The organism is Paenibacillus sp. 01T443, assembly GCF_056398325.1.
In genome coordinates, this window is the sequence record NZ_JBFTPE010000008.1 from 230,687 (window position 1) to 288,357 (window position 57,671).

At 47.8% G+C, this 57,671-nt stretch carries 54 protein-coding genes and 1 other annotated feature (2 of these 55 running past the window's edge); of the genes, 10 read left to right on the forward strand and 44 right to left on the reverse strand.

The genetic code is table 11. From position 1 onward, the window contains the following. The 23 genes from spoVM to AC1DLI_RS15015 all read right to left on the reverse strand — a co-directional run. Positions 1–32, reverse strand: the beginning of a protein-coding gene (gene spoVM, locus AC1DLI_RS14905) for a stage V sporulation protein SpoVM (RefSeq protein ID WP_010345573.1). It extends 49 nt beyond the left edge of the window; 32 of the gene's 81 nt are visible here — the first part of the coding sequence; it begins with the start codon at positions 30–32; its stop codon lies beyond the left edge, outside the window. 408 nt (positions 33–440) lie between these two features. After that, positions 441–1,085, reverse strand: a complete 645-nt coding sequence (rpe, locus tag AC1DLI_RS14910; protein WP_308994623.1) for a ribulose-phosphate 3-epimerase — start codon at positions 1,083–1,085, stop codon at positions 441–443. Positions 1,086–1,090: 5 nt separating this feature from the next. Further along, a complete protein-coding gene (rsgA, locus tag AC1DLI_RS14915) occupies positions 1,091–2,059 on the reverse strand; it encodes a ribosome small subunit-dependent GTPase A (protein ID WP_477603812.1) in 969 nt (322 codons plus the stop codon). Then, positions 2,016–4,109 carry a Stk1 family PASTA domain-containing Ser/Thr kinase gene (gene pknB, locus AC1DLI_RS14920; RefSeq protein WP_477603814.1) on the reverse strand — a complete coding sequence of 698 codons (2,094 nt, stop codon included), beginning with the start codon at positions 4,107–4,109 and terminating at the stop codon, positions 2,016–2,018. Before pknB ends, rsgA begins: the two co-directional genes overlap by 44 nt. 5 nt (positions 4,110–4,114) lie before the next feature. Next, a complete protein-coding gene (locus AC1DLI_RS14925) occupies positions 4,115–4,876 on the reverse strand; it encodes a Stp1/IreP family PP2C-type Ser/Thr phosphatase (protein ID WP_477603816.1) in 762 nt (253 codons plus the stop codon). Positions 4,877–4,883: 7 nt separating this feature from the next. Further along, entirely contained in the window at positions 4,884–5,930 is a 1,047-nt protein-coding gene (gene rlmN, locus AC1DLI_RS14930) for a dual-specificity RNA methyltransferase RlmN (protein ID WP_308994627.1), read from the reverse strand. Between the two features lie 100 nt (positions 5,931–6,030). Further along, complete coding sequence (rsmB, locus tag AC1DLI_RS14935; RefSeq protein WP_477603818.1) at positions 6,031–7,545, reverse strand: 16S rRNA (cytosine(967)-C(5))-methyltransferase RsmB; 1,515 nt, start codon at positions 7,543–7,545, stop codon at positions 6,031–6,033. Further along, entirely contained in the window at positions 7,542–8,495 is a 954-nt protein-coding gene (fmt, locus tag AC1DLI_RS14940; RefSeq protein ID WP_477603820.1) for a methionyl-tRNA formyltransferase, read from the reverse strand. Before fmt ends, rsmB begins: the two co-directional genes overlap by 4 nt. A 4-nt stretch (positions 8,496–8,499) precedes the next feature. Continuing rightward, positions 8,500–8,985: a peptide deformylase gene (gene def, locus AC1DLI_RS14945; protein ID WP_308994630.1), complete on the reverse strand. Its 486-nt coding sequence runs from the start codon at positions 8,983–8,985 to the stop codon at positions 8,500–8,502. Between the two features lie 42 nt (positions 8,986–9,027). Further along, positions 9,028–11,520, reverse strand: coding sequence for a primosomal protein N' (gene priA, locus AC1DLI_RS14950; RefSeq protein WP_477603823.1), 2,493 nt, complete (start codon positions 11,518–11,520; stop codon positions 9,028–9,030). Then, positions 11,517–12,731: a bifunctional phosphopantothenoylcysteine decarboxylase/phosphopantothenate--cysteine ligase CoaBC gene (coaBC, locus tag AC1DLI_RS14955; protein WP_477603824.1), complete on the reverse strand. Its 1,215-nt coding sequence runs from the start codon at positions 12,729–12,731 to the stop codon at positions 11,517–11,519. Before coaBC ends, priA begins: the two co-directional genes overlap by 4 nt. Positions 12,732–12,819: 88 nt before the next feature. Next, positions 12,820–13,344 carry a YfiT family bacillithiol transferase gene (locus tag AC1DLI_RS14960; protein WP_477603826.1) on the reverse strand — a complete coding sequence of 175 codons (525 nt, stop codon included), beginning with the start codon at positions 13,342–13,344 and terminating at the stop codon, positions 12,820–12,822. A gap of 121 nt (positions 13,345–13,465) precedes the next feature. Next, entirely contained in the window at positions 13,466–14,005 is a 540-nt protein-coding gene (locus tag AC1DLI_RS14965; protein WP_477603828.1) for an NUDIX hydrolase, read from the reverse strand. Between the two features lie 110 nt (positions 14,006–14,115). Then, positions 14,116–14,391 carry a hypothetical protein gene (locus AC1DLI_RS14970; protein ID WP_477603830.1) on the reverse strand — a complete coding sequence of 92 codons (276 nt, stop codon included), beginning with the start codon at positions 14,389–14,391 and terminating at the stop codon, positions 14,116–14,118. Between the two features lie 18 nt (positions 14,392–14,409). After that, positions 14,410–14,604, reverse strand: coding sequence for a hypothetical protein (locus AC1DLI_RS14975; RefSeq protein WP_477603832.1), 195 nt, complete (start codon positions 14,602–14,604; stop codon positions 14,410–14,412). A 172-nt stretch (positions 14,605–14,776) separates the two neighbouring features. Continuing rightward, positions 14,777–14,959: a hypothetical protein gene (locus AC1DLI_RS14980; RefSeq protein ID WP_477603834.1), complete on the reverse strand. Its 183-nt coding sequence runs from the start codon at positions 14,957–14,959 to the stop codon at positions 14,777–14,779. Between the two features lie 34 nt (positions 14,960–14,993). Further along, on the reverse strand, positions 14,994–15,176 hold the full coding sequence (locus tag AC1DLI_RS14985; RefSeq protein WP_477603836.1) for a hypothetical protein: 183 nt from the start codon (positions 15,174–15,176) through the stop codon (positions 14,994–14,996). Between the two features lie 184 nt (positions 15,177–15,360). After that, positions 15,361–15,570 (reverse strand): DNA-directed RNA polymerase subunit omega, encoded by a 210-nt coding sequence (gene rpoZ / locus AC1DLI_RS14990; protein ID WP_053375625.1) that lies wholly within the window; start codon positions 15,568–15,570, stop codon positions 15,361–15,363. Between the two features lie 16 nt (positions 15,571–15,586). Beyond that, positions 15,587–16,204, reverse strand: coding sequence for a guanylate kinase (gmk, locus tag AC1DLI_RS14995; RefSeq protein ID WP_477603838.1), 618 nt, complete (start codon positions 16,202–16,204; stop codon positions 15,587–15,589). Positions 16,205–16,217: 13 nt separating this feature from the next. After that, positions 16,218–16,478 (reverse strand): extracellular matrix/biofilm regulator RemA, encoded by a 261-nt coding sequence (gene remA, locus AC1DLI_RS15000; protein WP_005548256.1) that lies wholly within the window; start codon positions 16,476–16,478, stop codon positions 16,218–16,220. Positions 16,479–16,819: 341 nt separating this feature from the next. After that, a complete protein-coding gene (locus tag AC1DLI_RS15005; protein ID WP_477603840.1) occupies positions 16,820–18,694 on the reverse strand; it encodes a bifunctional homocysteine S-methyltransferase/methylenetetrahydrofolate reductase in 1,875 nt (624 codons plus the stop codon). A gap of 30 nt (positions 18,695–18,724) precedes the next feature. Continuing rightward, positions 18,725–19,555 carry a diaminopimelate epimerase gene (dapF, locus tag AC1DLI_RS15010; protein ID WP_477603842.1) on the reverse strand — a complete coding sequence of 277 codons (831 nt, stop codon included), beginning with the start codon at positions 19,553–19,555 and terminating at the stop codon, positions 18,725–18,727. A 121-nt stretch (positions 19,556–19,676) separates the two neighbouring features. Continuing rightward, the gene (locus AC1DLI_RS15015) at positions 19,677–22,460 is read right to left on the reverse strand and encodes a calcium-translocating P-type ATPase, SERCA-type (RefSeq protein WP_477603844.1); all 2,784 of its coding nucleotides are present in this window, start codon (positions 22,458–22,460) and stop codon (positions 19,677–19,679) included. 178 nt (positions 22,461–22,638) lie between these two features. Between AC1DLI_RS15015 and AC1DLI_RS15020 the strand changes: the two genes are divergently transcribed. Next, complete coding sequence (locus AC1DLI_RS15020) at positions 22,639–24,399, forward strand: Rqc2 family fibronectin-binding protein (protein ID WP_477603846.1); 1,761 nt, start codon at positions 22,639–22,641, stop codon at positions 24,397–24,399. A gap of 54 nt (positions 24,400–24,453) precedes the next feature. Here AC1DLI_RS15020 and AC1DLI_RS15025 read toward each other — a convergent pair whose 3' ends face one another. From AC1DLI_RS15025 to AC1DLI_RS15060, 8 genes are all read right to left on the reverse strand, one after another. Continuing rightward, positions 24,454–25,425, reverse strand: a complete 972-nt coding sequence (locus AC1DLI_RS15025; protein ID WP_477603848.1) for a MerR family transcriptional regulator — start codon at positions 25,423–25,425, stop codon at positions 24,454–24,456. Then, positions 25,415–26,302, reverse strand: coding sequence for a PHP domain-containing protein (locus AC1DLI_RS15030; protein WP_477603850.1), 888 nt, complete (start codon positions 26,300–26,302; stop codon positions 25,415–25,417). Before AC1DLI_RS15030 ends, AC1DLI_RS15025 begins: the two co-directional genes overlap by 11 nt. Continuing rightward, entirely contained in the window at positions 26,293–27,204 is a 912-nt protein-coding gene (locus tag AC1DLI_RS15035) for a selenium metabolism-associated LysR family transcriptional regulator (RefSeq protein WP_477603852.1), read from the reverse strand. Before AC1DLI_RS15035 ends, AC1DLI_RS15030 begins: the two co-directional genes overlap by 10 nt. Before the next feature lie 130 nt (positions 27,205–27,334). Beyond that, the gene (locus tag AC1DLI_RS15040) at positions 27,335–27,772 is read right to left on the reverse strand and encodes a hypothetical protein (protein ID WP_308994645.1); all 438 of its coding nucleotides are present in this window, start codon (positions 27,770–27,772) and stop codon (positions 27,335–27,337) included. A gap of 262 nt (positions 27,773–28,034) precedes the next feature. Next, on the reverse strand, positions 28,035–28,298 hold the full coding sequence (locus AC1DLI_RS15045; protein WP_138751699.1) for a YlbG family protein: 264 nt from the start codon (positions 28,296–28,298) through the stop codon (positions 28,035–28,037). Between the two features lie 111 nt (positions 28,299–28,409). After that, positions 28,410–28,904 carry a YlbF/YmcA family competence regulator gene (locus AC1DLI_RS15050; RefSeq protein ID WP_477603855.1) on the reverse strand — a complete coding sequence of 165 codons (495 nt, stop codon included), beginning with the start codon at positions 28,902–28,904 and terminating at the stop codon, positions 28,410–28,412. Between the two features lie 69 nt (positions 28,905–28,973). Beyond that, positions 28,974–31,022, reverse strand: a complete 2,049-nt coding sequence (locus AC1DLI_RS15055; RefSeq protein ID WP_477603857.1) for a helicase-associated domain-containing protein — start codon at positions 31,020–31,022, stop codon at positions 28,974–28,976. Then, the gene (locus AC1DLI_RS15060) at positions 31,019–32,722 is read right to left on the reverse strand and encodes a DNA repair helicase XPB (RefSeq protein WP_477603859.1); all 1,704 of its coding nucleotides are present in this window, start codon (positions 32,720–32,722) and stop codon (positions 31,019–31,021) included. The genes AC1DLI_RS15055 and AC1DLI_RS15060 overlap by 4 nt, the downstream gene beginning before the upstream one ends. 356 nt (positions 32,723–33,078) lie before the next feature. Here AC1DLI_RS15060 and AC1DLI_RS15065 point away from each other — a divergent pair, with 356 nt between their 5' ends. Next, the gene (locus tag AC1DLI_RS15065) at positions 33,079–33,927 is read left to right on the forward strand and encodes a thermonuclease family protein (protein ID WP_477603861.1); all 849 of its coding nucleotides are present in this window, start codon (positions 33,079–33,081) and stop codon (positions 33,925–33,927) included. A 134-nt stretch (positions 33,928–34,061) separates the two neighbouring features. On the opposite strand, the gene AC1DLI_RS15070 is transcribed toward AC1DLI_RS15065, so the two are convergent. After that, entirely contained in the window at positions 34,062–35,258 is a 1,197-nt protein-coding gene (locus AC1DLI_RS15070; RefSeq protein ID WP_477603863.1) for a M20 family metallopeptidase, read from the reverse strand. A 345-nt stretch (positions 35,259–35,603) separates the two neighbouring features. On the opposite strand from AC1DLI_RS15070, the gene AC1DLI_RS15075 reads away from it, so the two are divergent. Then, positions 35,604–35,948, forward strand: a complete 345-nt coding sequence (locus AC1DLI_RS15075) for a YugN family protein (protein ID WP_183561949.1) — start codon at positions 35,604–35,606, stop codon at positions 35,946–35,948. A gap of 10 nt (positions 35,949–35,958) precedes the next feature. Continuing rightward, positions 35,959–37,161, forward strand: a complete 1,203-nt coding sequence (gene ftsW, locus AC1DLI_RS15080) for a putative lipid II flippase FtsW (RefSeq protein WP_477603866.1) — start codon at positions 35,959–35,961, stop codon at positions 37,159–37,161. Between the two features lie 35 nt (positions 37,162–37,196). Here ftsW and AC1DLI_RS15085 read toward each other — a convergent pair whose 3' ends face one another. Next, positions 37,197–37,580, reverse strand: coding sequence for an Asp23/Gls24 family envelope stress response protein (locus AC1DLI_RS15085; RefSeq protein ID WP_308994652.1), 384 nt, complete (start codon positions 37,578–37,580; stop codon positions 37,197–37,199). A gap of 244 nt (positions 37,581–37,824) precedes the next feature. Here AC1DLI_RS15085 and cax point away from each other — a divergent pair, with 244 nt between their 5' ends. Further along, positions 37,825–38,883 (forward strand): calcium/proton exchanger, encoded by a 1,059-nt coding sequence (gene cax, locus AC1DLI_RS15090; RefSeq protein WP_477603869.1) that lies wholly within the window; start codon positions 37,825–37,827, stop codon positions 38,881–38,883. A gap of 53 nt (positions 38,884–38,936) precedes the next feature. On the opposite strand, the gene AC1DLI_RS15095 is transcribed toward cax, so the two are convergent. The 5 genes from AC1DLI_RS15095 to AC1DLI_RS15115 form a co-directional block, all read right to left on the reverse strand. After that, complete coding sequence (locus tag AC1DLI_RS15095; protein WP_183561955.1) at positions 38,937–39,224, reverse strand: Fpa/YlaN family protein; 288 nt, start codon at positions 39,222–39,224, stop codon at positions 38,937–38,939. A gap of 138 nt (positions 39,225–39,362) precedes the next feature. Continuing rightward, positions 39,363–39,605: an HPr family phosphocarrier protein gene (locus AC1DLI_RS15100; RefSeq protein WP_183561958.1), complete on the reverse strand. Its 243-nt coding sequence runs from the start codon at positions 39,603–39,605 to the stop codon at positions 39,363–39,365. Between the two features lie 137 nt (positions 39,606–39,742). Further along, on the reverse strand, positions 39,743–40,858 hold the full coding sequence (locus AC1DLI_RS15105) for an aminopeptidase (protein ID WP_477603872.1): 1,116 nt from the start codon (positions 40,856–40,858) through the stop codon (positions 39,743–39,745). A 52-nt stretch (positions 40,859–40,910) separates the two neighbouring features. Further along, positions 40,911–41,648, reverse strand: a complete 738-nt coding sequence (locus AC1DLI_RS15110; protein ID WP_477603874.1) for a hypothetical protein — start codon at positions 41,646–41,648, stop codon at positions 40,911–40,913. Between the two features lie 134 nt (positions 41,649–41,782). Further along, complete coding sequence (locus AC1DLI_RS15115) at positions 41,783–43,726, reverse strand: sensor domain-containing diguanylate cyclase (RefSeq protein ID WP_477603876.1); 1,944 nt, start codon at positions 43,724–43,726, stop codon at positions 41,783–41,785. Positions 43,727–44,089: 363 nt separating this feature from the next. Between AC1DLI_RS15115 and rpsD the strand changes: the two genes are divergently transcribed. Then, positions 44,090–44,692 (forward strand): 30S ribosomal protein S4, encoded by a 603-nt coding sequence (gene rpsD, locus AC1DLI_RS15120; RefSeq protein ID WP_308994735.1) that lies wholly within the window; start codon positions 44,090–44,092, stop codon positions 44,690–44,692. 57 nt (positions 44,693–44,749) lie between these two features. Here rpsD and AC1DLI_RS15125 read toward each other — a convergent pair whose 3' ends face one another. The 3 genes from AC1DLI_RS15125 to tyrS form a co-directional block, all read right to left on the reverse strand. Next, positions 44,750–46,279 (reverse strand): flotillin family protein, encoded by a 1,530-nt coding sequence (locus AC1DLI_RS15125; RefSeq protein ID WP_477603879.1) that lies wholly within the window; start codon positions 46,277–46,279, stop codon positions 44,750–44,752. A gap of 26 nt (positions 46,280–46,305) precedes the next feature. Further along, complete coding sequence (locus tag AC1DLI_RS15130; protein WP_308994659.1) at positions 46,306–46,836, reverse strand: NfeD family membrane protein; 531 nt, start codon at positions 46,834–46,836, stop codon at positions 46,306–46,308. A 132-nt stretch (positions 46,837–46,968) separates the two neighbouring features. After that, positions 46,969–48,225, reverse strand: coding sequence for a tyrosine--tRNA ligase (tyrS, locus tag AC1DLI_RS15135; protein ID WP_477603882.1), 1,257 nt, complete (start codon positions 48,223–48,225; stop codon positions 46,969–46,971). A 54-nt stretch (positions 48,226–48,279) separates the two neighbouring features. Further along, positions 48,280–48,580, reverse strand: a binding site (T-box leader). A gap of 121 nt (positions 48,581–48,701) precedes the next feature. Here tyrS and AC1DLI_RS15140 point away from each other — a divergent pair. Continuing rightward, on the forward strand, positions 48,702–51,761 hold the full coding sequence (locus tag AC1DLI_RS15140) for a transglycosylase domain-containing protein (RefSeq protein ID WP_477603884.1): 3,060 nt from the start codon (positions 48,702–48,704) through the stop codon (positions 51,759–51,761). 83 nt (positions 51,762–51,844) lie between these two features. Here AC1DLI_RS15140 and AC1DLI_RS15145 read toward each other — a convergent pair whose 3' ends face one another. Next, complete coding sequence (locus AC1DLI_RS15145) at positions 51,845–52,804, reverse strand: aldo/keto reductase (RefSeq protein WP_477603886.1); 960 nt, start codon at positions 52,802–52,804, stop codon at positions 51,845–51,847. A gap of 222 nt (positions 52,805–53,026) precedes the next feature. On the opposite strand from AC1DLI_RS15145, the gene AC1DLI_RS15150 reads away from it, so the two are divergent. After that, positions 53,027–53,410, forward strand: a complete 384-nt coding sequence (locus AC1DLI_RS15150; protein WP_477603888.1) for a VOC family protein — start codon at positions 53,027–53,029, stop codon at positions 53,408–53,410. A 97-nt stretch (positions 53,411–53,507) separates the two neighbouring features. Here the strand turns inward: AC1DLI_RS15150 and acsA are convergent, their stop codons facing one another. Then, positions 53,508–55,232, reverse strand: coding sequence for an acetate--CoA ligase (gene acsA, locus AC1DLI_RS15155; protein ID WP_477603890.1), 1,725 nt, complete (start codon positions 55,230–55,232; stop codon positions 53,508–53,510). Positions 55,233–55,474: 242 nt separating this feature from the next. On the opposite strand from acsA, the gene AC1DLI_RS15160 reads away from it, so the two are divergent. Beyond that, positions 55,475–56,110 carry a GNAT family N-acetyltransferase gene (locus tag AC1DLI_RS15160; RefSeq protein WP_477603892.1) on the forward strand — a complete coding sequence of 212 codons (636 nt, stop codon included), beginning with the start codon at positions 55,475–55,477 and terminating at the stop codon, positions 56,108–56,110. Between the two features lie 88 nt (positions 56,111–56,198). Next, on the forward strand, positions 56,199–57,377 hold the full coding sequence (locus AC1DLI_RS15165; protein WP_477603894.1) for an acetoin utilization protein AcuC: 1,179 nt from the start codon (positions 56,199–56,201) through the stop codon (positions 57,375–57,377). 90 nt (positions 57,378–57,467) lie between these two features. Here AC1DLI_RS15165 and AC1DLI_RS15170 read toward each other — a convergent pair whose 3' ends face one another. After that, positions 57,468–57,671, reverse strand: partial view of a 5'-methylthioadenosine/adenosylhomocysteine nucleosidase gene (locus tag AC1DLI_RS15170; protein ID WP_477603896.1) — the final stretch only. It continues 495 nt past the right edge of the window; 204 of the gene's 699 nt are visible here — the last part of the coding sequence; its start codon lies off the right edge, out of view — the gene reads right to left on this strand; it ends in the stop codon at positions 57,468–57,470.

The window sequence follows — 57,671 nt, forward strand, 5'->3', positions numbered from 1 at the left end:
AATTTAGGCAGTTTGATTGTATAAAATTTCATGCCTCATCCCTCCTCAGACACGCTCATCGAATTTATCCGTGACAAAATTCCTACGCTCATGTAAACATCCTATGCGTCATCAGTTCGTCCTATTCCAATGAGGGCCTGCGGGGAAAGCGTATTAAGCGCCCGTTATTGTGTCCGTATGATCTCTTAAAAAGATAAAAGCAGAAACGACAATAGCGAGTAACAAATAAAAAATAATCGACAATACAAAAAAGGTTATGCGAAGTCCAAGCGTTTCAAACCTCCGAAAAAAACGTATACCTATGTATAAAGCTAACAATGAAAAGAGATACCGGTAAAAATCCTCGATAAGAGAAAAAACCGTCAGCATAAGGCCTGCTAAAAACGTGTAGCCCAAAAGCCAAAACGTCGTTTTTAATCGCTCATTCATCATCCCGGCCCCTAACGCAGTACCGCTATTGCTGCTGCACGGTCCTCTTCTGAAAACACCGCATTCCCAGCCACAAGAACATTGGCTCCAGCCTCTCGAATGACTGCTGCCGTCGTTGAATTCACGCCTCCATCTACCTGTACGTGTACGTCATCCAGCCCCTGTTCCTCAAGCATGGCACGCAGCTGCCGCAGCTTTACAAGCGAGTAAGGGATAAACTTCTGACCTCCGAATCCCGGATTAACCGTCATGATAAGCACAAGGTCAAGATCATGCAAAATCGGCTCCAACACAGAAACAGGTGTTGCAGGATTTATGGCTACGCCAGCCGGCAAGCCCTTTTCCTTAATATAATGAATGGTTCTATGCAAATGCACGCAGGCCTCGGCATGCACCGTAATTCGATCCGCTCCCGCTGCAATATAGTCTGCGATGGATAGCTCTGGACGCTCAATCATAAGATGCACGTCAAATGGCAGCTTAGTCGCTGATCTTATCGCCGAAATGACCGGCGGTCCAAAGGTTAGATTGGGAACGAAATGTCCATCCATTACATCGACGTGAATCCAATCTGCTCCTGCCGCTTCCACGGCTTGAACTTCCTCTCCAAGCCGTGCAAAATTAGCCGATAATATGGAAGGGGCAATAATTGTCATAGTTGTTAGTACCTCCGTTTTTTCTCTTTCATCTCTGCTAAAAACAGCAGATAATGATCATGTCTGCTTTTCTCGATTTCTCCGTTCTCAACCGCAGCCAGCACGGCGCAGCCTGGTTCTTGGACATGCGTGCAGCCACGAAACTTGCAGCTTGGTGAAAGCTCGCGCATTTCAACAAAGCAGTAGCCTAAATCTTCAATACCCAGCTCCTGGAAATCCAGCTGGCTAAACCCTGGCGTATCGGCAACCAAACCGCCGCCGATTTCAATCAGCTCGACATGCCTGGTCGTATGTTTGCCACGCCCCAGCCTATTGCTGATTTCATTGGTCTCAAGCTGTAGGCCTGGAACAATGGCATTAAGCAGCGATGACTTACCTACGCCTGATTGACCGGCAAATACGGCCATATGGCCCTGCAGCCGCTCTTGAAACGGAACAATGCCCTCGCCTAGGCGAGAGCTTGTCCCGTATACTTCATAACCAAGAGGACGGTAAATACGGTTAACGGAGGCAGCCGCAGCTTGCGCCTCCTCCGTTTCCAAACCGTCATTTTCTAAATCCTGTTTGCTTAAACAAAGTACCGCAGGAATACCTGCATGCTCGATATGAACAAGAAACTTATCGAGCAGCTGCAAATTCAGCGCAGGTTCCGTTACCGAAAATACGAGAATGGCAAGATCAATGTTAGCGACTGGTGGACGAATAAGCTCCGACGAGCGGGGTAGAAGCTCCTCTACGGTGCCCTCCCCGTTCTCCGTTAAGCTGTACATAACGACATCACCAACTAAGGGCGACAGTCCCTTATTCTTAAACACACCGCGTGCCCGGCATTGGATTGTTACGGAATCCGATGCTGTGTCATCCGCTCGTACATAATAATAGCCGCTCAACGCTTTTACTATCGTGCCCTTAAGATGACCTTCTTTGCTATTATGGCTGCTGTTCTTGTTGCTGCTCTTCTTCAATTGGCTCATCGCTTTCGGTAACCTCCGCTTGTGCTGGCTCATCTGTAGCCTGCACTTCTTCACCCGGAATGGTCAAGGTGGATGAATTTGAACCCTGCTTTAGTTCTTCATACGTGATCGTCTTGGTATCGATAAACTGGTTGTCACGATAAACCGTCACTCTCGCTTCCGTATCCGGCGCAACGACAACAGTTACAGGGAAGGTCTGCGTATTGGTAATTTGGCGTTTATCCCATTCGATATTCTCACCGCGCGCGTCGGAGTATTCAATTCGAATTTCACTGGTTTTGCCTGCTTCCGCAGGTGAAATCGTAATATTGAATTGATGCTCTAACGCATCAGCCGGCGGTCCAGAGCTTACCCGAATGGACAACTTCGCCCCTTTGGAGACTTGATCCTTCGGTTTATATGGATCTTGGCTAATGACATAATTCTTCTGATGCAAATAGCTCGGCTCATATAAAATATCAGCGTCATCGAGCGTCAGTTCGTTTGCCTTAATCAAATCCTTTGCCTCATCCAGGCTCTTGCCTATCAAATTCGGCATCGGAACGGTCTCGCGGCCCTTGCTTACCATGAAATTGAATTCAACCGATTCAGGATTGTACTGTTCACCCGCCTTTGGCGTCTGCTGAACAATCGTATCCGGAGCTTCCTCGCTGAACACCGTATCAATCACGATCTGATCCTCGGTGATGCCCAATGCGCCGAGCTCATCAATCGCTGTCTGAAGTGATTTCCCGACATAATTGCCAAGCTCCTCGAGCTCAGGACCGTCGCTGACCGAAATTTGGATCAACGAACCTTCCTTGACCCTCATATTCGCCTTCGATTGACTGATTACCTGGTCCTTCGGTATTTCTTTATTGTGCTCATGAATAACAGGATCTTCCACTTTAAGTCCAGCGCCTTCAATCATCTGCCGAGCTTCGGTTTCAGTCTTGCCCACGACATAAGGCACGTCAACCTCTGCGACATCCAGAACACCGAGCAGCCAGATAAAGCCCCAAATGATTAACCCCAGAATACCGAGCGTGACGCCAACAACAGCGAGCGGTTTTTTCCAGCCCTTCGACTTCGGGGCTTGCTCGTTCTCTTGCTCCCCCTCAACTGCCGCAACTTTCGGCCGTTCGCGCTCTATGGGGTCTGCTGGCCGGATATCTCCGCGAATAGCGGGCATTACACGCGTTTCTTCCATATCGTTAACATGAATAAACGTTATTTTGGGTTCCTTTAAACGTTCAGGACGAAGACAAGTATCCAAATCGAGCAGCATTTCATGGGCTGAGCCATAACGCTCGCTCGGATTTTTGCGCATCGCTTTTAGGATGACATTCTCCACGCTTTGCGGAATATGCGGATTAACGACCCTTGGCTCCTCGAAATTTTCCTGCAGATGCTTCAAAGCTACGCTGATCGGGCTTTCCCCCAGAAACGGCAGCTTTGCCGTCAGCATCTGATAAAGCACGATGCCTAGCGAATATAAATCCGATTTTTCCCCGGTATTAACCCCTTTGGCATGCTCTGGAGAAAAATAGTGAACCGATCCGATAACCGATCCCGTCTGTGTTATGGTCGATGATGTAACCGCCCGTGCGATACCGAAATCGGTTACCTTCACTCGTCCGTTTTTACCTATGAGTATATTATGAGGCTTAATATCACGATGTATAATATGATTTTGATGGGCATGATCAAGCGCATCAGCAATTTGCATGGCAATACGCACCGATTCATCTGTCTGCAACGGCGCACGCTCTTGTATAATTTCGTTCAAATTGTGGCCTTCAATATATTCCATAACGATATAATGCGTATCATCTTCTTGTCCTACATCATAAATGCTGACGACGTTCGGATGAGATAGCGCAGCTGCCGACTGTGCTTCACGACGGAATCGGCGAATAAATTCCTCGTCATGCACAAATTGCTGCCGCAGCACTTTTACCGCGACCTTTCGATTCAGCAGCACATCATGCGCTTTATATACAAGCGCCATTCCGCCTCCGCCGATACGTGTCAAAATTTCATAACGTCCGCCTAAATCCTGTCCGATCATCCTTGTCACCCCTCTCGATTCGTGCTAGGCGCTTCTTGCAGCAGAACGACCGTAATATTGTCGTCTCCGCCGGCATGGAGCGCAAGCTGAATGAGATGATCAGCTTTTGCTTCAAGCTCCAGCTGCTCCGTCGAGATCGTCTGCAGCATTTGCTGCTCGCTCACCATATTCGATAAGCCGTCGCTGCATAGCAGCAGGACGTCATGCGGGGACCATTCCACGGATTGAACCTCGATGTCCACATGGGAATCCGTTCCGACTGCGCGAGTCAGCACGTTGCGTCTTGGATGATGTGCCGCTTCTTCGGCGCTAAGCTGGCCGGATTTGACCAATTCATTTACAAGCGTATGGTCATTCGTGATTTGGGTAATAACGCCTTCCTTAATTTTGTAAGCGCGGCTGTCGCCTACATGTCCGATAATAGCGTTGTCCTGCTTTACCAATGCTGCAACAATCGTGGTTCCCATATTGTGGTAATTTTCATTGCGAGATGCCAACTCAAATACAGCTTCATTCGCTTTCGAAATCGCTTGACGAATCAGCATTTTCCCTTCTTGCAAGGACAAATCAGCTTTCGCTGCACTCTGCTCCAGCATGCTGCGAAACGCATCAACGGCCTTCTGGCTAGCTACGTCCCCAGCCTGATGACCGCCCATGCCATCGGCTACGATGGCAAGGGTTACCCCGTTATTCAATTGACTTACCCATGATTGGTCTTCATTGACATGACGAACCCGTCCAATGTCACTGCGGTTAGCCGTTAACAATCAATCATCACCTCGCCTGAGACTCCATATGTTTCGCTCTTAATTGGCCGCAGGCAGCCGCGATATCATGGCCTTGCTCCCTGCGAATCGTTACGCTCACTTTATTCCGCTCCAGTACGCGCTGAAATTCAAAAATATCCTCGCGCGGCGTCCGAACATAATTACGTTCAGGAACATGGTTTACAGGAATTAAATTAACGTGGCATAACATGCCTTGAAGTACATCAGCAAGCTCTTGCGCATGCTCCGCGCGGTCGTTCACTCCGCCAATCAAGGCGTACTCAAACGTAATTCTCCGGCCAGTTTTCGCGATATAGTTATGGCAAGCCGCCATAACGTCATCAAATGGAAAACGGCGGTTAACCGGCATCAGCTTCGAACGAAGCGCATCATTCGGCGCATGGATCGATAGGGCAAGGTTAATTTGCGTATTTTCCTCTGCGAATTTATACATGCTTGGTACAATTCCACTCGTAGAAACCGTAATGTGGCGTTGACCGATGTTTAGCCCTTTTTCGTGAATCATAATACGCAGGAAAGCCATCGTTGCATCATAGTTTTCAAAAGGCTCTCCAGAGCCCATGATGACGATACTGGATACGCGCTCGCCCGTTGCGTCAAGCATTTGCTGAGCAGTAACAACTTGAGCAACAATTTCTCCCGCAGTCAGGTTACGCTTCAAGCCGCCTAGCGTTGATGCGCAAAACGTACAGCCGATTCGGCATCCGACCTGAGTCGTAACACAGATGCTATTGCCGTAATTATGACGCATAATAACCGTTTCGATCGCGTGCGCGTCATGCAGACCGAATAGAAACTTGACAGTGCCGTCCTTTGATTCGAATTTCGTAATTTCGCTAAGAGTAATAATCTGGAAGTTCTCCTCGAGCTTATCGCGAAGCGCCTTGGATAGGTTAGACATATCTTCAAAGCTCTTTACACGCTTCACATAAAGCCAATCAAACAACTGTCCGCCGCGGAATACCGGCTCGTCGTTATCTTTCATCCACTGTTGAAGCTGTTCGAGCGTGTAGTCATATATGCATGGTTTCATTTCATCACACCTGTACCTTATAGTAGGGCGGACCAAGCGTTCTGGTTCCAGCCATCGATTTATTTTACCACAAACGCCCATGTTCAGCCATAAGCGCGGTTTATGGACGCTTTACCATCCTTGCAATGTAAAAACCGTCGCTGTCAAAATGCTGCGGAAGCAGCTGCGCTTGACCATCGAAATGCTCATCGATTGCGCCTGCTTTCATCAACTGATCCACAATGGCTTCCGGCCAGTTGCGATCCAATTCAAACTCAGGATGCTCCTGTAGGAACCGTGCGACCTGCTGCTCGTTCTCGTCCTTCTCGATCGTGCATGTGCTGTAAACGAGCACTCCCCCAGGGCGAACCAAATCGCATACAGCGTTTAATAAACGCTGCTGAACGGCAGCGATATCCGAAACATCGCCGGCGGTTTTGGTCCATTTGATCTCCGGCTTGCGTTTAATAACGCCAAATCCGGAACAAGGAGCATCGAGTAACACAGCATCCATCGATTGCGGCTTGAAGCGGCCAGCCAGCTTAAGTGCATCCTCGGTAATGGCTTCGACATTGCGAAGCTTCAAACGCTCGGACTGAGTCACGATCAAATCGCGCTTATGCGCGTGCAAATCGTTAGCCCATACCTTGCCCTTGCCATCCATTAATTCAGCCAAATGCGTGCTCTTTCCGCCGGGTGCAGCGCAGCAATCCAGCACCTGCATGCCTGCTGTAGGCGCAACCACCTCAGCAACCAGCATCGAGCTTTCATCCTGCACAGACCACAGCCCTTCGCGGAAACCGTCAGTATCAGCAAGATTGCCGCCTCGCTGAATAGTTATACCTCCTGGCGCAATAATAGATGGCTCGGCCTCAAAGCCTGCTTCTTTCAAAAGCGCAATGGCTTCTTCACGGCTAACCTTTAATCGATTAGCACGCAGGCTTGTATGTGGATGGTCATTCCCCGCCGCACAGATTTCTTCTGCCTTCTCCGCTCCGTAGGTTGTTACCCAGCGGCTTACCAGCCATTCCGGATACGAATGGCGAAGCGCAATTTGAACCACAGGATCAGCATGCTTGATCTCGAGAGCCTGCAGTTCCGTCCGGCCGCGGTCAATGCTGCGCAACACACCGTTTACCATGCCGGAAATACCCGAATGCCCGCGTTTCTTCGCTATGGTTACCGCTTCATTCACAGCTGCGTGCGCAGGTATGCGATCTAAATATAACAGCTGGTATGCGCTCATTCGAAGCAGCTGATGAACCCATGGCTCAAGCTTATGTAGACCTTTCGAAACGAATCGGTTTAACCAATAGTCAAGCGTTGCTTGACGCTGGATTGTCCCATATACGAGCTCTGTTACCAGCCCCGCGTCCGCACGCTGCAAGCCGGCATCCTGCAGTGTCCGGTTGAGCTGCAAATTACTGTATGCTCCAGTCTGAGCAACCTTAACCAATGTATCCATCGCCAGCTCGCGCGGCGATTTCGCTTTGCGGGTTCCCTGCTGCGGCGGTGTCTGGCCAGCCTGAGCGGGTCTGCCGCCGGAAGCTGGACGCTTATGGCCGTTTCTTGCTTTAGGCTTGCCTTTTGCGCCATTACCATTGTTACCCGTTTTTTTCGTGCTGCTCTCCGTCATGCTGTACCTCCGTCGCCAAGCAGCGTGCCTGCTTCAAGGCGTGCGCCCTTCAGCCAATCTGCCGCGCTCATCGCTCGTTTGCCTGCTGGCTGAATTTCTTTCAATACAAGCACGCCCTCGCCAGTCTGGACATGAATGCCGCTGCTGTCCGATGCAAGAACGGTTCCTGGTGCAGCAGGTTCTTTTGAAACAGCGGCTGAAGGAACGGCGCACTGCCATACTTTAAATACTTCTCCATTCAAATAGGTAAAAGCGCCCGCCATCGGCGACAAGCCCCGGACTTGATTAAAAATTGCACGAGCCGGTTTCATCCAATCGATTCGCTCGTCCTCACGCGTTAAATTAGGTGCGTAGGTTGCTTCCTCATTCTGCTGCGGAACGGCCTTTGCTTCTCCCAAAATAATGGACGGCAGCGTTTGTCCAAGCAGCTCCGCCCCGGCAAGACTGAGTTTCTCGAACATGGTCCCGGATGTATCCTCGTCACCTATCGGCAGTTCGACAACACTGATCATATCGCCGGTGTCCAAGCCTTCCGCCATATACATAATCGTAACGCCAGTCGAGCTCTCGCCGTTAATGATAGAGCGCTGGATAGGAGCGCCGCCGCGATATTTCGGCAGCAAAGAGCCATGTACGTTAATACAGCCAAGGCGTGGAATATCAAGCAGCGCCTTCGGCAAAATTTGGCCGTAGGCAGCCGTAACAATCAGGTCCGGCTTCAGCTCGGCTACCGCTGCAACGGCGTCTGCATTGCGCATCCGCTCAGGCTGGAGCACAGGCAGATTGAACGACAACGCCGCTTCCTTTACAGGCGGCGGCGTTAGCGTTTTTTTGCGGCCCTTCGGCCGATCAGGCTGTGTGACTACAGCAACAACATTGTACTGCTGCTCCAAGAGCAGCTTCAAAGAGGGAACGGCAAATTCCGGCGTTCCCATAAATACGATACGCATGAAGCTATTCGCCGCCTTTTCTAGCTCTTTCCGAAATGTCGTAGATGCTCTCCGCCAAATCGGTAAACAAAATACCGTTCAAATGGTCGACTTCGTGCTGGAACGCACGGGCAAAATAGCCCTTCGCTTCGACCGTAAATGTCTTTCCGCTGCTATCTTGTCCAGTAACCACGATGCGGTCTGCACGCAGCACATCGCCGTTTAGATTGGGTATGCTCAGGCAGCCTTCAGGACCAAGCTGCTCGCCTTCTTGTTCAACGATAACAGGATTTACCATTTCGACTAAGCCATTCTCATCGCCCACATCCACAACAATAATCCGTTTCGAAATCCCAATTTGCGGCGCCGCAAGGCCTACGCCCTCTGCGTCGTACATCGTATCGGCCATATCCTTAAGCAGTTTTTGCAAATTTGAATTAAATTTCGTTACTTCCTTTGCCACTTCCCGCAATACCGGGTCCGGCTCTTTTACAATTATACGGATACTCATTGTATTCCCTTCCTTTACGATCATTAAAATAGTAATAGCTATTTATAATATAACTTGTGGATCTACGTCAATACTGAATTGCACAAGGCGTTGCGGCGGACCATCCGTGAATGGGATAAGCGCCTTGCGGACAAGAGCTGAAGCATCAATGCTCCCACGATATTTTATCACACATTGAAAACGGTAGCGATCTTTCATTCTCGAAATCGGCGAGGCGACTGGTCCAAGCACCTCCAGCGCTCTTCCGAAACCGCTGCTAAGCGAAATTAGCACGCCTTCATTTTCCGCAATTTCTCGCAGCTCAGCGGCAAAGCTTTCGCTGATTGAGGATAGCAGGGGCAGTTGTTCATGCGACATCGTCACAAGAATCAGCCTGCAATATGGCGGATATCCCATCGCGCTGCGATGCCGGAGCTCCTCGCTTACGAAAGCCGCGTAATCATGCTGCTGCGCCGTAATGACGGCATAATGCTCTGGCGCATAGGTTTGTATGACGACCTCGCCCGCCAAATGATGCCGGCCCGCGCGACCCGCAACCTGCGTGAGCAATTGAAATGTACGTTCCGCCGCACGAAAATCAGGCAGATTAAGCGACGTATCTGCAGCGATCACACCAACAAGTGTAACGTAAGGAAAATCGAGACCCTTTGCTACCATCTGCGTCCCAAGCAGCACATCCGCTTTCCGTTCGCCGAATTGCTTCAACAGCTTCTCATGGGCATTTTTTTCAGTCGTCGTATCGACATCCATGCGGATTACTCTGATGCCGGGGAAAAGCTTGGACAGCTCCTCCTCCACCCGCTGGGTGCCGGTTCCAAAATATCGAATATGCTCGCTTTGGCAGGATGGACAGCTTGTTGGCGCCTGCTCCGCATGCCCGCAATAATGACAGCGCAGCGCCCGCGACTTTTGATGATAGGTCAGCGAAATGTCGCAGTGCGGGCAGGCAGCGGTATAACCGCAGGAGCGGCACATGACAAAGGTCGAATAACCTCGGCGATTGAGCAGAAGCACGGATTGTTCGCCGCGCTCCAGCCTCTCAGCAAGCGAACTGTGCAGCAGCCGGCTGAACATCGAACGATTGCCCTCTTTCAGCTCCTCCCGCATATCGATTACCGTGACGGGCGGCAGAGGCCTTCCTCCGACACGCCCCGGCATTGGAAGCAGCGCCGGCTCGCGCCCTTCATCACGTGCGGTTAACGGACGGCTTGCCGCAGCGAAGGATTCTAGGGATGGCGTCGCCGACCCAAGCACAACGGCCGCTCCATGCTGCTTAGCCCTGCGTACCGCTACATCGCGGGCATGATATTTCGGACTCTCCTCTTGTTTATAGGATGATTCATGCTCTTCATCCATTATAATAAGCCCAATTCTCTCAAAAGGTGCAAAAATGGCCGAGCGTGCTCCAATGGCTACCTGCACCTGCCGGCTGCGAATTTTGCGCCACTCGTCGTATCGTTCTCCATTCGAAAGTCTGCTGTGAAGTACTGCAACTGCATCACCGAATCTGCCTTTAAACCGTTCTACCATTTGCGGCGTCAACGAGATTTCCGGGACCAGCACAATCGCCTGCTTCTCCTGCTCCAAGCAAAATTGAATGGATTGCAAATAAACCTCTGTTTTCCCGCTTCCCGTAACGCCATGCAGCAGCATGGTTTGGGGCTCGCCAGCATCAACCGCCCTGACTATACGGTCATACACAGCCTTCTGACCTTCGGTCAGCTCTAGCGGCGATGTTCTCTCAAACTCTCTGCCTGCATAAGGATCGCGCTGCTGCTCAACCTCCCGCAGCTCAAGCAGCCCTTTCTCAGCTAATGAACGCACGCTTGCGGCAGACCCGCCTGCTTCAGTGAGAAGAAGCTGAAGCTGTAACGGACCGCCATGTTCAAGCATAAAGGCAAGAACTTCGCGCTGCTTCGCCGCCCGCGAGGGCAGTGCTTCCATTTGCTCGCGCACTGTCTCGACATTGTCCGGCAAATAAACGGTCAGCACCTTGCGAACAGCAAGCCTGTCGCGTACCTTGGTGTGCTCAACGAGCACGCCTTCGCGCAGCGCGGCCTTTACAGCCTTCGCATGCTCTGGAAAGCGCTCCAGCAGAACCTCAAGCTTAACAAGCTGTCCGCCCGTCCCCATCCATTCCGTCATAGCAAGCGGCAGATCCTCTCTCGCCGCTTCCTCATCCTCAATGCCGACAAGCCTCTCGGCTTTGCCTTTCAAAGCAGCCGGGATCATAGCCTGCAGCGCCGTTGTCCAGGAGCAGCAGTATTTATCGCTCATCCACTTGGCCAGTTCGATAAGATCAGGCAGCAGCGGCGGCACATGATCGAGCAGCTCAGAGATAGGCTTTAACCGCTTTGAATCGATATCAGACGTCTCGGCCAGCTGCGTAACGAAGCCCTGCAGCACTCGTCCGCCGAACGGTACGCCAACGCGGCTCCCCACCTCGATCCAATCCGTAAAGGCCTCAGGCACCTCATAATCAAACGGCCGATCCGTCTGGCGGCTCGGCACGTCTACAATTACTTTAGCAATCATTCGGCAATCCCTCCGGGAGAGATAAGCCGCCCCGCAACCAACTCCAGCAAACGAACGGCAACTTCGCGCTTAGACATTAGCGGCATCGCTTCGACGAGCCCCTCCGGTCCGAATACCTGAACGATATTCGTATCGCCGTTAAAGCCTGCCCCATCCTTGCTCACATCATTTGCCACAATAAGATCGCAACGCTTCCTGCTCAGCTTGTCCATGGCATAATGCTCGATCTGCTCTGTTTCTGCAGCAAAGCCAACAAGAAATTGATCCCGTTTCCGCTGTCCGAGCGTTTCCAAAATATCCGTCGTCCGCTCAAGCTCAAGCACAAGCTTCTCTCCGTTTTTCTTCAGCTTCTGATCGCTTACATTCACCGCGCGGTAATCGGCAACCGCTGCGGCTTTTATGACAATGTCCATCTCGTCGTAACGGCTCGTTACGGCTTCCAGCATTTGCTGCGCGGACTCTACCCGAATAACCTTGACGCCAGCCGGCAGCGCAGCAGTGGTCCGACCTGCAACTAAAGTGACATCGCCCCCCATTAGCAGCGCTGCCTCCGCAATCGCAAAGCCCATCTTGCCTGATGAATCATTAGTCAAAAATCTAACCGGATCCAGCCTCTCCATCGTTCCGCCCGCGGTAACAAGCACGCGTTTTCCTTTTAGTTTGGCGCCTCTGCTAAACCACGATTCAATCGCCGCGACGATGTCTTCAGGCTCTGCAAGCCGGCCTTTGGCAACATAGCCGCAAGCCAGCTGGCCTGTGCCAGGCTCAACGAACATTGCCCCACGCGAAGAAAGCAGCTCTAAATTATAGACGACTGCAGGATGCTCATACATATGTACGTTCATTGCCGGCGCAATGAGGAGCGGACAAGTTGCTGCGAGCAGCGTCGTGCTCAGCATGTCGTCGGCATGGCCTCCGGCTAGCTTAGCCAACGCATTGGCGGTAGCCGGAGCAATGACGATTAAATCCGCATGATCTGCCAAATGGATATGCGATACAACTGCCGGATCTCTCTCATCGAAGGTATCGATATAGACCGGGTTGCGGGATAACGTTTGCAAAGTCAGCGGCGTTATAAATTTCACTGCTGACTCTGTCATGATCACATGGACATTAGCGCCAGCCTGCACCAGCTTGCTGCATAATGCCGCTCCTTTATAGGCTGCAATTCCGCCTGTAATTCCGAGTATAATGGTTTTCCCTTTTAGCATGGTGTATCTCCTATCAAGCGAAACGATGAGTAACAAGCTTGTCATTTGTATTTTAAATAAAGATGCCTCTTCAATTTCCGCGCTTAAGTTACCAATCCTTGCGTTCTCTCAAGCTTGTTATTTGAGCAACGTGATGTCTTCCATGCCACGCTACAAATCCTAAAAAATATGCTAAGCCTATCTGGCTTCCCTTTTCGGGATGATAGAACATTTTTTCAAAATCAGCGGGCTGCATCGAACGAAGCAGCAGCACCCAGCGGGTATATATGCCCTCTACGATCGCAAAGCTAATCTCCGGCGATGCCTGCAGGCTATCCGCCGTTTCTGCCCAGCGCTCTTCGTTAAAGGGCTTAATTGTCGGGTTATTCTCCGTAAGTGCCAGCTTGAAGCGTGAAAAACAATTCATTGAAGCATCCGCCAGATGATGCGCAACCTGACGCACGGTCCAGCCTCCGCTTCGATAAGGCGTATCCAGCTGCTCCTCATCTAAATCCGCTAACGCAGCTCGCAATTGACCTGGCAGCCTCTCGATGTCCGCAATCCACTGTTCACGATGCTTATTGGTCATTCCCTCGAACGAGTACCTGCCAATCGGATAACGTAATTTGTCCATTCCGTTCCCTCCTGTTCATTCGTCCACGAAACATAAGTCCCGCCATCTATCATAACATATGCGGACTCAAAATCTAACCAGACCTTATACTTTTTGAACAATAAAGCCGCTCATCGCAAAATTACAAAAGGCCATTTCGGATACGATGCGCCATCCAATAAAGCTCGGCGATATCCGAACGTCCGATCGTCCTGAAACGTCTGATGGCTTCATCAATGTCGACTACCTCTACGACTGCCACTTGCTCGCCATCCGGGGGATTTAAAGGTTTTCCCACAAGCTTTACCTCGCCGTATCCGACAAGCCTCACAAAATTCGGATGGGGAATATGCGGCCGATAAGGCTCTTTAGCTGCTGAATGGCATGCGAAACAGCCGAATAAGGTATAAGAAAGCAGTTCAGCACCAAGCTCCTCCTTCACTTCCCTGACCAAAGCATCCATGTGATGCTCTTCAGGCTCCAGCGTCCCCCCGGCAAGCTCCCACCTTCCATCCTCCAATTGCATGACCGCATACCCATCACCAACGGTAGGAATTATGCTGATATTGCTCACCAGCGCTTCATCAACCTGATAATCCGGGGTAAAGCAGTTTTCAACCGCTCCCCAAACAATACTTTTTGACAATGCTGGAAAATCATTTATGCTAAGGCTCTTGTTCATATCATCAATCATCCTATTCCCTTTAAATTCTGTTCAATTTCATCCATTGCACGTATAGCAGTCTTAATAGTTTATCAAATTAACGGCTTCTGTTCACACAAATTATAGCCTCAACGCCATTTAAACCTTCTTGCAATAAAAAGCCGCTCAGCAATCCTGCTGAACGGCCCTTTATTTCTAACTACGAAAAGCGACAGCTCCATCCACTGTTTTTCGCCAAACAACTCGCTGCGGATACGATCAGTCGGCTTCAACTGCAGGGCTCTGTAAATAGCCTGTCCGCCTCTGCCAAAATTATCTCCGAACGTGTAGTTCACACTATCGGGCGTTTCAAAAATCATGAATGTTTCATCTTCGCCAATTACGCCGCTCAGCTTGCCTCGCAAGCCTGCAATTTTCTCATCTTACGCTGTCAGCCACTGTTCTGCTTCCTCCTGTTTGCCAAGAAGCCCAGCTATGCCTCTCATCTCCGCATGCACCTTAGCAATTAAACGATGCTTTGGCTTGCGATCCTCATCACGGAAGGATTCAACGATTTTATAATAATAAAGCACCTGCTCACTGTTTTTCCGCTTTAGCGGCACTTTTTTCAGAAACAAATATAATCCTCTTTTGATAGGACTACAGACTTTTGCAGCAAAGCACTATTGTCGTCCCCGCCATGAATCATAATACTCGGACTCTTTTCATGATCACCATCCGATGATAACCATTATCAAATATAAAGGAATAATAGTCTTCGGGGAAGTACGACTTCTGTAGAAATGACCGCTAACTGATGAATTGAAGCACGCCTACGGAGATTATGAACACGGTAAAAACAATAAGAAAACCAATGCCAAAGCTTGCCCAGCTTGAGCGACCGCCGCTTGACCCCGCCTTCAGCTCCGCCACCTGCGCCTCTAGCTTAATAATGGACTCCTTGATTTCACGAATCTCCTGCTCACAAGCCATTCTGATCGCTCCCTCAATCTCTGCTTTTTATCGTTTATATTCGCTTATCTACGATAGATTTATTTTCGTGAATTTCCTTTCTCAGCAGCTTCATTTCTTGGTTAAGCGACTCCAACTGCTCTGTTAATTTAGAAGAATTAATAGCGCCGCGAATGACAACCGACAGAAGCAGCATGAAAACGACAAAGAGAATAATCGAAAATATAATAGGATCCATTTCTTAAAACCTCCTTTGGACAGATATAAGCTTCACATGTTCAGATTCGCCTCGAATATCACCTATATTTTACCATTAAAGTATTGATTATTTAAATATTTTTAGCATTATTAAAAAAGAAAGCGGAGTGCTTCACTGTCGCCAGTAAGCACTCCGCCATTGCAATGATTATTAAAACCTCTGCTTAGTCCTCTTTTGTTGCGAGGTTTTCTACTTGGAGAATGTCGCCGTAAATTTCTTCTAGCGCAACACCTACATACTTGCGGGAGCGCGGGTTTTTAAGTTCCGACTTGTCTCCGTTGCGAAGCATACGAGCACGTCTGGAAGCTGCTACGACTAAAGTGTATTTGCTGTCAACTTTTTTCACCATTTCATCAATGGACGGATATAACATCGTTCATTCTCCTCACTCATGCTTTCTCAATTGCTGCAACCATACCCGAAACATAAGGTAAATATCTTTCTCTGCGGCAATGTTCTGCTATCATGATACTGCGAATACGATCGCAAGCAGCATCTATCTCATCATTCAATACCGCATAGTCGTAATGGCCAAGCAAATTCATTTCCTCGACCGCGACAGACATGCGATTATTGATCGTATCCAAGGTTTCCGTACCACGTCCGGTAATTCGCTGCTTTAGCTCATCCAAGGAAGGAGGCAATAAAAATACAAAAATACCTTCAGGAAACTTTTGTTTCACTTTCAGAGCACCTTGTACCTCGATCTCCAAAATGACATCCTTGCCGCTCGCTAACGTGCGTTCAACGAAATCACGCGGCGTTCCGTAGTAGTTACCAACATATTCGGCATGTTCCAGAAGTGCGTCTCGCGCGATCATATCCTGAAACTGCTCTTTGCTTTTGAAAAAATAATTCACGCCGTCTACTTCACCCTGACGCGGCAGTCTAGTCGTTGCCGACACCGAATACACCAGCTCAGGAACCTTATTACGAAGAACGGAACAAACCGTCCCTTTGCCAACCCCTGAAGGGCCGGACAATACAATTAGCAATCCCTTATCCATATTACTCCCCGTACTATTCGTCGTTATCGTCGTCCTTAGTGGATAGTCGGTGTGCAACCGTCTCAGGCTGAACTGCCGACAATATCACATGATCGCTATCCGTAATAATAACAGCGCGCGTACGGCGTCCATATGTCGCATCAATCAGCATATGGCGGTCGCGAGCTTCTTGAATGATCCTCTTAATCGGAGCCGATTCCGGGCTTACGATTGAAATAATGCGGTTTGCCGATACAATATTACCGAATCCGATATTAATAAGTTTAATAGCCAAGCCTGGTTCCTCCCCCGCCTACGGTCTTCCCTGTGCATCTGTCTGCAAGTGTTCAAAAAGCATGTTTATATTTAATGAATGTGAATACGACAAGTTTGCGTTCTTGCCAAATACCGACAGAACTACTGCACTATTGTTGACGAAAAAAGTGCCGTGCATACTTCTCTTTGTAGACTAAAGCATCTACCGTTACCGGTTTCCAGCAGCCTGTCCATGCCATGCCGTGTAAGTGTGGCAACTGTATCCATGCTTTATTTTAATTGATTTTCCGTAAACGAACAAGCGAAAATGCGAAAACAAGCAAAAAAGGCTGTTTTTCGCATCCATTCTACGCTATTTGGCTACTTACGCTCTGTCTTCTGCCATACGTATTGCGTGAGCTGAACGCCCATATCGTAGAACATAAACGGCGTTATTAAATATATGCCTTTAAAATGCGGTAAAGCGGCATCAAGCAGCTCCTTGGCAATTTTCACGCCCTCTGCACGGCCCACTTCTCCTTCGAGTCCAGACATTCTGGCTCGTACCTCGTCAGAAAGCTGAATGCCCGGAACCTCATTATGAAGATATTCAGCGTTGCGTCCGCTGGCAAGCGGCATGATTCCAATAAATACCGGAACCGATAGATGCTTGGTTGCTTCCGCTATTCTTTCAATAAGGCTTGGATCATAGACAGGCTGCGTCATAATATAGTCCGCGCCTGATGTGATTTTGCGTTCGAGCCTCTGAACGGCTTTGTCCAAATGCTTAACATTCGGATTAAAGGCAGCACCAACAACAAACTTGGCCTTTTGCTTGAGCGGCTTACCGGAGAAGGCCGTCCCATCGTTCAACTGCTTGATCATTCGAATCATCTCAAAGGACGTTAGATCATAAACGGAGCTGGAATCCGGCAAATCTCCGAAACGGGCAGGATCGCCAGTAACTGCAAGCACATGATCAATATCGAGAGCATCTAACCCCATCATGTGAGATTGCGTCCCGATCAGGTTGCGGTCACGGCATGCAATATGCACAAGCGGACGAATGCCGACCTTTTCCTGTACAAGCGCGGCAAGCGCTATGTTGCTCATTCGTGTAACGGCAAGGGAATTATCGGCCATCGTAACCGCATCCGCCTTTGCTTCCTTCAATGCGGCAGCGCCGTCCATGAATTTGCGAATATCCAAATCACGAGGCGGATCCAGCTCTACGATCACTGTATGGCGCTTCTGTACTAAATCAACAATAGACGGCTCCTGTATGACGGACTGCTTCGGTGCAGATACAGGTTCAACCGATTTCTCAACCGGCTTTACGACAATCCTATGAACCGCTGCCAAAGGGGCAGATGCTTGTCCGAATTGCGGAATATAGCCGTCGAGCGCAGCAGCAATTGCTTTAATATGCTCAGGCGTCGTGCCGCAGCAGCCGCCGATCAAGCGGGCACCGCGGTCTGCAAAGCGCTGGGCTGTTTCAGCAAAATACTCCGGGCCTGCCGAGTACGTATATTTACCATCGATATAATCCGGTATACCGGCATTCGGGTAAACCGATAGCGGCAATCCTACAGGGCCTGCTATGGAATCCATCGCTCTCATGATGCCGTTAGGACCGCTACGGCAGTTAAAGCCAACCACGTCGGCGCCTTCTGCTTGCAGCTGATCAAAAGCGCCCTTCATGCCATTGCCATCCTGCGTACGGCCAACATCCTCCACCGCGAACTGGCAAATGACAGGAACATTCGAAGCTGCTCTTGCTATACGAAGAGCTAGAAGCATTTCATCCAGGTCATAAAACGTTTCCAGCAGCAAACCGTCAACGCCCTCATCGAGCAGTGCGTGCATTTGACGCTGATAGGCTTCGATTACTTTTGCCGTACGCAAATTTTTCAGCTTCCCATCCCGGATAGAGCCGACCGCGCCTACTACGTAGGCATCCGGGCCGATTGCACCACGGGCAGCGCGCACGCCTGCACGGTTAATCGCATCCATATCACTCTCTAAGCCGTATTTGGATAACTTCTCTAAATTGGCCGAAAACGTATTCGTCTCGATGACGCGCGCCCCTGCTTCATAGTAGCGGCGGTGGATATTTTCAATCACATCGGGACGAATCGTATTGAATTCCTCATAAGAAACGCCGACAGGGAACCCCATCTGATATAGATAGGTTCCCATCGCGCCGTCCCCGGTCAAGATACGCTGCTGGAGCGCTTCCCTCAAATCCGGTTTCATTATATTCATACCACCCATCTTACGTTGCTCTTATAGCGATCCGCGGAACGATACCGCTGCTGGACCAGTCATATAAACGTGATTATCGGATTCATTCCATTCAATCAGAAGATCTCCACCTTTAAGCGATACCGTAGCCGTGCGATCCGTTGATCCGTTCAATACGGACGCGACAACCGTTGCGCAAGCACCGGTACCGCATGCCAAGGTAGGACCCGCGCCGCGTTCCCAAACACGCATATCCGTTTGCGAACGGGAGTTTACCGTCACGAATTCAACATTGATTTTACGTGGAAATAACGGGTGCGTTTCAAGCTTTGGCCCCCATGTGTTCAGATCAAAATTCACGGCATCGTCTACATAAATGACGCAGTGCGGATTACCCATGGATACTGCCGTGAAACGGAATTCGCGGCCGTCCACCTCGATTGGATGCTCGATTACACGTTCAGCGTCAATGGTAGTCGGAACCTGCAGGCCATTCAAAATCGGCTCGCCCATATCGACGCGTACAGAGGAAACCTCGCCATTGTCTACAGTAAGCTGTACCTTCTGAGCTCCGGCGCCAAGTGTCTCTATCGTAATTTCTTCTTTATCGGTTAAACCATTATCGTAAACATATTTGGCCACGCAGCGAATAGCATTGCCGCATTGTTCAGCCTCCGAGCCGTCGGAATTAATAATCCGCATACGGAAATCCGCGATTTCCGAAGGAAGAATGTAGACAAGACCGTCTGCTCCGATTCCAAAAAATCGGTTGCATAGTCGGACAGCCAAATCGGCTGCGTCTGCTGGCAGCTGCTGTTCACCTGCGATTACTACGAAATCATTGCCTAAACCGTTCATTTTTGTAAAATTCATCTGTTTGCCCTCTCCTTGCTACATCACTAGGTATGATCTTGCTATTATTTATTCCTAATAGCATACCGCAAAGCAAGGAGAAAGGCTATTCATAATTTGTTCTATCATTTGTATTTTTCTGTTATCTAGCCGCGGTTTGCGGGCCGATCGGCCACTTCGTTTTGGTCTTGTTTTTCTTCGAAGTGCCAAGCACGCTCCCAATCCCCATTAGGAAAGTAGGGATTCCTGCTGCTACAAATACAAGGCACCATTCACGGAAGTTAAGCGGGACCGTTTTGAATATCGGCTGCAATGCTTCAATATAAAGCACGCCGATCATAAGCAGCAGCGACGAAAGCACGGCCAGCACCAAATATTTATTTTGAAACGGATTTCGGTGGAAAATCGAGCGCGAGCTCCTGCAGTCGAATACGTGAATGAGCTGTGCCATGACGAGGGTAGCGAATGCCACAGTCTGAGCTTTCATCAGCTGTGCAGCGCTGCCGGGCGCATCGTGCAGGGTGATCCAGAAAGCCCCGAGCGTACAAACGCCGATTAAGATACCGCGGCTAATAATTTTCCAGCCGAGTCTGCGCGAGAAGATGCTTTCCTTCCCAGAGCGCGGTTTTTGCTGCATTAAATCCTTCTCTGCCTGATCTATACCGAGTGCCATTGCTGGCAAGCCGTCTGTGACAAGGTTGACCCATAAAATTTGAATCGGCACCAGCGGAAGCGGAAGCCCCGCCATCATCGCGAGGAACATGACGAGTATTTCCCCAACGTTCGACGCCAATAGATAACGGATAAACTTACGAATGTTCTCGTATATGCCTCGTCCTTCTTCTATTGCGGCCACAATAGTAGAAAAATTGTCGTCGCTTAGAACAAGCGCGGAGGCTTCCTTCGATACATCCGTACCGGTAATCCCCATAGCGATACCGATATCTGCTGCCTTGATCGCGGGAGCATCATTCACGCCATCGCCCGTCATCGCAACGACATGCCCTTGGCGCTGAAGTGCTTTAACGATTCGTAATTTATGCTCGGGGGATACCCTTGCATACACATAAATATTATCAACGAGGCGGTCAAGCTGCTCATCGTCCATAGCCTCAAGCTGTCTGCCGCTCATGGCAATACCGCCGCGCGGCATAATGCCCAGCTGGCCTGCAATGGCTTCCGCTGTTAATTGATGGTCCCCTGTAATCATTACCGTCTTGATCCCCGCACGTCTGCAGGTCGCGATAGCTTCCTTCACCTCGCGGCGCGGCGGATCGATCATTCCCGTCAAGCCAACAAACACAAGCTGGCATTCCGCATCCGCTTCTGTCTCGCAAGCATCACTAGCTCGCAAATCGCGATAAGCAAGTCCGAGCACGCGGAGAGCCGACTGTGCCATAAGCTCGCCTGCCTCGGCGCATTTCCGCTTGAGTGTTGAGGTAAAAGGCACGACCTTGCCCTCCCAAAGCACGTAGGAGCAGTGGTCCATCAGTAAATCAGGAGCTCCTTTTGTACAAATCAGACGTCCCCCTTGATGAGCCACCACAACCGACATCCGCTTACGCTCTGAATCAAACGGAAACTCTTTCTCGCGTTTATATAACGGCTCAAGCGATTTGGCCGAGGAACCAAGCTTGGCAGCAAGCACTGCCAATGCCCCTTCCGTCGGATCTCCCTTAAGCACCCATTCCTCTTGCACTTCCTTGCTCTTTCGTTTGCCTGTTTCGGCTGATTCCACCTTTACGATTTGAGCGTTATTACACAGAGCGCTTACCTGAAGGAGCCGCTTGATCGATTGATCGTGTTTGATATCAAGAGCATTGCCAGCTTCATAAATGGCACCCGTCGGATCATAGCCTTCGCCGCTTACCTCAAGCTGCCTGCCGCCTATCCATACATGGGTAACCGTCATTTTATTTTGCGTCAGCGTGCCCGTTTTGTCCGAGCAAATAACCGATGCGCAGCCGAGTGTCTCTACGGACGGCAGCTTGCGGACGATTGCTTTTCGTTTAATCATTCGCTGTACGCCAAGCGCGAGAGCGATGGTTACAATTGCAGGCAGCCCCTCTGGAATTGCGGCTACTGCCAAGCTGACGCCGGCAAGGAACATGCCGTATGGAGGCTGGCCGTGCAAAATCCCAGCAACAACAACCATAACCGTCAAGCCTATCGCTACCACGATCAAAATTTTTCCAAGCTGCTCTAAACGATGCTGCAACGGTGTTTCCATCGATTCCGTTTGTTGAATAAGACCCGCGATTTTGCCCATTTCCGTTTCCATGCCCGTCCGGATGACCACAGCCTTTGCTGTTCCCCTCGTGAGCATCGTGCCCATGAAGCCCATATTTCTCTGGTCGCCAAGGGGCAGATCATCCTCCGCGATCGCTGCGGCATGCTTGCCAACGGGTACCGATTCCCCTGTCAAAGCCGATTCCTCAACATAACAGCTGTTTGCTTCGAGAAGCCGCACATCTGCCGGTATCCGGTCCCCGCTCTCCAAATAAATAAGATCGCCTGCAACCAGCTCTTTGGCAGGAACGGATAACAGCTCCCCGCCCCTGAAAACCTTGGCCGTTGGCGCAGAGAGCTCTTTAAGCGCCCGCAAGGAGCGTTCCGCCCGAAATTCCTGCACGAAACCGAGAACCGCATTAATACAAATAATAGCAACAATCGTAATGGCGTCCAAATATTCGCCCAGCAAGCCTGAAATTAAAGTCGCACCCATTAGTACAAGCACCATAAAATCTTTAAATTGATTGAGGAACAACAAAATCGGCGAAACGCGTTTGCCCTCCGTCAATTCGTTACGTCCGTTCTTCTCCAGCCGCTGCGCCGCTTCCGACGTCGTCAGCCCTTGAACCRGGGAGCTGACTAATTTGTCAACCAGCTCACTTGTCCCCATTTGATGCCATTTCATTTGTTCCATGGTATAACTCCCTCCCGTAATATGCCGAGCCAAGCAGACACGACGCCAGCCCTTCGGACAGCCTTCTAGGGTAAATGTATTCGGACAGCCCATAAAATATCCCTTAAAGGACTTAAGTTTTTGGCTCAACTATGGCATGATAGAGAAAGACAGACCAAGGAAGCGAGGAACACACACCATGGCATTAGACGGTATCGTCACCCATGCAATTACGCAAGACCTGCAGCGCTGCGTTGGCGCGCGTATACATAAAATTCATCAGCCTACCAATCATGAACTCATTTTCAGCATTCGGGGTGCCGGCATGCAGGGCAAGCTGCTTCTATCTGCTAACCCCACCTATCCCCGCGTCCACTGGACAACAGGCACTTACGTCAATCCGATGGAAGCTCCTATGTTCTGCATGCTGCTTCGGAAGCATTGCGAGGGTGGCGTCATTGAGTCCATTAGGCAAATCGGGCGAGAGCGTATTATCCATATCGAAGTCAAGCATCGGGACGAGCTCGGCGATTTGTCGAACAAAACGATTGTTATCGAGATTATGGGCCGCCACAGCAATATTATTTTGATGGACAAAGCTACTGGGATGATTCTTGACGGTATTCATCATGTTACACCTGCCATTAGCAGCCACCGTATCGTATTGCCTGGCAGCAGCTACACCCCGCCTCCAGAGCAAGGAAAGATTGATCCGCTGGAACTTGATACCGAACAGGCGTTTTTGAATGCGCTGAGCGATACGGATGAAACTTCGCCTATGCATAAGAGACTAGTTGATAAGTTGAGCGGCTTCAGCCCCTTAATCGCGAAGGAGCTAGTATACCGCGCACAGGCTGGCGAAGAATCATTAGAAGAAGGCTTACCACAAAGTTTGGAACAGGTATGGAGCAGCTTCTCCAGCTTTATCCAGCAAGTGAAGAATGAGCAGTACACGCCTATGATCAAAACAAATCCGGACACAGGAAAATCTTTTTTCTCTGTCACGGAGCTTACGCATATCGAGGGTGAAGCCGAATTTTTCGCGGATGTCAGCGCTTGTCTTGAAGGCTTTTACGGCAATAAAGCCGAGCGCGATACCGTAAAACAACGCGCAGCGGATCTCATCCGATTCGTTCAAAATGAGAAAGCAAAAAACGTCACAAAAATTAAAAAGCTTGAGGATACGCTCGTAGAAGCCAAGGATGCTGAGAAATACAGAGTACTCGGCGAGCTCCTCACCGCTTACATGCATCAAATGAAGCGCGGGGATACTACCATTGAGCTAATCAATTTTTATGATGAAGAACAAAGTTCGGTTACCATTGAGCTTGATCCGCATCTGACGCCTTCAGACAATGCCCAGCGCTATTTCCGACGTTATACTAAACACAAAAACAGCTTGTCCATCGTCGCTGAGCAGATGGACATCGCACGTACTGAAATTCAATATTTTGAATCCTTGCTGCAGCAGGTCGATAACGCTTCTCTTGGCGATATCGGGGAGATTCGTGATGAGCTCGTGGAGCAGGGCTACATGAAAGAGCGCGGCCGGCGTGGACCAAAAAAGAAAAAAACGCTCAAGCCTTCCTTGCTTTGTTACACGTCCTCCGAGGGGGCCACGATCTACGTCGGCAAAAACAACACACAAAACGAGTATTTGACGAATCGGCTTGCGTCGCCTTCAGATACATGGCTGCATACAAAAGATATTCCAGGCTCACATGTCGTCATACGGGGCGGAGACTTTGGAAACGCTACGCTTGAGGAGGCAGCCATGCTATCTGCCCATTACAGCCAGGCTCGCGATTCCAGCTCCATACCAGTCGATTATACGACCATACGACATGTCCGTAAGCCTAGCGGCGCTAAGCCCGGTTTCGTTATCTATGACAACCAGAAAACATTGTTTATTACACCGGACGAGCAGCGGATAAAATCGCTTGCTTGCGTGATGAAATAGACCCGAAGTTTTCTGAAACACTTCTCTCAAAAGCAAAAACACGGTCTCTTATTCTTAAGGAATAAGAAGCCGTGTTTTTATTTTTTCGATGCAGCGCTTGCCGTCCCCCGTAACCAGAAACACATGCTCCGCTCCGGAGAGTAATCCATCTTCATAAACCGCTCTTCCGCCAATAAACACTTTAGTCGTTAACTGACTCTCTTGAATCATTCGGTCAAGCTTAAGCAAGAATGCTTGCGCTGACTCCAAACGCTCCGCGGTGGAAAAGCTGAACGTAAAGGATGCCGGCTTTACCTCAGCCAAACAATCGAAAATCCCTTTTTCTGAAGGCCAGCTTCCGAGGTAGACTACGCGAAAGCCCTCCTGCTGTGCAAAAAAACCAATGAACAGAATACCGAGCTCATGGCGCTCGCCCGGACCGCATGCCGTCACCAGCAGCGGGCTATCGTCGTTAGGCCGAAACAAGCTGCGAATCGCTAGCACTTTATCACGAATGAAATGGCTCCCGAAATGCTCTTGGTACTCTGATATGTCTCCACGCTCTAAGCGCTCTCCAAGCTCAACAAGCGTCGGTTCTAAAATATTTAAAAGAAGATGCTCCAAATGATACATGGTGAGCAGCTGCTCGTAAAATCGCTGCGCATTGCTGAGATCCAAATGCATAAAGCATTGCAGCAGGTAATCTATCGGCTTGCTCCAATCCGGAGAAACCGGTATGTAAAGCTCTTGCTGACGTCCCGTTTGATGCTGTCCATCAGTATCCCTACTCTCAACATCCGCTTCCGCGGCAGCTGCTTCAAGGCCATTTTTCCATTCCAGAACAGCCATTCCGATCGGAACGCCTTCATCAACCTGTCCTTTCAGCCAGAGCAGCGTATCGATATCCTGCTTCGAATAACCGCGATAGCCATTCGTCATTCTCTCAGGTTTTACGGCTGCGTAGCGCTCTTCCCATTTGCGAATAAGCTGTGTGGATACGCCTGTACGCTGAGATACTTCCTTAATTGTATAAAGCCTAGATGTCATTCCGCGCTCTCCTCCATGAAGGCAGAAGCGCCTGCAGTACGTCAACACTTACCGTACGACTGCCTACTGCACCATGAAAAACTATACCCTGCCGCGAGCCATGAAAATCCGATCCCCCCGTAGCTATCAATTGATAACTGGCTGCAAGCTCCGCATATCTGCGCTCTTGCTCTTGTCCATGATCGGAATGATACACCTCAATGCCCTGGGCGCCGTAGCGTATGATCTCTTCCACTAAAGAATCGTTGTTGTATAATCCAGGATGCGCAATAACGCTTGTGCCTCCAGCTTCCTGAATCCAGTCAATCGCCTCAAACGGATTTAGCCTTGGTGGATTGACATAAGCCGCGGCACCCGCAGCTAAATAACGGTCAAAGGCTTCCTTCATATTCGATACAGCACCTTTGTGGATAAGCGCCGCAGCAATATGCGGACGACCGATGCTGACGGCAGCCGACCTTAATGAATCTATCGTACGGTCTCCATGAGCAGCCGCGAGCACATCATCCATCGTTAGGGATATACCCAGCTCATTCAGCTTGTCGACAATCATTTCATTTCGTTGATCTCTTACACCGCGCAAGCTTGCGAGTCTCGAGAGCCATTTTTCGTCGTCGTTATTCGTGTAATAACCTAGAATATGAATATCCGTACCCGCAGCAACCGTACTCACCTCAACTCCCGGCACGACAATAACACCGAGTTTCTCGCCTTCTAACAGCGCTTCTGCTACTCCCGCGACCGTATCATGATCAGTGATCGCAATCGCGGAAAGGCCAGCTTCTTTTGCCAACTTGACGTTTTCAGCAGGGCTGTGCATGCCATCCGATGCAGTCGTGTGTGTATGCAGATCAGCAAGTCCATGCGCTATAGCCATTGCTGCAAATCCCTCTCTCTCAAAAACGACAAGAATGTTACGGCGGATATCGGCAATATAGCCGATTTCAGATAGATCGAATAGAACTGCCGCTGAAACTTCGAGTCTGATACCTTGATCATTCTTATTAAATCGAGCGCAACCTCATGCTTAACGGACGAGGACGAGACAAACGATATGCCTAAGCCTGCTTCAACAGCCGATTTCACGGCGCCTGTGCTGCCAAGCTCCATGACGATTTTCATAGAAGCAGGATCTATATTTTTATTTCTAAGCTGCTCCTCCATCACAAGCCTAGTTCCCGAACCCTGCTCGCGCAGGACGAACGGGAAGGCCATGGCTTCCTCTAAGGTAACAGAAGCTCGGTCTGCTAGCGGATGTGATTTGGATACGATGAGCCTGAGTTCATCGCTCATGACGGCTTCCATATGCATGTCAGGATGGTTAACCGGAGCCTCGATCAATCCGAAATTAAGCTGGTGGTTTAAAATATCTTCCATTATTTGTGATGTATTCATAACTTTCATGCTAATCGAGATATGCGGATATTCCTGCCCGAACGGTCCTAGCAGCCGCGGTAAAATATACTCCCCTATCGTCAAGCTGGAACCGAGCTGCAATCGGCCCTTTAATTGCTTTGTGAACGCAGACATCGCCTGATCTGTATCTCTGATTAAATCGATGCTCCGCTGGGCGTAAGGCATTAATGCCCTTCCCGCTTCCGTCAGCTCAATTCGTTTCGTAGACCGCTGAAGCAGCTTTGTGCCAAAATAATCTTCCAACGACTGTACTTGCATCGTTACGGCAGGCTGAGTCATATGTAAAGATTGCGCCGCAGCGGAGAAACTGCCACGTTCTGCAACCGTGCAGAAAATGTGAAGCTGATGAAAATTAAGCGCCATGATCGATCATCCTTTCTTCTGGTGCTTATTATACTACAAACCTTGTACAGATTCTTACAACCTCAACAAAAAAAGCATGCAATCTTTTTTAGATTGCATGCTCCGATACGGTTTATATAGTTATAATGCCTTATTTGCGTTTTCTGCTGCTCTTAACGAGAGTCATTCGCCTAGAATGGCGAAGCCATGAATAATAGGACTTTAGATCTCTAAGCTCAATGGTCTCAGACATTCGTCCAAGGAAGGTTACTATGATCATTTTATGTAAGGGAACTCCTGTAATATCCGTTTCCGTCAGTGATTCAGCAAATTCAGCAACAAAGACCAGATCGTCATCAATTAAATAAACATCTTGCTCGTTGCGATAGTACGGCTCGATGCGTCCCTGCTTTAAGCATTCCCATAGAAATTCAGCAATATCTTCAAACCCGGTTTTCTCACTTTCAATCCGGTCCAGCCAACGGCTTTTGGCATGGTTTGTGATGACGATATCCGCTACTTTCTTATCACCTAGATCAATATAAAACGACTCATATGTACTCCATCTTCTCGTCATTTTATCTTTCACTGCGCATCTTACTCCTTCCTAGGACCCAGGGCTTTTATACTATGAATTTAATTCCATTCTATCATGATTGTCCGAGATTACAACAATAAATTAAAGTCCGACCATTTTTGTAAGTTATTGGTTAATTTGTTGTAAAAAAAGACGCTTCTCGGCGTTAATCGACACGGAGAAGCGTCTTTTTTTCATGCGAATATATACGATTACAATTACGAAGTGTAGATAAGCTAATGCCGCCTGTTAAAGCATCAGCAGCTTAACTTGCTTACAGGCTGTAAAACCTTGTTTTATCTTCACTGTCTTTGCTGTATTCGGTTTTGATCTCATTGCGGTACGAACGTTCTATCTTGCGAACGTAAGAAAGCTTACCCATCTGCCGCACAGCCTCTTCAGAGCGTTCCGCATTCATATACATCACCACGTAATGCATCTTGCGTGACATATAATGAACCGTCCCGAACCTCTCCAGTGATCGCGCTGCTTTCAAATCACTTACCCATACGATATAACCCGTTCGTTCCGGTAGCATCTTTTCCCTCCTAAAAGGTTTGCTCTACAAACCTGACTCATTAGCCTATGCTGAGGTTTGCTCTGCAAACCTGCTTCGTAAACATGCCCTTAACCGTACCTAACATCTAACTTAGCTGCATCCGCCGCTTCCGCAGCTGCATGAGCCGCCGCTTCCACAGCTGCCGCCGCCCGCAGCCTTTTCATTGCCAGGCACTTTAATATTGTCCGAAACGGACTCCGCGATCGTGCGAGAAACATCATAAAGCATTTCATCTACGGCCTGCTCGGCAAGTTTAAAGCGACGAACGCTCTCGATACCGCTCAGCTCCCGCTCGATTTGCTTCACTTTGTCCTTTGCTTCGTTATAATCCGGATGAAAGCGACCAAATCGCTCACATTCTACAAACAGTTCCTTAGCCTTCGCGAAACGCTTCGTCATTTGCTTGACTTCATCGTCCTCGTTCACAGCATTCTTCCAATATAGATAATCGGCTACTTCCGCCGATTGATTAATCCAATCTCCTAGTTCATAGGCACAGAGCAGCAGCGACGCCATATCGAGAGAAGAAACGCCGCCTTGCGGTTGCTCCAACTGAATAGCCGTTAAACCTTCAGCAGTTGGCATTCATCCACCTCATTTCAATTGCTTCATTCAAGACTATCATATCATATTCGCTTTACCAATAGATAGAGATTATATTGGGCTTTCTTGACCTGGAATGATGAGGCGCATTTCTTCCCACATATCAGGAGTGAGCCGGATTGTTTGTAGCTGAAGCTCATCTCGAAGCAATCCGACGACGGCCCATCCTTCATCATGAAGCTCAAGCTTTTCAGGCACAAATGAGCGCAGCTCCTGCTTCATCCGCAGCTGAATGGGAGTTTGCCATTGCAGAGCCTGCTCAATGAGCTCTCTTCTTGTGGAATGGTGATACGTACGGAGCTGCTTTATCCACATGGAAGGTACTCGATCCCGCTGTGACCAGGATTGAAGCTTTTCCTTCCCAGCTTGATTATTGAGCTCAAAATGTTGAAGGGGAAATGCTTCATAAATAAAATAAGATGGTTCTGTTTTCGTTGCTTCAATTGACTGCTGTTCATTATGATGGCCCTGTTCCCCATTAATTATTGGGAATGAGATGGCTGCGTTCTCATCGCGCGAGGTTTCGGATTCAACCGATTTACGCGCAGGGTAGCCTGCTTTTTGCAGCAAACGTCTGATCTCGCTGATTTGTCCTTGTTCCACTATAAAATCTAAGGAACCAAGCTTTTGTTTCAGAAATGGAGCAATTTTCACATCACTCTCAATAATCGCAGCCATCTCAGCGTTATCACAACGAAGCAGAGCCACCTCTGCGAAAGAAGTACGACAAGCACGGCTTGTCCATGCATCCAGTAGAACCTCTACAGTAGACGGCAGCATCTGCGCACCCGAAGCCTCCCGAAGAAAGCTTTGAATAGACGCAAGCGACCTTCCCTGCTCCAAAGCCCGGGAAACTGCTGCGGCTTCCAGCTGATATACCGTAACCTGCTCATCCGATTTCCGTTCCGCAAGCAGTTCCAGCTCCCACCGTATCCAAAATGGGCACTCTGACTCTACGATCATTTCTCCGTTAGGCTGGACGGTAACATAAGATGGATGCTCCGTTGTTCGCTCTTGCTCCCGAGCGTGCCAAGGCGCAGCTGAATTCCATCTGAAGAAAAGCTCATTTCCATTTGCATGCTCGCAATCGACAAGGTCAATCCAGCCCATGCTATGCCATAATTCGCACCATTTGCTATTTGCAGTGACGCTTTGGCCGTTAGCATCCTTGCCTGGGGCTGTGGCAGCATGTAGATCATCGAACCATAAATCTATGCTGCTCTTTGAATGCCATTGCCCCGACTGCAGGCCCATCATGGACGCAGCCATATGAGCATTACCAATCCCTGATGGCAGCAACAGTGCTAGACACCAATCCATTAATTGTTTTTCCCGCGCTGCATTTTCGAGCTTAAGCCATTGATGAAGTTTGGCTTCATTCCACTTGAGTGATCCTTTTTCTACCGTGAGCAAACCAAGTGCGGATGCCGCTTCAAGAATGAAGGCTGCTTGCAAAGGATAAGCATCGGCATGAGACCATTTTAATTCGAATGATTTTAACCAACGCTCCTCTAAATCAACTGACTGAATCAGCTTACTCACTGTTTTTTTGGGAAGCGTACCGTTTAATGTAAGTCCTAATCCGCTTAGCCCTAGTACAGCGAATGCGCTAAGGAGCTGCCTGCTAAACGGCCGACAAAAGGGACGCATAGCCCCATTCATTAGTCTTTCCCGCTCAAAGGATGTTAGCTGCTCGGGTTTGTATGGGAAAAATACCTTCTGCCAACCCATGAAGCATTCCACTGGTAAAAAATAAAGGTTCTCTCCCCATATTTTTTGTACAGAGAATAAGATGCCCGCATCTGCCAGCTCAGCGACTCCAAGCTGACATTCCGCGCCGGATAAAGAGGTGCACTTTCGCAGCTTCCGAATTAGCTGTTCGCCTTCGATTGGGACGGCTGCGAAATGACGTACAAATTCTTTTATCACTTCAGAAGCATGCGGCGTCAGTCTTGCAGCCGCTTCTTGGATACTCTCGTGATCTACGGCTGCTTGCTCCCAAGTAAGCCCCTTATTACGCGCTGAATGCCACACTGATGCTTGCATAAAACTTTCCAGTCGTTCAGAGGAAAGCTTACCAAGCAGCTGTTTTATTCTCATAGAGCTGCAGCCTCCTCATGCTTGTCCTCGTCGCAAGGAACGCTAACCCTCTCATAATGGTAGCCTTGTTCGAGCATGAACAGCTGCCTTTTCATCGCAAATTCTGTTTCTTTTGTTTGGTCCGTTACAATCGTATAAAACCAGGCTTGATTGTTTCCGCTCTTCGGTCTTAACAATCTTCCGATCCGCTGCGCCTCTTCCTGCCGGGAGCCGAAGCTGCCGGACAGCTGGATCGCGACAGCCGCATCAGGTAAATCAACGGCAAAATTCGCTACCTTCGATACGATAAGCACAGATAGATCTCCTTCTTTAAAGCGGTCATACAACTTTTGCCTCTCCTGTTGAGGCACTTCGCCTGTAAGCAATGGTACCTGTAACTTTGCCGACAGCTCGTTCAGCTGATTCAAATACTGTCCAATAATCAGAGTAGGTTTACCCTCATGCTCCTGCAGCAGCTGCTTCACGATCGCATATTTTTCGGGATTTTCAGCAGCCATGCGAAGCTTGGCTCTAGCACTTGCCTGCGCGTACAAAGCTGACATATTTTTATGTAGGGGTACTTTAATTTCCGTACAGGACACAGCCGCAATATGAGAACCGGCTTCTGCAGTTTTCCATTGCATGTCAAATTGCTTAGGTCCGATCAAGGAATACACATCCTCTGCGCAGCCATCTTCTCGTACGAGCGTTGCGGTTAAGCCCAGCCGTCTTGTAGCCTGTATGTCGGCCGTCATTCGAAACACAGGCGCCGGAAGTAAATGCACTTCATCATAAATAATGAGACCCCAATCCCGTTCAGTGAACAGCTTCATGTGCGTGAACGGCATATCCTTCGATTTTCGATGCGTCAAAATATTGTAGGTAGCTACCGTAACAGGCCGTACCTGCTTCAACGTACCGCAATATTGTCCAACATCTGAATCCTGCAAGGATGTTTTGTCCAGCAGTTCATCCTTCCATTGTTTAACTGAAGTAGAATTTGACGTAAGAATGAGCGTCGCCCTACCCAAACGCGCCAATGCCGCAATGCCGACAATGGTTTTACCCGCTCCGCAGGGCAATACGATTACTCCGCTGCCCCCTTGAACAGATCCTTCCTTATAGAAATGCTCTACCGCTGAATGCTGATAGTCCCTTAATTCAAACAGACGATCCCGTAGCGTACGTTTTCTAAGCTCAACCTCAAGTGCCTCGCCGGCATGATAGCCAGCCAAATCAATCACGGGGTATCCAAGACGTGTCAGCTCCTGTTTCAATGAGCCACGGCATTCTTCATTAAGTTTCCACGATCCGCGTGTCAAACGAACAGATACATGGTCCATAATACTTGCCAGCCCGGACAGCTCGTCCATAATCATTTCATCACCGTGTAAAATCAGACTTTCAGAATCGTTCGACAACCAAAGCTTGCCATACCTGCCGACCAGCTTCCTAATTCGGGCTTCTGCCTGAAATGGCAGCTCATATCGGCTGTATGCGGTAAGCCAGCCCACGATATCATCCGCTGATATTCCGGTTGCCGCTGCATTCCATAGCGTTAATGGTGTCATTCGGTAAGTATGGATAGCTCCGGCTCTCCGAACGGCATCCATGAAGAGAACGAGCTTCTCTCTAGCTTGCTTTGCATCCTGCTTGCGCTCATCAAGCAGCACCAATAGATCCGATTGAACAATTACTGGTCTATCCTTAAGATCGTGCATCATTCTCCTCCTCAAAGGTTTGTGGAACAAACCCGCATCGTAAGCATAATCAAAGGTTTGTGGAACAAACCCGCATCGTAAGCATAATCAAAGGTTTGTGGAACAAACCCGCATCGTAAGCATAATCAAAGGTTTGTGGAACAAACCCGCATCGTAAGCATATTCCTAAGGTTTGTAAGCAAACCTTCAACGTTCGCACTGTTCCGGACAGAATGCTCCTCTAGACAGTATGCAAAAATTAACACTTTTTTATGCTTGAATAGCTGCAATATCCGCGCGATTTTATAATGCGAAATGTGTTATAGTAATAAGAAGTTCTTATTATGACCGCATTTTGGGCTGGAGGTACCACATCTATGAAAAGAATTATAATCATTCTCCTCATGCTCATTTGCATGCCGCTAGCCGGCTGTTCGGCCATTTCCGAACTTTCCTCGAACGTAATTCAAACGAACCAATGGTATCAAGTAACAGGCTTTATTGATGGAGACACCTTCAAAATCAAGACTGGATCCGATGAAACGACGGTTCGACTGCTTTATGTGGATACGCCGGAAATTCAAAGCCCAAACAGCGAGCCTGAGGCTTTTGGTCCCGAAGCTTCCGATTTTACGCAAGAGCTTTTATCCGAATCACAAGAGATAAGGCTTACCTTTGACAAGGAGCAGAAGGATCGATTCGAGCGCACGTTAGCCATTGTGGAGCTTAAGGACGGCCGGATACTGAACGAGCTGCTGCTGGAAAATGGACTTGCGAAGGTTCTCATCGTTGAACCTAACGTCAAGATGGAAAACGCATACAAACAGCTTGAGCAGCAAGCCAAGCAAGCAAAAAAGGGTCTGTGGAGCATCGTTTCTGAAAGCAATCATACCGAATTCCCCGTTAAGAAAGCAGCAAGAAGCGGCATTATTATCGAGGTAGACAAACAAGCTGAGCTTGTTACCATAACGAATACGACCAATGAAGCCATCGACATAAATGGCTGGAAGCTTATTAGTGTCCGCGGCAATCAAACCTATCCGTTTGGGGCGTACGTTTTGGACGCACAGCAAAAGGTGCTCATCTCCTCTGCCGATGAGACAATCAGCTCGGATTTGAACTTACTCCAATGGGGAGCAACAAATATCTGGAACAACAAGCAGTCCGATCCTGCTGAGCTTTACAATCAATATAACGAGCTAGTATCCGTCTGGGAGGATAATTAGCGAAAAGACTTCCATAACAAAAAAAATGCTGCCCGATTGCGATCAGAATCGCAAAGGGCAGCATTTTTTGTTAGATACTTATAATCAATGATCCTTTTATTCCCATATTCATTACAATATTCGAACAGCTGCGCTTAAACCTTTGACCCCTTGCTGCTTGCGTATTCCTCGGCCATTTCAATCAGAAGCCTAGCTGCACGCTGCATCGCTTTCTCATCGATATCGAACTTCGGATGATGATGGGCATAAGTTGCGCCGCTGCTCTCATTGCCCGCTCCTACGAACATAAAGCAGCCGGGTACTTTCTCCAAATAATACGAGAAATCCTCAGCAACGGTAATCGCCTCTGAGCGAACGACGGCAGATTCGCCAAACAACGACTCTCCAACTTTGAAGAAACGTGCGGCTTCCTCTTCGTCATTCACGACTGGCGGATATCCGATTCTCATTTGATAGTCGAACGCTGCGCCGTGCATTTGGCAGACATGCGTCACCAGCGTCTCCAATCGAGCGTGGATCATCATTCTTGTCTTCTCATCAAACGATCTGACTGTTCCCTTCAGTCGGCAGCGCTCCGCAATCACGTTGTTTGTAGTTCCTGCTTGAAATGAACCGATCGTTACGACTGCCGGGTGAAGCGGGTTCACATTTCGGCTGACAATCGATTGAACGGATTGAACGAGATCCGTGCCGATCAGAATAGCATCAACGGCTTGATGCGGCAATCCTCCGTGACCGCCCCGCCCAATAATATCGATGACGAACTCATCCGCAGCAGCCATGAATGGTCCAGGCTTGGACGCAACTAACCCATAGTCGAGCGGTGTCCATAAATGTACGCCATAGATGACATCTACGCCATCAAGCGCGCCATCCTCTATCATTGGCTTTGCTCCGCCAGGCGTGACTTCCTCTGCTGGCTGGAACAATAACCTGCGTTCACCGCTAAGCCCCGCCCGATTAGCAGCATAATAGGTTGCGATTCCAAGCATAGTAGCCGTATGGGCATCGTGACCGCATGCATGCATAACGTTCGGCACCTTGGAAGCGTACTCGCATTTTTTCTCATCCTGTATTGGCAGTGCATCGATATCCGCCCTTAACGCAATAACCGGACCCGGCATATCGCCGTTTATAACTGCAATGATTCCATGACCGCCAATTCCGGTCCGCACTTCAATACCGAGCTCGCTTAATTGGCTGGCAATCCAGCTTGACGTTACGCGTTCATGGAACGATAGCTCCGGATATTGGTGGAGATGCCTGCGCCACTTAATCATTTTTGGAAACAACTGCTTTAATGCAAGATCTACGATATCCTCTGTCTGCAAATCGCAAACCTCCTAACATTTYCTGAAACGAATTAACGCTAGCCAGACTAACCTTCGGCAGCGCGTCGCTCTCTCCCGAAAGTCTCCTCTTTCAAACGCAAGAGTCATTTCATCTAGTTTACCAGAAATAAGCCTTATTAAGGAAGCATACGTCGCATGGAATCCGCTCGTACCGTACATTTCTTCAAAATGTCACTTTTGAGCGCTCTTAGGGAAGGGAGTAAGGGTTGCGCTTGCTGGGGAAACATACTATCATGAGAAAGAATGTACAACTCTGTCTTTTGAATTGGAAGCATATGCTTACGAAGTCAGTTTTGCTTCACAAAACCTTTGGGAGGAACTACCATGATTATTGAAAATACCGGCTTAAACGGTGTTAAAAGCGAACTTGACCATTTAGACGAATCTGCTGAAAAAGTCGGTTTTGTCCGTTGGCAATGGGAATATTATCGCGCTACATACGACTTGAAACTAGAGGATCGCGCAAGCGGCTCCGATTACTACTTGAGAATTACTACACGCGCAATCGAAGGCAAGCTTGAATCGCCGCATGCCGTGCTTATTATTGAATCCGTCTACATCGGACGCTCCACTTTCCCGCATGGCCTTGAATATGAATCTCCGGTCCCTCAGCCAATCATGAACACGGCTACGCAACGACTACAGCAATTGAAACAACTGCTAGCGTAACGGTGGGCACATGAAAGCCACGCAGAACGGCAGCCGTGGAAGACCGGACTTTCTGCTTCTCATTTTGACTCTTCTGCTCTTAGGCTTTGGACTTGTAATGGTGTTCAGCGCAAGCTCGAGCGTCGCTAAAGTATCCTTTGATGATTCACTGTACTTTATTAAGCGCCAGTTCATGTGGGCTGGCCTTGGTACTTTGATTATGCTGTTCATGATGAACATGAGGTATCAAGTGTATAAGAAAGCATTCATGCTTTTATTTATTCCTGTTATCATCATGCTCATTCTCGTTCCTTTTGTGAGCGAGTCCATTAATGGCGCTAGAAGCTGGTTTGGTATCGGTTCACTAGGTATTCAACCGACTGAACCTGCAAAGCTCGCACTCATTTTGTACCTTGGCGCATTAATTTCCAAGAAGGAAGAGAAGTTTCGCGATTTCAAAAAAGGCCTTATGCCTGTCATTGTCATTGTCGGCTTTATATGCGCTCTGATCATGATGCAGCCCGATCTCGGCTCATGCTTGGTAATAGCCACGTGTGCAGCCATCATGATCTTGGCGGGAGGCGCGAATTTAAAGCATCTATTTTTAGCCGGTTCCGCAGTAGCTTTGCTTGCAGCGGCTGTCATCGGAATCTGGATGGCAGCTAATCCCGAAGGATGGCAATACCGGATCGACCGATTCACAGCCTTCACCGATCCTCTTGCCGATGCGCAAGGCACAGGATGGCAAATGGTATCCTCTTTGCAAGCACTCGGGCATGGAGGTATAACCGGAGCTGGCTTTGGTGAGAGCGTGCAGAAACTGCATTATTTGAAATATGCCTACAATGATTTTATTTTTTCGATCATTGGCGAGGAGTTCGGCTTCATCGGCAGCTCGATTTTCCTGCTCTTTTATTTACTATTTCTGTGGCGCGGTCTCATTGTAGCTTTGCGTTGTCCCGATCAATATGGCACCATTGTTGGTGTCGGCATCGTCGGCTTGATCGCGACACAAGCTTTTATTAACATTGGCGGAGTTACGAAGGCCATACCCATGACAGGCGTTACCCTCCCTTTCATAAGCTATGGCGGCTCATCGCTGCTCGTTTGTCTTATGTGTATGGGGGTCCTGCTAAGCATATCCAGAGAATCAAACAAAGCTGACAATAAAAGCTCGAATACTGCCAATAACAGCAGAACCACAGCTGCAACAAAAAGGACCTCTTCTTTGTAAGAGGTCCTTTTTGTTGCAGGCATATGAGCTTTAGTCTACTTCAAGCGCTGCTGCTGCGAATCATCGATTTCTTCTTCTTTGAAGGCGACGCCCTCCACTTTCACGTTCACTTCCACGACATGCAGGCCGGTCATGTTTTCAACAGATTCACGCACGTTCAGCTGAAGCTGACGGCAAACCTCTTGAATCGGAATACCATAGTGCACGATGATACGGAGATCAATCGCAGCCTCTGTAGTCCCTACTTCAACAGAAACGCCCTTTTGCACATTCTTTCCACTCAACCGTTTAGCGAGTCCTTCGGAAATGCCGCCTGACATTGCCGCTATGCCCGGTGTTTCAAGTGCTGCGAGTCCAGCTATCGTTGCTACTACATCATCAGAGATTCGGATAAGACCTGTTTGAAGTTCTTCGGTCATGTGACTCACTCCTCATTTTGCCATATAGGTTTATTATAGCAGACGGACATAATCACAGCAAAGTAGAGACGTAAAAAGCTTTTGTTAATGCACTTTATCTTTACCGAAATAAATTTCCTTAATTACCCTACTATTTCAGAATACATTTACAGTATAATATTTGTCATTTGGTAAAGTTTACATGACTGTTGATTTCCGCTATAGTATTATCAGGTTTTCAGCATATCGTGAAGAGGTGTTCAGAATGAACCAAAAATTGTTTTTCTCTGGGTTAATTACTATGTTTTTGCTTAGTGCGATCGGGCATTTCGCCCATTGGAACAACACGCTGCAGTTCATCATTTCAGCAATCGCCATCATCTTTGTGGCTGRCTTCCTCGGTAAAGCTACCGAGAGTGTCGCACATTATGCCGGACAACGGCTTGGCGGTTTTCTAAATGCAACTTTCGGCAACGCCGCAGAGCTCATTATCGCAATATTTCTGATAAAAGAGCAGCAATTCGCCATGGTGAAGGCCAGCTTGACTGGCGCGATTATCGGAAATCTTTTACTCGTACTTGGATTAAGTATTTTGCTTGGCGGACTTAAGTACAAGGAGCAGCGCTTTAATAATCGTCTGGCGGATCATAACTCTACGCTTATGGTCATGGCCGTTATCGGACTGTTCGTGCCAGCCGTATTCGTCGTCTCTGAGAAGTTTACGATTGAAAAAGATCAGTTTCTGAGTCTTGCGGTTGCTGGTATCCTGATTGTCTCTTATATCTTGTGGCTAATATTCTCCATGGTTACCCACAAGGATATGCTTTCTGATGAGGTTATGAACGCCGATCACGGCGAGGAGCCGGCTTGGTCCAAAGGGAAGTCCATATCCTTCCTTCTTCTGGCAACCGTCATGGTGGCTTTTGTGAGTGAATGGCTCGTACATACCCTTGACGCGTTCAGCGCGCAATTTGGACTATCTGAGCTGTTTATAGGTGCATTTGTCATCGCGATTGTCGGTAATGCCGCAGAGCATAGTGCAGCTGTCATATTGGCAATGAAAAATAAGATCGGCGCGGCCGTCGAGATTGCCATCGGGAGTAGTCTGCAGATCGCATTGTTCGTAGCGCCCGTGCTCATCCTCATCAGTGCGTTCTTCGGCAACACGATGGATATCGTATTTACGCCAATTGAATTGACCGCAATTGGCGTATCCGTTTTTATCGCCAAATCCGTATCGCGTGACGGTCAGACGAACTGGTACGAAGGCGTACTGCTTTTAATGGTTTATGTCATCCTAGGCATTGCCTTCTACCTAGTATAGTCAGCCGATGTGAACAAAAAAACAAACAAAAAAGAGTAGTCTCCATTAGGAGTCTACTCTTTTTTTTCCAACGCTTCGTATAACATAGCTAAATTTCTCTCTAGCCTACTTACTATTTCCTTGCCTGCCATCTCAGCAATGAGTCCTGCGCGAACAGCAAAGTCAACCTCTCGCGAGAATCCATACATTTGCGTATCCAGCACTTCTTCGTACAGTGGACATTGACGTGTAGTCAAATTTTCCATCTGAACTTCGATTAGTTTTTCTATTTTACTCGCATCTTCCTGAAGGAGACGAAGCGCTTTCTCATGCAATTGTACCGTAATTTCCGGTGAAGACATCGTTTTCCCCCCTGTGCGCGTATCCGCCGTCTTCTATACCCTTTATATTAGACGAAAAAGAGGGATTATACAAGGTCAAAACAGAAAAGCACCCCTTCAAAAATGAAGAGGTGCTCATTTGGGAACTTTATGATCCTACTAATCCGTAATAACGTTGACGTTCAGGTTATGCTTAGCAAATACATTAGCCATAGCTGTTTTTGCTTCTTCAGCATCAGGACCATGTACATGCAATTCGTACGCATGTCCGCCTACCAATGTTGTGAAGAGTCCGAGGATGCTTTTTACATCGATATATTTGCTCTCGGCTTGCAGTACGATGGACGAAGTGAATTGGCTAGCCGTTTGGGAAATTTCTACGATAGCTGCGTTGTTAGACATGGGAAATCCCTCCAGTTAAATTAGTAAAGCTTACCTTTGTCACCATGATAACCTGAAAAAGAGTATCCAGCAAGAGGTAAAATGAAAAACGCTTTATTTTCCATTTATTACAAAGGAAATCAATGATTAATCATTACTTATTTTAGATTTTCTGCATTTAATCCTTCCAGCTCGGGAATTACGAAAACGCCATCTTTACGAATAAGCACATCATCGAAATAAATTTCTCCGCCGCCGTACTCGGGACGCTGAATTAACACTAAATCCCAGTGGACTGCGGACCTGTTGCCGTTATCCGTTTCCTCGTAAGCTTGGCCGGGCGTAAAATGCAGGCTGCCCGCAATTTTCTCATCAAATAAAATATCATTCATGGGATGCAAAATATGCGGATTAAAGCCGATTGCAAACTCTCCAATATAACGAGCTCCCTCGTCCATGTCTAAAATCTCGTTAAGACGGGCCGTGTCATTACTTTCTGCCTTCACGATTTTCCCGTTTTCAAACGTAAGCGCAATATTCTGAAACGTTACGCCAGAATAGACGCTGGGCGCATTATAAGTAATCTTGCCCTGCACAGAATTACGAACCGGTGCCGAGAACACTTCGCCGTCGGGGATATTGCGATGACCTGAGCATTTTTTCGCTCCGATGTTTTTAATTGAGAAGCTTAAATCCGTACCCGGTGAAACGATGCGGACACGATCCGTTTTTTGCATAAGCGCCTGAAGCGGATCCATTGCTTTATCCATTTTGGAATAATCCAAATTACATACATCGAAATAGAAATCCTCAAATGCTTCCGTGCTCATATTGGCAAGTTGTGCCATCGATGCATTCGGGTAACGCAAAACGACCCATTTCGTTTTTTTAACGCGCTGCTCCGTATGTATAGGGTTTCTGTAAATTTGATCGTATAGCCGCATATTCGCTTCGGGCACGCCTGCAAGCTCATTCACATTGTCTCCTGCACGAACGGCGATGTAACCTTGCATATTTTTCATCCGTTCTAAATCAAGCGCTGACCAAAGCTCCATTTGCTCCTTAGAGGCATGCTTCAGCAAGGTGCGAAGAACGGATCGATCACTCGTTTCTACAAAAGGCCTGCCGCCTCGCTTGGCAACCTCTTCTATGAGGCATTTTGTCAATTCTCGGTCGGAACCAATCATGTCAAGCAAAACATTTTCACCCGGCTGGACATCGATTGAATATTCGACTAAATTTTGAGCCAGCTTCTGCAATCTTGGATCGCGCATGTCGATAACTCCTCCTTCTAAACTACTGCTCCATCTCGCTTTCAACCATGAACTAATCTATCGTAACATGTTTTCGCTTCTGCTGAACAGTCTCGCTCGATGCGCCATTAAACGACTGAAAGCGGACCGTGGTGTATCTCGTTTCCGAATAAGGCTTTTGATCATTCTTGTAACGAAAGGAGGTCTTCTCCTCCATTTTCAACGGAAGCATGCGATCACGGTCAATCACCAGCTCATATTCCGTGTCTGCCTGCAGCGAAGCGAGCATACCCTCTAACTGATTGCGGGATCGCGTAAATTCCTCTGTCCATTCTTTGAGATACGGGCGGTTCTCTTCCGGTCTATTTGCTCCAAGCAGATCAAGCTGCTTGAGAAGCCGTTCTCTCCATCTTTCCTTAGAGACCTCAGCAGTCTCCTTTATGACTAGCGTGATCGTCTCCGGATCGGCGCTACTGCTCGCTATACGCACATTTTCGTTTGATTGATTAAGCGCTTCAAGAACCTGTACCGGATTCCAGTGCAGAGGGTCCTCACTATTCGTCTGCAGCGTCAATTGCTGATGATCAACAACCTTACCTTCGAAGGTTTCAGGTTTAAATGCCAAACCATCTTCCGTCTTGATGCTCATTGATCCTGTAAAAGCGTATTGATCTGTTGCGGCAAGACCCGAATAAGATAAAGAAAGCCATTCCTCCGGCGTACGCTGATCACCGACATTTCCGCATCCGGCCATGAAGAACGTAAATGCGAATAATAGAACAGCTGCCTGCCCTGCATGCCTTAGCTTCATAACTTTACCTCCCGTCCATCCTATTCAATAGTATCCTCCCAATTGGGCAAGCTCCTTATTCCCATCTTAAACAAAAAGAAAAGGATGCCTGAATTGGCATCCTTTTCTTTTGAAGCGGATAAAATAATGAACGATTAGCTTTGGCCTACAAAAATACAGTTTCTTCCGTTGTTCTTCGCTTCGTAAAGAGCCATGTCAGCACGATAAAACAACGATTCCACGCTTATTTTCTCGTCCTCGAAGGTCCATTCAGACACCCCGCAGGATACCGTAACGACTGGATCCGTCTCCTTCTCCACATGCTGTCTAATCCGCTCAGCGATTCGATAGGCTTGCTCTGCTCTTATGCCTGGCAGGTAAACGGCAAGCTCTTCACCGCCCCAGCGCGCAGCGATGTCGCCATTACGAATGGAGCTCCTTACAATATCGCTCACTTGAATGAGAATCCGATCGCCAACCTGATGGCCGTACGTGTCGTTTATCCGTTTAAATAGATCAATATCAACAAGAATGAGAGATCCGATTGGATCCTTCCGTTGACGTCTTTGAATTTGTTCGTTAAGGTAATGACGCGCGTGCAGACCGGTCAAGTTATCGGTGATAACCATCCTTCGTACTTCAGCATGGAGCGAAGCATTCGTTACCGCAAGTCCAATATGAGTGCTCATCACTTGGAGCAATTTATAATTTTCGTAAGAGAAGAAATTTGGCGTCTTATGTGTGACCAAAATAACACCTACTACCACACCATCCACCATAATGGGTGCCGCGATAAGTGATCTTGAGCCCGTATTGTCCATTAGCATGGAGGTAACTACACGAGTATGCCAATAATCAGATATGATTAAAGGCTCACGCGTGCGATAAACCATCCCGCAAAAGCCATAATCAGGTGAGAATTGCTCATTTGTCAGTGCAGGAAAATTGCTCGACATGACAATAAATTGATTTTTTTCTTTGTGGAGCTGCAAAACACAGCAATAATCCGCATCGAATATCGTCAAAAGCTCGCTGGTGGCAAATTGAAAAATTTCTTTGAGCTTGAGTGACTGGTTCAAACGTTTCGTAAGTTCATTGATAAGACGAAGCTCATTAATTAGTAAATTGGATTGCTCGTACAGTTTCGCGTTCTCGAAGGCTGAACCAGAAGTCTCTGCCAGCATCAGAAAAGCGGGAAGATCTGCTTCATCCCATAGGCCTGGACCAATCGACAAGCACAAAACACCATAAGCAGCTTGTTTCCCGGTCATTGGCACTGCAAGTCTCAGTGAACCATCGCGATCGTGTTCAGTCACCGACTTTCCGTTCAAAAAAGCTTTCGCAACGAGATCATGTTCCGCATTTTTGAAAACAAGCGGTTTCACGCGGGCATCTCCATTCAAGTGATCTTGCGATAGATACAAATGTACCTCTGAGTTCGGATAAAGCTGTTCTAAGCTGCGGAGCAATTCTGATAACACGGAGGCCACATCAATTTGATCATACAGCCTCTTTGCTGCTTGAAATAAAGCATCTCTTCTTTTTGCGTCTTTCTCAGCCCGATGCTGCTGCAAGAACAAATCTTTGACATAAATCTGTTCGAACTTATGGTAAAAACAGCTTCGAAAATGCATGGAGCACATTTGCAGATTTATAAGATCCGTATGAGTTGCTGTCGAGGACATATAGGCAAGAACGCAAAAAACAGAGCCATCATTTCGTCTGCATATCGGTACGGCTGCGATAAACTTGTCTTCTGATTCTTCAATGCACGGTTCGCCGCTGCTGACTGCGCTGCGAACAAGCCTTTTTAGCGTTTCCTTACCATTTTCGTTCGCTTCAAATAGTTGTAAACCGGCGAAGGCGATTTCTTCGGCTTCTTTATTGAATAGCAGAAATTCACCAACCTCAAATGAGGCTAATCCTGCCGCTTCATTTACCCATTGATTAAAGCTGTCTTGGAACAAAGGGGTCAGCAAAGGCTCGTCTGCATCGCTAATGTCTTCACTAATGAACCAAACCGGTTGTGATTCTGCTGATGTATCCACGATTGTTGCTGTTTGACGATATGCAAAATTGCTAATTATTTTATCAACCATGCAGCCCCAACCCTTTCATCTGTCAACCAAGGAGATGAGCTTCCTATTTTCGCTTAATAATTACAACCATCATACTCCATTTTTAAGATATTTGCACTAGGATGTCCATAAAATATAGGACTTTCGATGCTCTTTCCCTATCATTAAAATTCATGTTCTAACCTTGACAACGGCTATCTATTTCATATATTATTTATTGATGAATAGATGGGCGTACGGTTTTGTGTCACCCTCAGGAAATACGTTCACTGTAGGCCAGCGGCTGACTAGCCTCACAGGGACGAGCATGCTCGGACGTTGAACGTATTCGGCGAAACACAACCCCATTCACAAATTTATTTGATGAAGGAGTTAATATTACGTATGTCACGTTATACAGGACCTAAATTTAAACTAAGCCGTCGCCTTGGAATCTCTTTGAGCGGCACAGGTAAAGAACTTGCAAAACGCGCATTTCCACCAGGTCAACACGGCCCTAACCAACGCAAAAAAATGAGCGGTTATGGCGTTCAATTGCAAGAGAAACAAAAGCTTCGTCACATGTACGGTTTGAACGAAAAACAATTCCGCAACTTGTTTGACAAAGCGGCAAAAATGAAAGGTAAAGCCGGTGAAAACTTCATGGGCCTCCTTGAAAGCCGTCTTGACAACCTCGTTTACCGTCTTGGCCTTTCCAACTCCCGTGCAGGAGCTCGTCAGTTGGTATCACATGGTCACGTAACTGTAAACGGCAAGAAAGTGGATATCGCTTCTTACAGCGTATCTCTTGGCGATGTAATCGGTTTGCGCGAGCGCAGCCGCAGCCTGAGAACAATTAAAGAAGCTATGGAAGGCCGTCATCACCTTCCGAACTACTTGGAGTTCAACGATCAAGCTTTGGAAGGTAAATTCCTTCGTCTGCCTGACCGCGGTGAGCTTTCCCAAGATATCGACGAGAAACAAATCGTCGAATTCTACAGCCGTTAATAAACAAAAAACCTTGGACCAATTGGTCCAAGGTTTTTTTATGTTTAAATCATGCTGCTAGGATGAAAGATCAGGCAATTTGGGCGATAGAGGTGCAGCGTTGATATCTATTGGACGGTTGCTTCCCGACTGCGCTTGCACTGCCTTGGATGTCAGGCCTTTGATCAGCGCATTTACGTCTATGCCAGATACGCTCTTCAGCATTTCTGGTGCGGTAGACATTAAAGAAGTAACATAATTGCTAAGCCGCGCAGCACCTTCCCCATTACCCGTATCTACGACGGTCAGCTTATCGATATTGCTGATAGGTTCTGCAACCTTCCCGGCAAGCTCAGGCAGCATTTTTACAATGATATCAAGCACGGCAGCTTCGCCAAACTTCTCGAAAGCTTCCGCCAATTTCTCTTTCGCTTCCGCTTCCGCTAATCCGCGAAGGCGTATAACGTCAGCTTCGGCCGTTCCCTTTGCTCTTTCTGCTTCCGCAACAGCCAAGCCGTCCAAACGCTTCTGTGCGGCATGTGCCTTCGCTTCTGCTTCAATACGGTATTGCAGCGCATCGGCTTCACGCAGTTGCTTTGCTTTATTTGCCTCGGCCGCTTGTTCAACCGCATAACGGTCAGCATCGGCTTTTTTCTTCACTTCCGCATCATACTGCTTCTCACGACGCAAAATTTCCTTGGCTTCTAAATCTATTTCACGTTCCTTACGTACGAGCTCGACTTTCATTTGCTCCTCGACAACGCTTTGCTTCGCACGGGCTTCTTGAATCGAATAAGCCTGATCCGCTTCCGCTTTGGCCGTATCCTGATCGCGTTTAAATGAAGCAACCTTCATTTCTTTCTCTTTCTCTGCTTCAGCGATATTGGTGTCGCGCACGAGCTCCGCTTTCTGCCCCGCCTCCGCCGCGAGCGCTTTCTGAATTCTAGCATCCCTTACCGCTTCGGCTTCTGCTATTTCTGCATCACGCTTAACCGCGGCAATCCTCGGCTTCCCGAGCGCATCTAAGTAACCGTGCTTATCGCGCAAGTCCTTTATTGTAAAGGAGACGATTTGCAGCCCCATCTTCTTCAAATCTTTAGCCGCAACGCCCTGCACTTCTTGTGCAAATTTATCGCGGTTACGGTAAACCTCCTCCACGGTCATCGAGCCGAGTATAGCTCGCAAGTGTCCTTCCAGAACCTCCTGCGCCTCTCCTTTGAGCGCTTCAGTCGGTTTTCCCAAAAACTGCTCTGCCGCTGTCGCCACATCCTCCACGGCTCCGCCAATTTTAATAATGGCTACGCCGTCCGCCATAACGGGCACCCCTTGCTCGGTATAAACCTCCGGGGTTGACACATCAAGCTTGTGCGACAGCAACGAAAGAAATTCAGCCTTTTGAAATATGGGCAAAATAAAGGCGCCTCCGCCTCTAATGATTTTCACTTTGCGGCCTGACTCATCAGTACTGGCGTTACGTGAACCTAGAAATGATCCTGTAACAAGCATCGCCTCATCCGGACTGACGGTTTTATAACGCGCCCAGAACGCAAGACCAAGTACAACAAGCACCCCGACTACAATAGCCGGTATAACAAAATATTCTGGCATCTAATTTCCCCTTTCAGCTGCATAAATTAAGATAAATTCACTTCCGAAACATAAAGCGTGCTGTCTCTTACCTCAACGATAACTACCCTCGAACCTCCAGCGATCTCAATCCCATCAAAGCTCGCAGCGATTTGATTCGTAAAGCCGGCTCCAACTTTAACCATCACTTCACCATAACCTTGTGCGGGAATCGGAACGATTACTTCCCCTAGCATGCCGGACATGCCATTCAGTGAAAAGGCAATCGAATTTTCACTTTGCTCCATCGGCTTAATATAAAGAAAAAATACAGCAGTTCCTGCTAAGAGAGCAATTAATAATGCAACCGTTACAATTGCCGCAGATCCAAAAGCAGTGTAGCGCTGCAGCATAACGCCTGCACCGCCAAACACGGTTATCCCGCCTACAAGCGCAGTCGGCGACAGCCATGAATGACCGTCAATCGATAAAAAATCGAGCGCACCGTCTAACGCCTGCCCCAGCCAATCTCCAAAAATAACGCTTACGAGTGCATATAGAATTCCGCCGATTAGACAAGACAAAAATAGCGTCTCCAACTTCCTCCTCCTCTCATAGAATCCAAAACCTGTTAACTCTTCCGTTATTTATTACGTTTGAAACGGTCTTTTGTTTCTCAAAAAAATAAAGCTTGTTGAATTTTATCGATTCAACAAGCTTTATTAGAACAATTAGGCTAATTTAATTTTCACAAATTTCCGTTTACCAACTTGAAGGACATCGCCATCCTTAGGTAAAACATCAGCGTTGATATCCGTTATTTTCTCTTCGTTGATCCGCACGGCGCCTTGCTGTACACTCCTTCTGGCCTCACTGCTGGTAGAATGCAGAGCAAAAACGGTAAGCAGCTTCACGATATTGATTTGGCCATTAGTCAGTTCTCCCTCAGAGAGGGTCACCATTTCAATGTCCTCTGGCAGCGCACGCTGCTGGAATACAGTAATAAAATGATTTTCCGCTGCTCTGGCTGCCTCTTCACCGTGGTACATTCGTACGAATGTCGCTGCAAGCTGCATTTTCGCATCGCGTGGATGCACCGTACCCTCTTCGAGTCCTGCTTTCAAGGCCGCGAGCTCCTCATTGTTCAAATCTGTTGCAAGCTCGTAGTATTTATACATTAATTCATCGGGTATCGACATCGACTTGCCGTAGATTTGATTCGGCTCCTCATCGATACCGATGTAATTGCCCAAGCTTTTACTCATTTTATTCACGCCGTCTAAACCTTCAATCAAAGGTGTCATAATGGCAACCTGGGCAGGCTTATTATATTCCTTCTGGAGCGTTCTGCCCATCAGCAGATTGAATTTCTGATCCGTACCGCCAAGCTCGACATCCGATTCAAGAGCTACGGAATCATAGCCCTGCATAAGCGGATAGAAAAATTCATGGATACTGATCGGCAGGCCCGTAGTATAACGCTTGGTGAAATCATCACGCTCCATCATGCGTGCAACCGTTACTTTTGCCGCCAAATTAACCACATCGGCAAAGTTGAGAGGCGCAAGCCATTCCGAGTTATAATAAAGCTTTGTTTGCTCCGGATCTAATATCTTGTAGATTTGTTTCTGGTAAGTTTCCGCATTCCTTTTTACATCCTCTTCGGTTAACTGCTTGCGCGTTTCTGATTTCCCTGTAGGGTCGCCGATTCTGCCCGTAAAATCGCCGATTAACAGCTGAACCTGATGGCCAAGCTCCTGGAACTGGCGCAGCTTATGAAGTACGACGGTATGACCGATATGAATATCGGGCGCAGACGGATCAAGACCCAGCTTTACTTTCAAAGGCGTTCCAGTTACGACAGCATTCGCTATTTTATTCTTCAACTCATCCTCCGGAACAATTTCGACAACACCGCGTCGAATGACGGCCAGCTGACGCTCTACCTCAAATTGTTGTTCCTGCGTTAAACTTTCCCACTTTACCATAAAACTTTTCCTCCCTCGTATGCGTCTATATAGACATAAAAAATCCTTCCAGCCCCAAGGGACGAGAAGGATTAGCTCGCGGTACCACCCTCGTTAGAGTACTCCTTCTTTATAAAAAAAATAAAAGAGGTACTCTCACTTCGTTGTTGATAACGGAGACGGTCTCCGAAGTGAACTACTACGGCTGATTCAGCCCCATTGGCCGTTGGCCATACATGGACTGAAGATGATCAGCAACGGTTCCTTCACTTAGCTCCAGGCGGTAATTCAACATGCGGCGCATACCGGTTTACACCACCCACCGGCTCTCTGAAATGACGGATCGCTGTCTACTCATGCCCTTCAAAGCATTGGTTAGATAAAACATTATTGAATTTATACCACAGCACTACCAGGAAGTCAATGCTGTTAAAGAATGCGTTACTTTGACGATTTATGTTATAATGGGTGTGCTATTTGGAGGAGGAGTCAAAAGAATGCAAGAGGATCGTCAACAAAAGCCAGCCAAAAGAAGCAAATGGCGTACATTCGGAATTGTAACTTTTATAACAGTAAAATGGATGGTATATTTCGGAATTTTCATCGGTTTGCTGGCAGGCGGCGCCGTAACCGGCTATGTTGCTGCACTCGTGAAAAATGAAGAAGTTAGACCACGGACCGTTATTGAAGAGAAAGTCGGCGAAAACGCCATTACCGGATTCGTTTACTTCAATGATGATTCACTAGTCGGACAGCTAAGAACGTCTGAGGACCGGATGATTATTACATATGATGATTTACCGCCACAGGTTATCAATGCGGTACTTGGCATTGAAGACAATAATTTTTTCGAGCACAATGGCGTAGACATCAACGGTCTGGGACGTGCGGTGAAGCAGAAGCTTCTGAACGAAGATACGCAAACGGGAGGAAGCACCCTTACTCAGCAGCTTGCGCGTCGCGTATTCCTAAGCTTGGACAAAACCGACAGCCGTAAGATCAAAGAAATATTTTTGTCGCTGCGAATGGAAAGATATCTAACAAAGAAAGAAATTTTAGCTGCCTATTTGAACAAGGTTCCTTTCGGGAACGGATCAAGCGGATACAATTTATTCGGCATAAAAGCAGCTGCCAAAGGGATATTCGGCATTACGGACCTAAACCAGCTAAATATTGCACAGTCTGCTTATCTTGCAGGACTTCCGCAAAGGCCGTCTGCCTATACCGCTTTTACAGGCAAAGGCCAATTCAATCAAGGCGGCTTTGATTTAGCGCTAGGACGTCAAAAAACGGTGTTAATGAGAATGCTGCAAACAGGCCGCATCACTCAGCAGGAATACGACGAAGCGCTCAAATTCGACATAAGAAAAACACTTTCCGAGCCTTCCGAGAAAGCTTACACGACTTATCCTTATCTGATGCTTGAAGCTGAGCGTCAAGCCGCCGAAATCATGCTGATGGAGCAGGATCCAACATTGACCAAAGCAGATTTGAGCAAAAAGGAAAATGCCCCCCTAATCGAGGAGGCGCGTGATCACCTGCTGCGCGGCGGTTATCATGTTTATACGACGATCGACAAGGATATCTATCAGCTCATGCGTGAAATCGGCACTAATGATGAAAACTTTACACCTTACAGCGAGGAAAAAGGTCTTGAGCAAATCGCAGCAGTCATGCTGGATCACAAAACAGGCGCTATTGTGGGCATGCTGGAAGGCCGTGATTTCTATGAAGAGCAGCTAAACTATGCTACGCAGATGACTAGGCAGCCAGGCTCGACAATGAAAACTTTAGCTGCTTATCTGCCTGCTATCGAGATGGGTATCATACAACCCGCAAGCATAATTGACGATGCTCCTATCGTATTGAAGGATGGCCAAAAGGGCTTTCATATCCCAATGAACGTAAACCGTAAATTCGCGGGCCTCGTAACAGCGCGCGAAGCGTTAAACCGTTCATTGAACTTGCCAGCCCTGAAAATTTTCAACGAAGAAGTCAAGATCGAAAATGCATGGGCTTTCGTGAAGAAGCTCGGCATAACGACGCTTCAGCCGGAAGATTCCTATGCACAAACCGGCGTAATCGGCGGATTAAGCATCGGCGTATCTGTGGAAGAGCTTACGAATGCGTACGGCTCGATTCCGAACAAAGGCGTTTTCAATGATGCATACATGATTTCACGTATTACCGATGCCAACGGAAAAATCGTATACGAGCATAAGCAAGAGCCAAAACGGGTTTTCTCTGAGCAAAGCGCATTTTTGATGACAGATATGCTTTCCTCCGTCATCTCAAGTCGGAACGGATCTGCAAACAAGCTGAAATCACAGTTCAAGAAATACGGAGAAATTCCGATTGCCGGTAAAACAGGTTCTACCCAAAGCTATGGCGATGTATGGTTCATGGGCTTCTCGCCTGACATCACTTTAGGTGTATGGGCCGGCTATGAAGAACAGGTTAACTCCCTATCTGAAAACGGAAAAGCGCGTGCGCGCTCCATCTGGGCGTTAATCATGAACGAAATGGCTGAAAAGAAACCTGAAGTTTTCGCAACAGATAAGTTCGAGCGTCCATCCGGAATCGTAAAAGCGACAGTTTCCAGTGCAAGCGGCTTGCTTCCTAGCCAACTGACTAAGGAAGCTGGCATGCTAGTAACGGATTGGTTCAACAAGAAGGATATACCTAAGAAAACAGATGATGCGCTCGTAAAAATGGCGTACATTTCGTACAATGGCGTTAACTATGTGCCTAACCCTGCTACACCGAAAGACATGGTTAAAGAGCAAATTGTCATTAAACGAAAAAAACCACTAGATGTTCTAATGGATGAGATTCGAGCTGCGCAAGCGAAATTGCCAGCGAAGAGCCGCCGCTCGATGAGTGTCTATCTTCCTGCTGATGCAGAAAACAATGCGCCTTCCAAGCCTGATCCGCGTGTTGATGATGGTGCTGCACCGCCGCCGCCTGCAAGCGTTAAGCTGCAATCATCAGATGGCGTGCTCATCCTGACGTTTAGTGACAGTTCAGCCAAAGATGTGGTTGGTTATCGTGTTTATAAATCCGTTAATCAAGGAGCCTATCAAAAACAAGGCGAATCCATCACCGTGGGTTCTGACAAACGGATGAAGCTGTATGCTTCGAGCTCGCAAAACACGACCTATTATGTAACAGCGGTTGATGTTGCCGGTAAAGAATCTGCGCCAAGTCCGCTCGTTCAATTCGGTAACTCTCCAATCAATCCTTCGCCGCCCCAAGGCGGTGGTAACGGCGGCGAAAACGAGCAAGGTAATTCGGCTCCTGCTGCTCCAACAGGCCTGCAAGCCTCAAAAACGGAGCTTAGCGTACGACTAACTTGGGCATCGAACAGTGTGTCCGACCAAGTAACGCAATATCATGTATATTACAGCGCCAAAAACGACGGACAATATTCAAAGCTCGCATCGACTTCTGAAACCAGCTATGAGTATGTAGCTCCGCTCATAACAGGATCCTTCTATATCACCTCGGAAAATGCGAATGGCGAATCCGCTCCATCCGCCAAGCAGGCGGTAAATTGATACCTTCTTCGGCACCAAAGAAAGGAAGCAGTCTCACAAGAGGCTGCTTCCTTTTTTGTTGAGGTAAGGGATTTGTTGAATCTTTAAATGACATAAGATGAATCCGTTTCGAACAATCGGCTAATCTGCTCATACTCTTCTCGCGTTAAGCTCCATTTCGCGGCAGCGGCGTTATCCACTACCTGTTGAATCGTCTTTGCGCCGGCTATCACACYCGTAATTTCCTTCCGATACAATAACCAATTAATAGCAACCTGATTAAGCGGTTTTCCAATTGTTCTCGCTAGTCCAGTAAGCGTTTCGATGATGACGATGTTTTTTGTAAACTGTTTCGCAGAGAATAAAGGGTTGAGCTGTGCGCGTACATCTGTTTTTGGAAGCCTCGTTAAATAATTAAATTTTCCCGTCAATAATCCCTGAGCTAAAGGGCTGTAGGGTATAAATCCGATATTAAGCTGCTTTGCATAAGGCAATGCTGCATGTTCGACGTCACGTTTAAATAAATTATACGGCAGCTGTACGGACACGATAGGGCTTACAGCCTGTGCAGCGACTAGCTGTTGAACATTGAAATTCGATACGCCGATATATCTTATTTTCCCCTGCGCGGCCAATTGATTTAAAGCTTCAAACGTCTCTTCTATAGGTGTTTTCCCGGTAGGGTCAGGCCAATGAATCTGGTACAAATCAATATAGTCCGTCTTTAATCGACGCAGGCTCTCCTCTACTTCGCGCACGATATTAGCTTTAGTCACGTTTATGCTAAATTGTCCCTGCCCGTTCCACTCAAGTCCTGTTTTTGTTGCGAGGATCACATGCTCGCGTACCGGTTTAAGCACTTTGCCTAACAATTCCTCCGAATGACCGAGGCCATAGGCGGGAGCTGTGTCGTAAAAGGTAATACCCAAGTCATATGCATGACGAATAGCAGCCTCCGTCTCGTCATCGTCCACATCACCCCAGCCCGCTTTCCCTGCTGCCCAAGAACCAAATCCAATGACGGTCGGATAAAGATCGCTATTGCCTAATTTCCTAGTGTCCACCAAACAACCTCCCAAACTCATTATTCCCACCTAATTACTTGGTTTTGTAATCATTATTATATATCCTAAGGATGAAAGTCAACCCATTTTTTTCAAGTTAGACTTCTTAATCCCGCATATCCGATCAATCCTACTTGACAGCTATATCCCTTCTCCTTATGATAGACATCGTTATCCATCATAATAAAAATTCAAAACCAAAATAGAAAGGAATTCATCCTCATGACCAAAAAACGGATTGACCATGTTGGCGTAATGGTAAAAAATATAGAGGCTTCGATTGCCTTTTACACGGAGATGCTCGGATTTGAGCTTAAAGGACGTATCCCCCATTCTAATGGCATTATTGAGCTTGCCTTTTTAGGCTTTGGCCATGAAGGCGAAACGGATCTAGAGCTAATACAGGGATATAATGATAGTCTCCCGTTGGAAGGTAAGGTTCATCACTTTGCCTTATCCGTTGATGATGTACAAGCTGAATTTGAACGTTTGAAAAAGCTGGACGTTACTTTTATTGATGACGGAATAACGACGCTTCCGAACGGCTATCAATACTTTTTCGTGAGCGGCCCTGATGGTGAGTGGATTGAACTATTCCAGCGGTAATTGCTAAGCGCCCATTAACAAAATAACAAAAAAGAGGATGACTCCTATCTAGGAGCCATCCTCTTTTTTGTTATTTGAGATGTTAGCTGCATAAGCTCTAATCTTCGATTGTGGACAAATCACCCGTCGGTAAATTCAGCTCCCACGCCTTCAGCACGCGACGCATAATTTTTCCGCTTCGTGTTTTTGGAAGCTTATCTTTAAATTCGATTTCTCTTGGCGCAGCATGGGCAGATAAACCGATCTTAACAAACTGTGAAATTTCCTGTTTTAATTCATCGGAAGCCTCATACCCTTCACGAAGCGCAATGAAGGCCTTGATGATCTCTCCGCGCATAGGATCGGGTTTGCCGATAACGCCTGCCTCCGCTACCGCTGGGTGTTCCACAAGCTTACTTTCGACCTCAAATGGGCCGACTCTCTCCCCTGCAGTGTTAATCACGTCATCGATACGCCCTTGGAACCAGAAATATCCATCCTCATCCATATAGGCCGAGTCTCCTGAAATATACCATCCTTTTAGATAGAAATATTCCTCGTACTTGGAGGGATTGTTCCATACCTTGCGCATCATAGACGGCCATGGGGTTTGAATCGCTAGGTTACCCATGCGATATGGCGCAACCTCATTTCCGCTGTCGTCAATAATCGCTGCTTTCACACCTGGCACCGGCTTGCCCATTGATCCTGGCTTGATATCCATGCTCGGATAGTTACAAATCAGCTGGCCGCCAGTCTCCGTCATCCACCAAGTATCATGTATGCGTTGGCCGTATACCTTAAGCCCCCAGCGTACAACTTCTGGATTAAGCGGCTCGCCTACGCTTAGGACATGTCTCAAGCTGGAAAGATCAAAGCTTTGCGATATTTCATCGCCCGCACCCATAAGCATACGGAAGGCTGTAGGAGCGCTATACCATACGGTCACGCCGTATTTTTGAATAACGCCGTACCAATCACTTGGGCTAAAACGACCGCCGCGTATAACATTAGTCGCGCCATTAAGCCAAGGCGCAAAAATCCCATAGGATGTGCCTGTGACCCAGCCCGGATCCGCAGTACACCAATAAATATCATTTTCTTTCAAGTCGAGTACGATTTGTCCGGTGTACATATGCTGAATCATTGCATTTTGAACATGGTAGACACCTTTAGGCTTTCCAGTAGAACCAGACGTATAGTGTAAAATAAGTCCGTCCTCGCGATCCAGCCACTCGATCTCAGCTTCATCGGATACCGCGGACATCTCTTGCGTGAAATCGATAATGCCATCTTCCTGCGGTACATCCTTACCGAACACGATCACATGCTTGAGGTTAGGCAGCTCATCCCTCTTGATTCTTTTTAAGAGTGCAGGTGTTGTTATGATTGCTGTTGCTTCACTATCCTGCAGTCTGTCTTTTACCGCTGTCTCCATAAAAGCCTCGAATAAAGGGCCAACTACCGCGCCTACCTTCCAAGCGCCTAACGCACTGAAATACAACTCAGGCGTACGGGGCATAAAGATAAAGACCCGCTCACCCTTCGTAATTCCAAGCTTCCGCAAAACATTTGCAAAACGATTCGACTGCTTGCTCAGCTGTTCAAAAGTGTAGGACTCATCGCGTTCGCTATCGCTATAATATAGAGCGACCTTGTCACCTTTTCCTTGCTCGACATGGCGGTCAATGGCCTCATAGGCCATATTAACTTTCCCAGTCGTGTACCAGCTAAACTGGCTTTCAATCTGGCTCCAATCAAAGGAGCTGGCTGCTTCGTCGTAATTCGGTAAATTAGGATTTGGTGCCGTCGCTGGAATTCGTTCTTGATGTAAGTTGATCATACTATCACTCTCCCATCAAATCTGTGTGTCTGCTGTATAAGAACACGCTTTCATTTCTTTGTCATCGCTTGAGGCAAACAAGCCGACAATCGAACGCGTTTCCCAAAATTTAAACCGCCAAACTCATTATAGCATATCCTTTTTCTATTCGACTACGCTTTTCATTTGCTTAAAACTTTGCTATAAAGAGTAGTAGAGATGGCAAGTACGTTTTTCCATAGCAAGTAAAAGGGGGGATAGCCTTGGAACATCGGAAGCGTTTGCAGCGAGAAAGTCTCGCTATAGACGCAGGGCGCGAGCTTATTTTAGAAGGGCCAGTACCTCCTGAGCAGCTCGCTTGCATGATCATGCATAAATCGTTAGACGCGTTTCGCAGGCCAAACGAGCAGCATGTAGCGCTCGTTGAAATAGCCGGATTAGACGAAGGACGCATCGTTTTGGCACGCGAGGGCAATGTTATCGTCGGCTATGTAACCTTTCATTATGCCGATGAGCTTGAGCGTTGGTCTGAGGGCGGCATGATGGATCTTATCGAGCTAGGGGCCATAGAGGTAGCAGATGATTACCGGGGCTGCGGATTAGGAAAAAGATTGATCCAACTCGCGTTCGCTGAGGAACAATTAGAAAATATGATCGTATTTACGACAGAATATTATTGGCATTGGGATCTCGAAGGCACAAAGCTTAACGTGTGGGACTATCGCAAAATGATGGAAAAATTAATGCAGTCCGTCGGTATGGTATGGTTTGCTACCGATGATCCCGAAATATGCTCCCATCCCGCGAATTGCTTAATGGTTCGCATCGGCAAAGAAGTGCCGCTGAGCTCTGTAGAGCATTTTGACCGAGTCCGATTTCGGCAGCGCTTTATGTATTAATACCATGCTTACGAAGTAGGTTTGCTGCGCAAACCTAAGTCCATGCTTACGAAGTAGGTTTGCTGCGCAAACCTTTAGGAGGATAGAGATGGCTTCTGATGCTGTTTTCATACATCATCCGGATACTAGCGGATATAAATTTGACGAAGAGCATCCATTTGATCCGCTGCGTCTTACGCTTACGATTGACCTGCTCAAAGAAGTGAACGCACTCAATGACGAGCTGATAGAGACCCCACTCCCCTATCCCGATGATGAGCTCTTGTCACTCGTGCATAGAACAGACTATTTGGCAGCTGTGAAACAATTAAGCGAGCAAGCTCCTATCAACGATAGCGGCCTTCTTGCTCAGCAATTCGGACTGCATACGGAGGACACTCCATTCTTCCCTGGCATGCACAAGGCTGCAATGACGATTGTCAGAGGCTCGTTGGCAGCCGCAGATGCTGTTATGACAGGCCAGGCTAAACATGCTTATCATCTTGCAGGTGGATTGCATCACGCCTTTCCTGACCGCGCTTCGGGCTTTTGCGTGTATAACGATGCTGCAGTCGCCATTAAGCATATTCGCCAAACCTATAATGCCAGGGTTCTTTATATCGATACTGATGTTCATCATGGCGATGGTGTTCAGTGGATATTTTATGACGACCCGGATGTGTGCACCTATTCAATTCACGAGACAGGAAAATTTCTATTTCCAGGTACTGGCTTTGTACATGAAAAAGGAACCGACCATGGTTTTGGAGCATGCTTTAATGTCCCGCTTGAGCCTTACACGGAGGATGAATCTTGGCTTGAGAGCTTCAATATCACATTGCGCAAAGTGATATCCGCTTACAAACCGGATGTAATTATTAGTCAGCATGGCTGTGATGCCCATGCCTATGACCCGCTCTCGCACATTCACTGCAGCATGCGGATCTATGCTGAGATCCCTGCCATCATACATGAATTAGCCCATACCTATACAGATGGCCGGTGGATCGCGCTTGGCGGCGGAGGTTATGATATTTTCCGCGTTGTTCCGAGAGCATGGTCCCTCGTTTGGCTCACCATGATCGATCATCCGATTTCTCATGGAATAGCTGCCGGCAAAGTAATAGCTCTTCCTGACTGCTGGGTGAAGCGCTGGACCTCTTTTAGTCCACTGAAGCTGCCTACCACGTGGATGGATGATCCAGCAGATATTGAACCGATGCCAAGGCGGTTAGAAATAGCGGACAAGAACAGAACCATCCAGAATATAGTTATACAGGATCTTTAAATCTGCGCACTGCATACCGCTCATAGAACACAAAAAAAGAACCAGCCGTGAGACTTACATCACGGCTGGTTCTTTCGAGTGGTATTAGAGTTAGATATTCTTTAAGATATCATCAATGATTTGGTATGAATGATTAGAAGCAGTTACGGTAAACTCCGAGAAGTTCACATGTGCCGAACCGTCCGCTTTATCCGACATCGAACGAATAATGACAAACGGCGTTTCATTCATATCGCACACTTGGGCGACCGAAGCCCCTTCCATCTCTGCGCAAGCGCCATGGAGTGTCTCATG

What these genes read in the sequence shown, in the direction of transcription:
- AC1DLI_RS15125 (WP_477603879.1), bottom strand. Translation starts at nt 46,279, where the DNA reads ATGCCAGAATATTTTGTTATACCGGCTATTGTAGTCGGGGTGCTTGTT.
- ftsW (WP_477603866.1), top strand. Translation starts at nt 35,959, where the DNA reads ATGAAAGCCACGCAGAACGGCAGCCGTGGAAGACCGGACTTTCTGCTT.
- AC1DLI_RS15140 (WP_477603884.1), top strand. Translation starts at nt 48,702, where the DNA reads ATGCAAGAGGATCGTCAACAAAAGCCAGCCAAAAGAAGCAAATGGCGT.
- AC1DLI_RS14965 (WP_477603828.1), bottom strand. Translation starts at nt 14,005, where the DNA reads ATGAACAAGAGCCTTAGCATAAATGATTTTCCAGCATTGTCAAAAAGT.
- AC1DLI_RS15035 (WP_477603852.1), bottom strand. Translation starts at nt 27,204, where the DNA reads ATGGCGCTTAATTTTCATCAGCTTCACATTTTCTGCACGGTTGCAGAA.
- rpsD (WP_308994735.1), top strand. Translation starts at nt 44,090, where the DNA reads ATGTCACGTTATACAGGACCTAAATTTAAACTAAGCCGTCGCCTTGGA.
- AC1DLI_RS15085 (WP_308994652.1), bottom strand. Translation starts at nt 37,580, where the DNA reads ATGACCGAAGAACTTCAAACAGGTCTTATCCGAATCTCTGATGATGTA.
- pknB (WP_477603814.1), bottom strand. Translation starts at nt 4,109, where the DNA reads ATGATCGGACAGGATTTAGGCGGACGTTATGAAATTTTGACACGTATC.
- rpe (WP_308994623.1), bottom strand. Translation starts at nt 1,085, where the DNA reads ATGACAATTATTGCCCCTTCCATATTATCGGCTAATTTTGCACGGCTT.
- AC1DLI_RS15075 (WP_183561949.1), top strand. Translation starts at nt 35,604, where the DNA reads ATGATTATTGAAAATACCGGCTTAAACGGTGTTAAAAGCGAACTTGAC.
- tyrS (WP_477603882.1), bottom strand. Translation starts at nt 48,225, where the DNA reads ATGGTAAAGTGGGAAAGTTTAACGCAGGAACAACAATTTGAGGTAGAG.
- dapF (WP_477603842.1), bottom strand. Translation starts at nt 19,555, where the DNA reads ATGAATTTTACAAAAATGAACGGTTTAGGCAATGATTTCGTAGTAATC.
- AC1DLI_RS15150 (WP_477603888.1), top strand. Translation starts at nt 53,027, where the DNA reads ATGACCAAAAAACGGATTGACCATGTTGGCGTAATGGTAAAAAATATA.
- AC1DLI_RS15050 (WP_477603855.1), bottom strand. Translation starts at nt 28,904, where the DNA reads ATGCCAACTGCTGAAGGTTTAACGGCTATTCAGTTGGAGCAACCGCAA.
- AC1DLI_RS15005 (WP_477603840.1), bottom strand. Translation starts at nt 18,694, where the DNA reads ATGAAACCGGATTTGAGGGAAGCGCTCCAGCAGCGTATCTTGACCGGG.
- AC1DLI_RS15165 (WP_477603894.1), top strand. Translation starts at nt 56,199, where the DNA reads ATGGCTTCTGATGCTGTTTTCATACATCATCCGGATACTAGCGGATAT.
- AC1DLI_RS15065 (WP_477603861.1), top strand. Translation starts at nt 33,079, where the DNA reads ATGAAAAGAATTATAATCATTCTCCTCATGCTCATTTGCATGCCGCTA.
- gmk (WP_477603838.1), bottom strand. Translation starts at nt 16,204, where the DNA reads ATGGATAAGGGATTGCTAATTGTATTGTCCGGCCCTTCAGGGGTTGGC.
- AC1DLI_RS15025 (WP_477603848.1), bottom strand. Translation starts at nt 25,425, where the DNA reads ATGACATCTAGGCTTTATACAATTAAGGAAGTATCTCAGCGTACAGGC.
- rpoZ (WP_053375625.1), bottom strand. Translation starts at nt 15,570, where the DNA reads ATGTTATATCCGTCCATTGATGAAATGGTGAAAAAAGTTGACAGCAAA.
- rsgA (WP_477603812.1), bottom strand. Translation starts at nt 2,059, where the DNA reads ATGAGCCAATTGAAGAAGAGCAGCAACAAGAACAGCAGCCATAATAGC.
- rlmN (WP_308994627.1), bottom strand. Translation starts at nt 5,930, where the DNA reads ATGAAACCATGCATATATGACTACACGCTCGAACAGCTTCAACAGTGG.
- AC1DLI_RS15095 (WP_183561955.1), bottom strand. Translation starts at nt 39,224, where the DNA reads ATGTCTTCACCGGAAATTACGGTACAATTGCATGAGAAAGCGCTTCGT.
- AC1DLI_RS15100 (WP_183561958.1), bottom strand. Translation starts at nt 39,605, where the DNA reads ATGTCTAACAACGCAGCTATCGTAGAAATTTCCCAAACGGCTAGCCAA.
- AC1DLI_RS15105 (WP_477603872.1), bottom strand. Translation starts at nt 40,858, where the DNA reads ATGCGCGATCCAAGATTGCAGAAGCTGGCTCAAAATTTAGTCGAATAT.
- coaBC (WP_477603824.1), bottom strand. Translation starts at nt 12,731, where the DNA reads ATGCTAAAAGGGAAAACCATTATACTCGGAATTACAGGCGGAATTGCA.
- AC1DLI_RS15045 (WP_138751699.1), bottom strand. Translation starts at nt 28,298, where the DNA reads ATGCTACCGGAACGAACGGGTTATATCGTATGGGTAAGTGATTTGAAA.
- AC1DLI_RS14960 (WP_477603826.1), bottom strand. Translation starts at nt 13,344, where the DNA reads ATGGACAAATTACGTTATCCGATTGGCAGGTACTCGTTCGAGGGAATG.
- AC1DLI_RS14980 (WP_477603834.1), bottom strand. Translation starts at nt 14,959, where the DNA reads ATGGCTTGTGAGCAGGAGATTCGTGAAATCAAGGAGTCCATTATTAAG.
- AC1DLI_RS15020 (WP_477603846.1), top strand. Translation starts at nt 22,639, where the DNA reads ATGGCATTAGACGGTATCGTCACCCATGCAATTACGCAAGACCTGCAG.
- fmt (WP_477603820.1), bottom strand. Translation starts at nt 8,495, where the DNA reads ATGCGTATCGTATTTATGGGAACGCCGGAATTTGCCGTTCCCTCTTTG.
- priA (WP_477603823.1), bottom strand. Translation starts at nt 11,520, where the DNA reads ATGATTGCTAAAGTAATTGTAGACGTGCCGAGCCGCCAGACGGATCGG.
- AC1DLI_RS15055 (WP_477603857.1), bottom strand. Translation starts at nt 31,022, where the DNA reads ATGAGAATAAAACAGCTGCTTGGTAAGCTTTCCTCTGAACGACTGGAA.
- rsmB (WP_477603818.1), bottom strand. Translation starts at nt 7,545, where the DNA reads ATGACGGAGAGCAGCACGAAAAAAACGGGTAACAATGGTAATGGCGCA.
- AC1DLI_RS14985 (WP_477603836.1), bottom strand. Translation starts at nt 15,176, where the DNA reads ATGGATCCTATTATATTTTCGATTATTCTCTTTGTCGTTTTCATGCTG.
- def (WP_308994630.1), bottom strand. Translation starts at nt 8,985, where the DNA reads ATGAGTATCCGTATAATTGTAAAAGAGCCGGACCCGGTATTGCGGGAA.
- AC1DLI_RS15110 (WP_477603874.1), bottom strand. Translation starts at nt 41,648, where the DNA reads ATGAAGCTAAGGCATGCAGGGCAGGCAGCTGTTCTATTATTCGCATTT.
- AC1DLI_RS15060 (WP_477603859.1), bottom strand. Translation starts at nt 32,722, where the DNA reads ATGCACGATCTTAAGGATAGACCAGTAATTGTTCAATCGGATCTATTG.
- AC1DLI_RS15115 (WP_477603876.1), bottom strand. Translation starts at nt 43,726, where the DNA reads ATGGTTGATAAAATAATTAGCAATTTTGCATATCGTCAAACAGCAACA.
- acsA (WP_477603890.1), bottom strand. Translation starts at nt 55,232, where the DNA reads ATGATCAACTTACATCAAGAACGAATTCCAGCGACGGCACCAAATCCT.
- AC1DLI_RS15030 (WP_477603850.1), bottom strand. Translation starts at nt 26,302, where the DNA reads ATGGCTATAGCGCATGGACTTGCTGATCTGCATACACACACGACTGCA.